Consider the following 54,585-nt stretch of genomic DNA (forward strand, 5'->3'; position numbering starts at 1 on the left):
CTGGCGGTCTACGTGATGAAGGAACAACTCAAGGCACTCTGGTCGGCACCCACCGCCTGGGCCTGGAGGCGCGCCTGGACGCAATGGCTGCGCCACGCCCGGGAAAGCGGCATCCCGGCATTGATGCACTTCGCCAAATGCCTGCGCCCCTACTGGCGCGGCATCCTCAGCCGAGTCCGCTGGCCGATGCACACCGGCCTCGTCGAAGGCATCAACAACCGCATCAAGGTCATCAAGCGCATCGCTTACGGCTACCGCGATGACGACTACTTCTTCCTCAAGATCCGGGCCGCCTTCCCCGGAGTTGGGAGATGAACCAAAAAAAGGGCGGCCGAAGCCGCCCGGGGATTGCCGGTGGAAGCCAGGATTACTGCGGCATCAGCACGCTGTCGATCACGTGCACGACGCCGTTGCGCTGGTGCAGGTCGGCTGCGACCACGCGCGCGCTGCTGCCCTTGGCGTCGGTCAGCACGATGCCGCCCTTGCCGTCGGCGCGCGCGGTTAGGGTGCCGCCCTGCAGGGTTGCGAGGGTGGCGCTGCCGCCGTTGGCCTGGATCTGTTTCGCCAGTGCGGCGGCATCCACGCTGCCGGCCACCACGTGGTAGGTCAGCACGCCGGCCAGCGCGGACTTGGCCTCCGGCTGCAGCAGGCCTTCCACCGCGCCGGCGGGCAGCTTGTCGAAGGCGTCGTTGGTGGGCGCGAACACGGTGAACGGACCGGCGCCCTGCAACGTACCGACCAGGTCGGCGGCCTTCACCGCGGCCACCAGGGTGCTCAGGCTGGGGGTGGCAACGGCGGCGGCCACGATATCCGTGCTGGCCTTCGCATCATCGCTGGCGACGACGGGCGAGACGGCACGGCCGGGGGCGCTGCAGAGGGCCAGCGCCAGCGCGCCGGCAACGGCAAAAGGCAGGGTCGACTTCATCGGGGTTCTCCAGGGAGTGGGGGATGCAGGCCGCAGGCCGCAGGCGCGGATGCGTTGCAGGGCCTGATACGCGCAGTGCCCACGGATGGATGCAGCAGGCGGTGCAACGGCCGCAAACCGGTGTGATGGCGCGCTTAGCGCGCTTTCGGCCGGTTTGGGTTAAGCCGCTGTCGACGTTCATCTTGCATCGCCGGAGGGATTCAGCGTGCCTGTGTAGGGTTGGCATGTCCGTCGCGCCAGGCGCTTCGGCATTGATCCGTTTTGATCCCCCGCAAAACAAGAGGACTGCATCATGACCAAGCACAACAAGACCAATCTGCTGTTCCCGCTCGCCGCCGCGTTCGCGCTGGCCTCGCCCGCCGTGTTCGCCCAGAGCCACGGCGCCGGTGCGCACGTCAACGCCAACGCGTCGGCACGCGTGCCCACGCAGATGCCGGCGCAGGCTTCGGCCGGCATGGAGATGCGCGCCGAGCCGCAGCAGAAGGCGACGCCGGCGGTGCCGGCCACGCCTGCCACCCCGGCGGTGCCGGCGTCGAAATCCGATGACGGCAAGGCCACGCCTGCCGAGCCGGCAACCCCGGCCACCCCCGCCGAGCCTGCGGCCAATACCGACGGCAAGCAGACCAAGAAGGATTGGAGCGCGCTGGACACCGACGGCAACGGCAGCCTCAGCGTCGCCGAAGCCGCGTCGCTGGAGAGCCTGGCCAAGGTCTTCGCGCAGGCCGACACCGACGCCAACGGCGAGCTGACCGGTGAGGAATACAAGGTTTGGTGGTCGGCCAACGGCGGCGGCAAGGCCGACAAGCACTGAGTCGGGCGGCGGCTGTCTGGTGTTGCATGGCGCAGGGAAGCGCCGGATGGCTGCCGGTAAAGCAGCGGAGTGGATCGGGATGGCCCGGTCCGCTCCGTTTTTTTTGTTCCGTGTGGACGTTCCGAGTGGGCTATCGCCCGCCGCATAACAGACGCCCCGGCCAGCACGTGACCGGGGCGCCCGCCCCCGTTCCACGCCGGGTTGTTCAGTCCTCGCGCGGCAGCACGGTGAGCACGCGCTGCACGAAGACCGCGTATTCCTGCATGTACTTGCGCAGGAAGTCGGCGGTGCCCTGGTTGCTGACGTTGCCGTCGTCGTCGATCAGGTCGGGGGTGAACTGGATGTAGGCTTCCATGGTGTTCATCAGCGGCGAGTTGCAGAAGCACAGCACGCCACGCAGGTGCTGCTGCGCCACCGCGGTGCCGATCGAGCCGGGCGAGGTGCCCACTACGCCGGAGGGCTTGCGGCTGAAGGAATTCTGGCCCCACGGGCGGCTGGCCCAGTCGATGGCGTTCTTCAGCGCGCCGGGGATCGAACGGTTGTATTCCGGAGTCACGAACAACACCGCGTCCACCTCGGCAATCGCCTGCTTGAAGCGGCGCGCCACCTCGGGGTAATCGGCGTCGTAGTCGTAGCTGTACAACGGCAGCTCGCCGATGGCGATCTCCTGCAGCGCCAGTTCCGGCGGCGCCAGCTTGACCAGCGCCTTCGACAGCTTGCGGTTGATCGAGCCCTTGGCCAGGCTGCCTACCATGTAACCGACCTTGTACGTTTTCATCGCACGACTCCAACGGGACGGAATGCCCACGTTGGCATGCGATTGGTTACGTTCCGGTCAGGAACCGGCGTGATGCGGCGCTGCCCCGATCGCGCTCAGTGCGCGCCGAAGAACCCCGCGAACGCCGCCACGGTGCGGTCGATGTCGTCGTCGTCCACGTCCAGGTGGGTGACCAGCCGCAGGGTCGGCAGGTAGCCGATACTGATGCGGATGCCGGCCTCGCGCAGGTGGGCGTCGAGCGCGCGCAGGCGTTCGGCCGGCACGTCGATGAAGACCATGTTGGTGTGCTGGCCGAGCAGGCGGATGCCGTCGATGGCGCGCAGCGCTGCGGCCAGCCGCGCCGCGCGGGCGTGGTCGTCGGCAAGCCGCGCGATGTTGTGGTCCAGCGCGTGCAGGCAGGCTGCGGCCAGCATGCCGGCCTGGCGCCAGCCGCCGCCGCAGACCTTGCGCCAGCGCCGCGCCTTGTCGATCAGCGCCTGCGAGCCGACCAGCACCGAGCCGACCGGCGCGCCCAGCCCTTTCGACAGGCACACCGACACGCTGTCGAAATGCCGCGCGATCTCCCGCGCCGGTACATCGCAGGCGACCGCGGCATTGAACAGGCGCGCGCCGTCGAGGTGATAACCCAGGCCATTCGCGCGCGCCAGCTCGCCGGCTTCGCGCAGGTAGTCCAGCGGCAGGGTGCGGCCGTGCCAGGTGTTTTCCAGCGCCAGCAGGCGGGTGCGGGCGAAGTGCGGATCCACCGGCTTGATCACCGCCGCCACCTGCGCCAGCGGCAGGCTGCCGTCCTCGTCCTGCACGATGGGCTGCGGCTGGATCGAACCCAGCACCGCCGCGCCGCCGCCTTCGAACTTGTAGGTGTGCGCGTCCATGCCGACGATGTATTCGTCGCCGCGCTCGCAATGCGCCAGCAGCGCCAGCAGGTTCGACTGGGTGCCGCTGGGCACGAACAGCCCGGCCTCGAACCCCAGCTCGTCGGCCAGCCGCCGCTGCAGGGTGTTGACCGTCGGATCTTCGCCGTACACGTCGTCGCCCACCGGCGCCGCGTACATCGCATCGCGCATCGCTTCGCCGGGTTGGGTCACCGTGTCGCTGCGCAGATCGATCACCTTCATTTCCATTCCTTCAGCACTTGGTTGGCAGGGGGTACAGGCGCGCGATCGCCGCCGGCACCCGTGCATCGTAGAAGCAAAAACCCGCGGGCGTCGCCGCTCGCTAGACCGGTTCTCCGGCGGCGTGGTTAAGCCCGCGTCGAGATTCAGGTTTCGCCGCGGCAGGTGTTCAGACCGCGTCGGTAAGGTGGGCCTGCGGCTGCGGACACGAGGGTTCGCACAGGCGATACGGAAACAAGAAACCGCACGCAAGGACGCGTCGACAGGACGTGGTTGTGGCACGAAGGGCGGCGCAAGCCGCCCTTCGTTTTGTTGCGCTGGTGATTTGCAGCGATCGCGATGCGCGACACCCGATGGGCGTTTTTCGAAGGCCAGCCAAGCAGCGGCGACCTCGCAAGTCGCTCCCCGATACTCGCTTTGTTGCGAGGCCGCCGCTGCCCGGCTGGCCGCGTGTTGGTTTCGCTTCGGTGGGCACAAGATTCGCGGCTTGATTGCAAGCGTGATGCATCAGACATCACCGGCGCGCGGAACCATTCGCATCCGCTCGATGCGGCCTGCGCGCGGCGTAAAATCACGCGCTCTGTCCGCTATCGAACGACGCCCCATGACCACGCTGCCGCCCTGCCCGAAGTGCAACTCCGAATACAGCTACCAGGACGGTGCGCAGCTGGTGTGCCCGGAATGCGGGCATGAGTGGGTGCCGGGCGAGGCCGATGCCGGCGACGAGGCCAAGGTGATCAAGGATGCGGTGGGCAATGTGCTGGCCGATGGCGATACCGTCACCGTCATCAAGGACCTGAAGGTGAAGGGTTCGTCGTTGGTGGTGAAGGTGGGTACCAAGGTGCGCAACATCCGTCTGGTCGATGGCGACCACGACATCGACTGCAAGATCGACGGCATCGGCCAGATGGGCCTGAAGTCGGAGTTCGTGAAGAAGGCCTGAGCCGGCGCCGCCGGTTTGATCTGGGTCAGCCGCGGCGGGATTCGCCGTCCGCGTGGGTTCACCGCGCCGGATAATCGGTACCGGAAAGGTACTGATTAAGCCCGAGGCGAATCCAGATGGACATCCAGCGCTACTACCACGACCACGCGCAGATCTTCCGCCAGATCGACACCCTGCGTGAACTCTCGCGCGCCGGCGTGCGCGAGAACGCGGTGCGGATCAGCGAGATCATCACCGGCACCGCCAGCCACATCAAATTCCACCTGGCAGCGGAGGACCGCGTGCTGTATCCCGCGCTGTCGCGTTCCGGTGATGCGCAGGTGGCGGCGATGAGTGCGCGCTACCGCGGCGAGATGCAGGGCATCGCCAGCGTGTTCGCCGCGTTCGTGACGCAGTGGCGGGTGCCGTCGCGGCTGGTGGCGGACCCGGACGGCTTCCGCCGCGATGCCAACACCGTGCTGCGCGCGCTGTTCGACCGCCTGCAGCGCGAAAGCGTCGAGCTGTATCCGGCCGCCGAAGCGGTCTGAGTGCGGGCTTCAGCGCGCGGCGACGCGGTTGCGTCCGGCGTGCTTGGCCGCGTACAGGGCGAGATCGGCCCGCTGCAGCAGGCTGGCCTTGTCGTCGCCTGGCTGGCGCTGGGCCACGCCGATGCTGATGGCGGCGCGCAGGCTGTCCGCCACCCGCACCAATACCTCGTCGCCAACGCCGCGGCCGTGGCTGTCGTTGTTCGACTTGAAGTGATCGATATCCGCCAATGCCACGCCCGACGGCGCGTCGCATCGCATCGCATCGCGATGCCGGACGATCGGGCTGCGCCAGCCTCGCCAGCGCCACCACTGCGGTCAAGCCGCGCTCCTTACACCACCAGCGCGGCCTGCAGCGGCGCACCGCCCCAGCGTGCGCGTCCGCCCAGTGCGGCGATCTCCATCATCACGCTGGCGCCGACGATCTCGGCCTGCAGCAGCAATGCCAGTTCGCGCGCCGCCAGCAGCGTGCCGCCGGTGGCCAGCACGTCGTCGACCAGCAGCACGCGCGCGCCCGGCGCCACCGCGCCGGCCTGCACCTGCAGCGTGTCCTGCCCGTATTCCAGCGCATAGCTGGCCTCCAGCACCGGGCCGGGCAATTTGCCCGGCTTGCGCAGCGGCACCAGCCCGGTGCCAAGGGCGCGCGCGAGCGGCGCGCCGAACAGGAAGCCGCGTGACTCGATCGCCATCACCGCGTCGATGGGCACGTCGCGCCACGGTGCGGCCAGCGCGTCGATGACCGCGGCGAAGGCATCGGCATCGGCCAGCATCGGCATGATGTCCTTGAACAGCACGCCGGGGCGGGGGAAGTCGCGGATGTCGCGGATCAGGCGGGGCCAGTCGGTCATGGCGTGGTTGCGGAAACGGGAGGTTCGTCATTCTGCATGCCGGGGCGGGCCCGTAGAATGCGGCGATGGAAAATGCATCCCGCGGCGGCATCGCCCTGGTCGGTTTCGATGCCGATGACACCCTCTGGCGCAGCCAGGATTATTTCGACGAAGCGCAGGTGCGGTTCGAGCGGATCATCTCCCGCCACGTCGACCTGGCCGACCTCGGCCGGCGCTTGTACGAATACGAGGCGCGCAACATCGCCTTCTTCGGCTATGGCGTGAAGGGCATGGCGCTGTCGATGGTGGAGGCCGCGGTGGACATCACCGGCGGGTGCATCCCGGGCGCCGACATCAAGCGCATCGTGCTGTTGGCCAAGGAGCTGCTGCGGCATCCGGTGGAGTTGCTGGACGGCGTGCGCGAGGCGGTGGAAGCGGTGGCGGCGCGGCATCCGGTGGTACTGATCACCAAGGGCGATCTGTTCCACCAGGAAGCCAAGGTCCGGCAGTCGGGCCTGGCCGACCTGTTCCGGCGCATCGAGATCGTCAGCGAGAAGGATCCGGCCACCTATGCGCGGCTGCTGGAGGAATTCGAGGTGCCTGCGCGCCGCTTCCTGATGGTGGGCAACTCGCTGCGTTCGGACATTGCGCCGGTACTGGAGCTGGGCGGATGGGGCGTGCACGTGCCCTATCATCTGACCTGGATGCACGAAGCCGGTGCGCAGCCCCAGCAGGGGCGCGTGCGCATGCGTGAGGTCGCAGCCATCGACCAGCTGCTGCCGGCGGTGGAAGAGCTGCACGCGCTGGCCTCGGCGTGAACGGAACCAACGGAGTGGATGCATGATCGATTTGAACGGCCGCACCGCCATCGTGACCGGGGCGGGGGGCGGCCTGGGCCGCGCGCACGCGCTGTTGCTGGCGCAGCGCGGGGCGAAGGTGGTGGTGAATGATCTTGGCGATGCTGCCGACGCGGTGGTGGAAGAAATCCGCGCCGCCGGCGGGCAGGCGCGCGCGGCCAAGTGTTCGGTGGTCGATGCCGAGGCTGTGCAGGCGATGGCCGATGCGGTGCTGGCCGACTGGGGCAGCATCGACATCCTGGTCAACAACGCCGGCATCCTGCGCGACAAGAGCTTCGCCAAGATGGAGTTGGCCGATTTCCGGCTGGTGCTGGAAGTGCACCTGATGGGCGCGGCCAATTGCACCAAGGCGGTGTGGAACGCGATGCGTGAACGCAACTACGGCCGCATCGTGATGACCACTTCGTGCAGCGGGTTGTACGGCAATTTCGGCCAGGCCAACTACGCCGCGGCCAAGATGGGGCTGGTGGGGATGATGCAGACGCTCGGCATCGAGGGCGCCAAGCACGACATCCGGGTCAACTGCCTGGCGCCCACCGGCGCCACCCGGATGATGGAAGGCATCCTGCCGCCGGACCAGCTGGCCCAGTTCAAGCCGGAGCTGGTCAGTCCCGCGGTGCTGGCGCTGGTTGCGGAAAACGCGCCCAACCGCGCCATCCTCAGCGCCGGTGCCGGCGGTTTCGAGTTGGCCTACGTGGCCCTGACCCAAGGCATCCATCTGGGCGAAGCGGCCAGCGCGGAGGCGATCCTGGAGCACTGGGTGGAGCTGAGCAGCCGCGATGACGATTTCGTGCCGGCGCAGGGCTTCGACCAGGCCAGGCATGAACTGCACAAGGCCGGGTTCGGCAGCGATTCCTGAACGGCGCCAGCCTGCACAGGCGCGTTTTCATAACGCGTTCACCGCCACGGTAGACACTGGAACCACGCCGGCACGACCGGCATCGCAAAGGAGCTTCCCATGCGCCGCATCCGCCTGATGTCCTCGCTCACCCTGGCCGCCGCGCTTGCAGCAGGTGCGGGCAGCGTGAGCGCACAGACCCTCAGCCTGAACTGGAATCCGCGCAGCGGCGATGTCTGGGTGGATACCCAACTGGCGGACATCAACCGCTACGGTTACAGCTATCGCGATCCCTTCATCGACGAGATGGTGCGCTACCACGGCGCGCCGCGTGATCTCGTGACCGATCTGCTGGTCAACCGCCGCTGGGCGCCGGGCGATGTCTACTACGCCTGCACCATCGCCCAGATCATCAACCGGCCGTGCCGCTACGTCGCCGACGAGTGGCAGGCCAATCGCGGCCAGGGCTGGGGCGTGGTGGCCAAGCGGTTGGGCATCAAACCGGGTTCGGCGGAATTCCACCGGCTGAAGCGCGGCTTCGTGCCGACCTATGACCGCTGGTCGCGCCCGATCTCCCTGGACGACGACCTGCGCCGCGCCTATCCGAACCGTGGCAAGGGTCATGGCAACAAGCCGGGCAAGATGCACAACGGCGCGAGCAACCATGACCGCGGCAATGGTCACGGAAATGGCAAGGGTAATAACGGCAAGGGCAACGGCAAGGGCCGCGACCACCACTAAAGCCCCCCGGCGAGCGCCGTTGCGTTGAGTCGCGTGCGCCGGCTGGTTGCCCCCGCAGCGAATGTCCCCCGGCAGCGGACTGACGTCCGCTGCCTCCTCCTTGATTTCGCTGCAGGGGCAACCGGCCGGCGCTCCGTGATGGTGTGGCGCGTCGGTCAGGCCTGCGGCACCCGCACCCAGCCTTCCATCAGCACCCGCGCGCTGCGGCTCATCACGGCGCGTGTCACCGTCCACTGGCCATCGATCTGCGCGACGGATGCGCCGACCGCCAACGTGCCCGAGGGATGGCCGAAGTTCACGGCATGGCGGGTGCCACCGCCTGCGGCGATGTTCACCAGCGTGCCCGGCACCGCCGCCGCGGTGGCGATGGCGACCGAGGCGGTGCCCATCATCGCGTGGTGCAGCTTGCCCATCGACATCGCACGCACGTTGAGGTCGATGCTGGCGGCGGCGATGTGCTTGCCGCTGGATGAGGTGTAGTCCTGCGCCGGCGCGACAAACGCCACCTTCGGCGTGTGCTGGCGCGTGGCCGCTTCTTCCGCCGTCCGAATCAACCCCATGCGCAGCGCGCCGGCCACGCGGATCGCTTCCAGCTTCGCCAGCGCGGCCTTGTCTTCGTTGATTGCCGGCTGCAGCTCGGTGCCGGCAAAACCGATATCGGCGGCGTTGACGAATACGGTGGAAATCCCGGCGGTGATCATGGTTGCCTTGAGCGTGCCGACGCCCGGTACGTCGAGGTCATCGATCAGGCTGCCAGTGGGAAACATCGAACCGCCATCGCCGTCGTCGTCGGACGGGTCGATGAACTCCAGCACGATCTCGGCGGCGGGGAAGGTCACGCCGTCCAGTTCGAAATCGCCGGTTTCCTGCACCTGCCCGCCGCGCACCGGCACGTGCACCAGGATGGTCTTGCCGATGTTGGCCTGCCACACCCGCACGGTGACGGTGCCGTCCTGCGGGATCCGTTCGGCAGGGATGAAGCCGTTGGCGATCGCGAACGGGCCGACCGCGGTGGTGAGGTTGCCGCAGTTGCCCGACCAGTCCACGAAGGCGGTGTCGATGCTGACCTGGCCGTACAGATAGTCGACGTCGTGATCGGGCACGCTGGCGGCGGCGATGATCACCGTCTTGGACGTGGACGAGGTCGCCCCGCCCATGCCGTCGGTGTGCTTGCCGTAGGGATCGGGCGAACCGATCACCCGCAGCAGCAGCGCATCGCGCGCCGCCCCCGCCACCCGCGCCGCTTCCGGCAGGTCGTCGCGCCTGAAGAACACGCCCTTGGAGGTGCCGCCGCGCATGTAGGTGGCGGGGATGCGCAGTTGCGGAAGCGATGACATGGCGGAGCCTGCAGTGGGTGCGGGTGTCCATTTTCGCGCCTTGCCGGCGCCGGTGCGAGTTCAGGCCGCCAGCAGGTCCATGAACTCGCGCACTGGCATGGCTTCCAGCCGCGCCTGGTCCAGCGCCACGTCGAGGATGCGCTGCTGGCGCGCAGCATCGAAGCGCCGCGCCAGGTTGCGGCGGAATTTTTCCTCCAGCAGCGGCAGGCCTTCATCGCGGCGGCGCGGATGGCCGATGGGGTATTCCACCAGCACCTCGTCCAGCGCGCTGCCGTCCCTGAAATGCACGGTCAGGCCGTTGGCAATGCTGCGCTTGTCCGGATCGTGGTAGTCGGCGGTGAACTGTGGTTCCTCCACGCAGCGGATGCGCGCGCGCAGCGCGTCGATGCGCGGATCGGCAGCCACGTCGTCCTCGTAGTCGGCCGCGGTCAGCCGGCCCAGCAGCAGCGGCACCGCCACCATGTACTGGATGCAGTGGTCGCGGTCGGCGGGGTTATCCAGCGGGCCGTCCTTGTCGATGATGCGCATGCACGCGGCCTGGGTGCGGATGACGATTTTCTCGATGTCGTCGATGCTGCGGCCGAGTTCGCGCAGCCGCTGATGCAGCGTCATCGCCGCCTCCACCGCGCTCTGTGCATGGAACTCGGCCGGGTAGCTGATCTTGAACAGCACGTTCTCGATCACGTGGTTGCCGTACTCGTGCTCGAAGCGGAACCCCCGGCCTTGGAAGCTCACGTCGTAGAAGCCCCACGCCGGTGCGGTCAGCGCGGCGGGATAGCCCATCTCGCCGGTCTGCGCGATCAGCGCCAGCCGCACCGCGCGCGAACAGGCGTCGCCGGCGGCCCAGCTCTTGCGCGAGCCGGTGTTGGGCGCGTGCCGGTAAGTGCGCAGGCTCTGGCCGTCCACGAACACCTGCGACAGCGCCGCCAGCGCCTGTTCGCGGCTGAGCCCGAGCAGCGACGACGCCACCGCGGTGGAGGCCAGCTTCACCAGCGCGACGTGGTCCAGCCCGACCTGGTTGAACGAATTCTTCAGCGCCATCACGCCCTGAATCTCGTGCGCCTTGATCGCGCAGGCCAGCACCTCGCGCATGCTCAGCGCCGCGCCGGCGCGGCTGCGCCAGTCGGCCACCGCGAGGATGGCACCGAGGTTGTCGGACGGGTGGCCCCATTCGGCGGCCAGCCAGGTGTCGTTGAAGTCCAGCCAGCGGATCGTCGCGCCGATGTCGAACGCGGCCTTGACGGGGTCCAGTTGCAAGCCGGTGCCGGGCACGCGCGCGCCGTTTTCCAGCGTGGCGCCGGGCACCACGGGTCCGAGCAACTTGGTGCAGGCGGAGTGCTCCAGCGCTTCCAGCGCGCAGCCCAGCGAATCGATCAGCACCAGCCGCGCACTCCGCCACGCCAGCGCGGAGGTGGGTTGGAAATCGCGGACGTAGTCGACGATGTCGACCAGCACGTCGTCCCAATCGGCCCTGGCAGACAGCACAGGCGAAGACATGGATGCACTCCCGTATCAATCAGTACCGTAATGGTACTCTTTCACGGGCAGTCGCGGCGACACATGCCCATTGCAAGGGCATGTGGCTTGGTCAGGCGCGCGCGGCCGGGGGTTCAGCCCGCGCTGTTGGCGGCGATGAAATCCTGCGCGAATCGCTGCAGCACGCCGCCGGCGGCGTAGATGTGCACGTCCTCGTCGGAATCCAGCCGGCAGGTGACCGGCACTTCGACGGTTTTGCCATCGCGGCGATGGATGCGCAGCGTCAGGAGGGTGCCGGGCGCGGGCGTGCCGAAAACGTCGAAGGTCTCGCTGCCGTCGATGGCCAGCGTCAGGCGGGTGGTGCCGGGCTGGAACTGCAGCGGCAGCACGCCCATGCCGACCAGGTTGGTGCGATGGATACGCTCGAAGCCCTCGGCCACGATCGCCTCCACGCCGGCCAGGCGCACGCCCTTGGCTGCCCAGTCGCGCGAGCTGCCCTGGCCGTAGTCGGCGCCGGCGATGATGATCAGCGGCTGGCGGCGCTGCATGTAGGTTTCGATCGCCTCCCACATCCGCACCACCTTGCCGTCCGGCTCGATCCGCGCCAGCGAACCCTGGCGCACGCTGCCGTCCTGGTTGCGCACCATCTCGTTGAGCAGCTTGGGATTGGCGAAGGTCGCGCGCTGCGCGGTCAGGTGGTCGCCGCGATGGGTGGCGTAGGAATTGAAGTCCTCTTCCGGCAGGCCCATCTTCGCCAGGTATTCGCCGGCGGCGCTGGAGCCCAGGATCGCGTTGGACGGCGACAGGTGGTCGGTGGTGATGTTGTCGCCCAGCACCGCCAGCGCGCGCATGCCGTGCATGGTGCGTTCGCCCGCCAGCGCGCCTTCCCAATACGGAGGGCAGCGGATGTAGGTGCTCTGCGGGCGCCAGTCGTACAGCGGCTTGGCCTGCTGGCCGCGCGCGCGCGGCGCGAACATCGGCTCGTACACCCTGCGGAACTGCTCCGGCTTGACGCTGGCTTTCACCACCGCGTCGATCTCGGCGTCGGACGGCCAGATGTCCTTGAGCCGCACTTCATTGCCGTCGCGATCGATCCCCAGCACGTCCTTCTCGATGTCGAAGCGCACCGTGCCGGCAATCGCGTAGGCGATCACCAGCGGCGGCGAGGCGAGGAACGCCTGCTTCGCATACGGATGGATGCGGCCGTCGAAATTGCGGTTGCCGGACAGCACCGCGGTCACGTACAGGTCGCGCTCGATCACTTCCTTCTGGATGGCCGGGTCCAGCGCGCCGCTCATTCCGTTGCAGGTAGTGCAGGCGAAGCCGACGATGCCGAAGCCCAGCTGTTCCAGCTCCGGCAGCAGCTTGGCGTCTTCCAGATACAGCTGTACCGCCTTCGAGCCGGGCGCCAGCGAGCTCTTCACCCACGGCTTGCGGGCCAGCCCGCGCGCGTTGGCGTTGCGCGCCAGCAGCGCGGCGGCGATCACGTTGCGCGGGTTGGAGGTGTTGGTGCAGCTGGTGATGGCGGCGATGATCACCGCGCCGTCGGGAATCAGGCCTTGCGCCTCCTCGTCGCGCGCGGCGTCGAGCTTGGTTTCATCGGCGATGCCGCGCTCTGCCAGCGCCGTCACCGGAAGCCGGCGGTGGGGGTTGCTCGGCCCCGCCAGCGTGCGGGTCACGCTGGACAGGTCGAAATGCAGGGTGCGCTCGTAGCGCGCGTGCAGCAGGTCGTCGGCCCAGAAGCCGGCGGTCTTGGCATAGGTTTCCACCAGCGCCACCTGCGCATCGTCGCGACCGGTCAGGCGCAGGTAGTCCAGGGTGTTGTCGTCGATGAAGAACATCGCCGCGGTGGCGCCATACTCCGGCGCCATGTTGGAAATCGTGGCGCGGTCACCGATGGTCAGCGCGGATGCGCCTTCGCCGCGGAACTCCAGATACGCACCCACCACCTTCTGCTGGCGCAGGAATTCGGTCAGCGCCAGCACCACGTCGGTGGCGGTGATGCCGGGGCCGGGACGGCCGCTGAGCTCCACCGCCACGATGTCGGGCAGGCGCATCATCGAGGCGCGGCCCAGCATCACGCTTTCCGCTTCCAGCCCGCCGACGCCGACGGCAATCACGCCCAGCGCGTCCACGTGCGGGGTGTGGGAATCGGTGCCGACGCAGGTATCGGGGAAGGCCACGCCATCGCGGGTGTAGATCACCGGCGACATCTTCTCCAGATTGATCTGGTGCATGATCCCGTTGCCCGCCGGGATCACGTCGACGTTGTCGAAGGCCAACCGGCACCACTCGATGAAGTCGAAACGGTCGGCGTTGCGGCGGTCCTCGATGGCGCGGTTCTTGGCGAACGCCTGCGGATCGAAACCCGGCGCTTCCACCGCCAGCGAGTGGTCGACGATCAGCTGCACCGGCACCACCGGGTTGACCTGCGCCGGATCGCCGCCGGCAGCGGCGATGGCTTCGCGCAGGCCGGCCAGGTCCACCAGCGCGGTCTGGCCAAGGATGTCGTGGCAGACCACGCGGGCCGGGAACCACGGGAAGTCGAGGTCGCGGCGGCGCTCGACCAGCTGCAGCAGGTAGTCGTTGATGCGGGTCGGCTCGGCCTTGCGCACGATGTTCTCGGCGTGCACCCGCGCGGTGTACGGCAGCTCCGCCCAGGCGCCCGGTTTCAGCGCTTCCACCGCCTCCCGCGCATCGAAATAGTCCAGCGCGGTGCCGGGCAGGTATTTGCGGTAGCTGGTGTTCATCATGGTGGGCAGGCAGTGCTCGAACGGACCGCCTATTCTCGCGCATCGCGGCGGGGCTTGCCCCGGCCTCCGTACAATGCGCCGCGTGAACGCCTCTCCCGCCATTCCCGCCGACCAGCTGCGCCTGTCCGTCGCCCCGATGATGGATTGGACGGATTCGCACTGCCGCGTGTTCCACCGGCTGCTGGCGCCAAGCGCACGGCTGTATTCGGAAATGGTGCATGCCAACGCGGTGGTGCTGGGCGACCGCGCGCGGCTGCTGGCGATGGACCCGTGCGAACACCCGGTGGCGCTGCAGCTGGGCGGCAGCGAGCCGGCGCTGCTGGCGCAGGCGGCGCGGATCGGCGCCGACTGGGGCTATGACGAGATCAACCTCAACTGCGGCTGCCCGTCCGACCGCGTGCAGGCCGGGCGGTTTGGTGCGTGCCTGATGCGCGAGCCGGCGCTGGTGGCGGACAGCGTGGCGGCGATGATCGCCGCGGTGCCGGACGTGCCGGTGACGGTGAAGTGCCGGCTGGGCGTGGACGACGACCACGAGTGGGAGCGTTTCATCGACTTCATCGACACCATCGCCGAAGCTGGCTGCCGGATGTTCGTGGTGCATGCGCGCAATGCCTGGCTGAAGGGGCTTTCGCCGAAGGAAAACCGCGAGGTGCCGCCGCTGCGCTATGACTGGGCTTACCGGCTCAAGCGCGAACGCCCGCAGCTGCAGGTGGTGGTCAACGGCGGCATCGCCGATGCCGACGAGGCCACCGCGCATCTGCAGCATCTCGATGGCGCGATGCTCGGGCGCGCCGCCTACCACACGCCCTACCTGCTGCATCAGCTCGACGCGCGCTGGTTTGGCGGTGCGCTGCGCACGCGCGGCGAACTGCTGCGCGCGTACCGCCCCTACGTCGAGGCGCAGCTGGCGCGCGGCGTGTTCCTCAAGCACATCACCCGTCACCTGCTGGGCCTGTTCGCCGGCGAGCCCGGCGGGCGCGCGTTCCGGCAGGTATTGAGCGAGGGTGCGCACCGGCCAGGCGCCGACTGGGCGCTGATCGAGCAGGCCTTGTCCCTGACCCAACGCGAGACCCGCCCCACATGATCACCCGCGATCCCGATGCCTTCCTGACGCTGGCCCGTTCCCTGCCGACCGACTTCGGCCCGGCCACCGCGCGCGCCGCCTTCCTGGTCGCGCCCGACGGCTTCCGCCTCGCCGAACAATCGGCGCGCGACAACGCCTACATGGCCGACGCCGCGGCGTTCGACGCCGCCCGTGCCTCGGCCCAGCATCGCGTCCTGCAGTGCGCGGTGTCGGCGGTGCTGCCGACAGTCTGCTTCGCCGGCAGCCCCGACACCCCCGACGCGCTGTTCCCCAACAACGTGTTCGGCGCCGCCGCCGGCCGCAGCATCATCGGCCGCATGCGCCACGAGGTGCGCCAGCGCGAAGCCGCACGCAGCGACATCCGCGCGTTCTTTCGCGATGTGCTGGGCCGGCAGGAGATCGATCTCTCCACCCAGCCGCATGCATGCGAGCTGACCGGCGCGCTGGTGATCGACCGCGCCCGCGGGCTGGGCTTCTGCGGCCTGTCCGAGCGCTGCGACGAAGCCGGAGCAAATCTGATGCACGAGGCTTTCGGCCTGCGCGCCACCCTGCTGTTCGATCTCGCCGCCGGCGAATACCACACCAACGTTGTGCTGGCGGTGCTGGCCGGGCGCGCCGCGGTGGTCTGCCCGGCCGGCTTCGCCGAACCGTCGGTGGCCGCTGCGATTGCCGATCTGTACGCCCCGCACGCGGTGGTCTGCGATGCCGCCGAACACGCCGCGTTCGTCGCCAACTGCATCGCGCTGTCGGCGGACACGGCATGGATGAGCGCGGCGGCGGGCAGGGCGCTGTCGCCGGCGCACCGCGCAACGTTGGCCGAGGCCGGATTCCGGGTCGAAGCGGTGGAACTGGACGCCATCGAGGCGGCCGGCGGATCGTTGCGCTGCTGCATCGGCGAGCTGTTCTGAGCCGGGGCAGGCAAGAGGCTGAACGGCGCGCTATCCTGTTCAGGAAACTTCAGGGCCGATTCACCCCCTGCTTCCAAGAATGGCCCCGTACCTGACATCCAAAGCCAGTCACGCCATGCCCCGCATTCCGACCTTACTGCCCAACCTGTTCGCCGCCGTCCTGCTGACGGCGTCGTCGCTGGCGATGGCCCAGCAGGCGCAGCAGCCGCCACGTGATCGGGAACCGGACCGCGAGCCGCAGCCGCAGTCGCAGCCTCGCGTCAGTCTGTCCGATGCGGTGCGCCGGGTCGAGCGCAACACCCGCGGCGAAGTGCTGTCGGCCGAGCGCGTCCAGTTCGATGGCCGCGACATGCACCGGGTCAAGGTGGTGGACGATCAGGGCCGGGTGCGGGTGTTCATGCAGGATCCTGCCCGTCGCGACCGCCCGTCGCCACGGCCGCCGCGCGACGACGAATAAACGGCCCTTCCGACCCATTCCCAAGGAGTGACCATGCGTATCCTGCTCGTCGAAGACGAAGCCCCGCTCCGTGAAACCCTGGCCGCGCGCCTGAAGCGCGAAGGTTATGCCGTCGATGCCGCGCAGGATGGCGAGGAAGGCCTGTACATGGGCCGCGAGGTGCCGTTCGACGTCGGCATCATCGACCTCGGCCTGCCCAAGATGAGTGGCATGGAGTTGATCCGCGCGCTGCGCGACGAAGGCAAGAAGTTCCCGATGCTGATCCTGACCGCGCGTTCCAGCTGGCAGGACAAGGTCGATGGGCTCAAGCAGGGCGCCGACGACTATCTGGTCAAGCCGTTCCACGTCGAGGAACTGCTGGCGCGGGTCAACGCGCTGGTGCGCCGCGCCGCCGGCTGGAGCAAGCCCACGCTGGAGTGCGGGCCGGTGGTGCTGGATCTGGCCGCGCAGACGGTCAGCGTCAATGGCAGCAACGTCGATCTGACCAGCTACGAATACAAGGTGCTGGAATACCTGATGATGCACGCCGGCGAGCTGGTGTCGAAGGCCGACCTCACCGAGCACATCTACCAGCAGGATTTCGACCGCGATTCGAACGTGCTGGAAGTCTTCATCGGCCGCCTGCGCAAGAAGCTGGATCCGGACGGCGAACTGAAGCCGATCGAGACCGTGCGCGGCCGCGGCTACCGCTTCGCCATCGCGCGCAGCGGCGAGTGACCGCGGCCCCGCGCGCAGGCGGATGACCCCCGCACCCGTCGAGCCCGGCCCGGCCGCGCCGTCGCGCGTGCGGCGCCTGCGCATCGCCCAGCCGCGCTCGCTGCAGTCGCGGCAGCTGTGGGCGGCCAGCCTCGGCGTGATCGCCTTCCTTGCGCTGGCCGGCTACGCGCTCGACCGCGCTTTCCAGAGCACCGCCCAGAGCGGCATGCGCGAGCGCCTGCACAGCTATGCGCTGGCCTATGCCGGCAGCGACTTCGCCCGCGACGGCAGCGTGATTCCGCCGTGGGACCCGCCCGATTCGCGCTTCAAGCGCCCGGGCAGCGGACTGTACGCACAGATCGTGTTGGCCGGCGGGCAGTGGGAGTCGGATTCCGCGCAGGGCCCGCGCCTGCCCGACGGTGCGCTGCTGGATCCGGGCCGACAGGTGTTCGAAGGGCCGCTGCCTTTCACCCGCATCAGCGGCGCGCCGGGCGAGGTCTATCGCTACGGCTACGGGCTTGCCTTCAGCGACGAGGCCGGCGAGCGCGAAATCCCCTACACCGTCTACATCCTCGAAGACACCACCGCGCTGGGGCGGCAGGTATCGGCGTTCCGCGCGGCGCTGTGGTGGTATCTGGGCGGCGCCGGCGCGGTCCTGCTGCTGCTGCAGATGCTGGTGCTGCGCTGGAGCCTGCGCCCGCTGCGCGACGTGATCGACGAACTCAAGCGGGTGCAGGCGGGCGCTGCCGCCGGCATGAGCGAGGCGCATCCGCGCGAATTGGAACCGCTGACCGACAGCATCAACGCCTTCATCCAGAGCGAGCGCGAGAATCTGGAGCGCCAGCGCAATACGCTGGCCGATCTGGCGCACAGCCTGAAGACGCCGCTGGCGGTGCTGCGCTCGCGGCTGGACGCCGACACCGGCGAAGCCGAGCTGCGCAGCGAGGTGGACGCGCAGCTGCGCCGCATGAGCGATCTGGTGGGCTACCAGCTGGCGCGCGCGGCGCGTTCCGGCCACCAGCTGTTCGCGGCGCCGATCGAGGTCGAGCCGCAGGCCGAGCAGATCGTGGTCGGGCTGGAAAAGGTCTACGCCAGCAAGGGCGTGCTGTGCGAATTCGAGATCGCGCCTGAGGCGCGCTTCCACGGCGAAACCGGCGACCTGCAGGAGCTGTTGGGCAACCTGCTGGAGAACGCCTTCAAATGGGCGAAATCGCGCGTGCTGCTGACCGTGGCGGAAGGCCCGCAGGTCGCCGGCCGTCGCGCGGGCCTGCTGATCTCGGTGGAGGACGATGGCCCCGGCATCGCCGAGGACCGCATCGCCTACGTCCTGCAGCGTGGCGTGCGCGGCGACGAGCGCGTGCAGGGCCACGGCATCGGCCTGTCGATCGTGCAGGACATCCTCAGGAGCTATCGCGGCCAGCTGCGCGTGGGGCGCTCACTGGAACTGGGCGGCGCGCGCTTCGAAGCCGAGCTGCCCGGCGGGTTGTAGCCGCCGGACGTCGCCGGATCAGTCGATGCTGATGCCGGCCAGCTTCTGCAGTGCTTCTGCGTACTTTGCGCGGGTTCTGTCGATGACCTCGGCGGGCAGCTTCGGCCCGGGCGCGGTCTTGTTCCAATCCAGCGTCTCCAGATAGTCGCGCACGAACTGCTTGTCGTAGCTGGGCGGGCTGGTGCCCATGGCATAGCCGTCGGCCGGCCAGTAGCGGCTGGAATCGGGGGTCAGCATTTCGTCCATCACGTACAGCTTGCCGTCCTCGTCGGTGCCGAACTCGAACTTGGTGTCGGCCAGGATGATCCCGCGCTGCGCGGCGTAGTCGCGCGCGAACGCATAGATCGCGAGGGTGGCGTCGCGCACCGCCTCGGCCTGTTCGCGGCCGACCAGATTGACCGCGGCGGCGAAATCGATGTTCTCGTCGTGGTCGCCCACCGCTGCCTTGGTGGACGGGGTGAAGATCGGCTCGGCCAGCTGCTGCGCCTGCTGCAGCCCCGCGGGCAGGGCGATGCCGCTGATGGCGCCATGGAGCTGGTAGTCCTTCCAGCCGCTGCCGATGATGTAGCCGCGGGCGATGCATTCCACCGGCACCGGCTTGAGCTTTTTCGTCACCACCGCGCGCTTGGCGTACAGCGCCGCGTCCACGCCCGCTGGCAGCACCGAGGCGACGTCGATCCCGGTCAGGTGGTTGGCGATGATGTGCCGGGTCTTGTCGAACCAGAAATTGCTGATCTGGCAGAGCATCTCGCCCTTGCCGGGGATCGGGTCGGGCAGCACCACGTCGAACGCGCTCAGGCGGTCGCTGGCGACCATCAGCAGATGGCCGTCGCCGAGGTCGAACACGTCGCGGACCTTGCCGCGGTGGACCAGGTTCAGGCCGGGCAGGTCGGACTGGAGCAGGGTGGTGGCCATGGGGATGTGGGCTGCGGTGGGGCGTCTAGTTTAAGGCCGGCGCCGCCCCGCGGCCCTGTAAACTGCGCGGATGCGACGCTGGTACGGACAATTCCTGGGCTTCATCGCCGGCTGGCTGCTGCTGCGCCACCCGGTGGGCGGCCTGCTGGGTTTGCTGGTGGGTTACGCCTTCGACCATGACTGGTTCACGCCGCCGCGGCGCGCGGAAAAGCGCCGGCCGCGCCAGGAGCAGCCGGCCGACAGCACTGGCAACGCCGATGTGGACTGGGCCTACCGGGTGTTCGAGCTGCCGGCTACCGCCAGCGACGCCGAGCTCGACCGCGCCTACCGCCGGCTGATGAGCCAATACCACCCGGACCGCGTGGCCGGTGCCGCCCTCGACCTGCAGAAGCTCGCCGAGACCAAGTCGCGCGAGATCAACGCCGCCTACGACCGCATCCAGAAGCTGAGAAAGAAATGAGCACGCAATCCACTGTCATCGCCCCGTCGATCCTGTCCGCCAATTTCGCCAGGCTGGGCGAGGAAGTGGACAACGTGCTCGCGGCCGGTGCCGACTGGGTGCACTTCGACGTGATGGACAACCATTACGTGCCCAACCTGACCATCGGCCCGCTGGTCTGCGAGGCGCTGCGCAAGCACGGCGTGACCGCGCCGATCGACGTGCACCTGATGGTGGAGCCGGTGGACGGCCTGATCCCGATGTTCGCCGACGCCGGCGCCTCGCATATCAGCTTCCACCCCGAGGCCAGCAAGCACGTCCACCGCAGCGTGCAGCTGATCAAGTCGAAGGGCTGCCAGGCCGGCCTGGTGTTCAACCCGGCCAGCCCGCTGGACGTGCTGGACACCATGCTGGACGAGATCGACTACGTGCTGCTGATGTCGGTCAATCCGGGCTTCGGCGGGCAGTCGTTCATCCCCTCCGCGCTCAAGCAGCTGCGCAGGGTGCGCGCGATGATCGACGCCAGCGGCCGGCCGATCCGGCTGGAGATCGATGGCGGGGTGAAGCCGGACAACATCGGCGAGATCGCGCAGGCAGGCGCCGATACCTTCGTCGCCGGCAGCGCGATCTTCGGCAAGCCGGACTATGCGGCGACGATCGCGGCGATGAAGCAGGCGGTGGTTGCCGCGCGTTGAGCCCGGCGCGGCACGGGCGAAGCCTGGTGTTTTGTCGCCGCCTTGAAACCGGGTGGAACGGCCGCTGTCGCGTCTGCGGCAGCGGCGGAATGATTGGGCGTCCTGCCCTTCCGTCATCCCTGCGATGGCCTCCAATGCTGCCCCTTCGCGGTGACAGGGGCATGACAGAACGTCGTTTGCATGGCGCGCCGGGTTGCGGCTAAAGTTGCCCGATGAACCGGGCGAACCCGTCTTTCGAGCACAGCTGGCGATGGTGGCGTGGCAATGCCGCCCCGTTCGCCTGCACGCATTTTTCGAAGGACGTCCTCCGTGACCACGCACGCCCAGTTCAGCCAGTACGCATCTGACGGCTACACCCTTGTCCCGGTGGTGCGCGAGGTACTGTCCGACCTCGACACCCCGCTGTCCGTCTACCTGAAGCTGGCCGACGGTCCGTATACCTACCTGTTCGAATCGGTGGAAGGCGGCGAACGTTTCGGCCGCTATTCGATCATCGGCCTGCCGGCGCGCCGGGTCTACGAGTTCCGCGGCCACCAGTTGGCGGTTCGCGAACATGGCGAAGTGGTCGAAACCCGCACCGTTGCCGACCCGCTGGCGGAAGTCGAACGTTTGCGCGCCATGCACAAGGTGCCGGAGATCGCCGGCCTGCCCGGCTTCACCGGCGGGCTGGTGGGCTGGTTCGGCTTCGAATGCATCGAGTACATCGAGCCGCGGCTGGCCGCCAATCCGAAACCGGACGAGCTGGGCACGCCGGACATCCTGCTGATGCTCAGCGACGAGCTGGCGGTGTTCGACAACCTCAAGGGGCGGCTGTACCTGATCGTGCACGCCGACCCGCGCCAACCGCAGGCGTGGGCGCGCGCCAACCGCAGGTTGGACGCGCTGGCGCACCGGCTGCGCCACGGCGGCGCGCCGTACCCGGAAACCCTGCAGCCGGCCGCGCTGGACGAGGCCGACTTCGTCAGCGGCTTCACCCGCGAGGGCTTCATCGCTGCAGTGGAACAGGTCCAGGACTACATCCGCGCCGGCGACGCCTTCCAGGTGGTGTTGAGCCAGCGCATGAGCGTGCCGTTCCACGCCCGTCCGGTGGATGTCTACCGCGCGCTGCGCGCGTTGAATCCTTCGCCGTACATGTATTTCCTTGATGTCGGCGGCACCCAGGTGGTGGGCTCGTCGCCGGAAATTTTGGTGCGCCAGCAGCAGGGCAAGGTGACGGTGCGCCCGATTGCCGGCACCCGCCCGCGTGGCGCCACCCCGGAGCAGGACCAGGCGCTGGAAGCCGAACTGCTGGCTGACCCGAAGGAGCGCGCCGAACACCTGATGCTGATCGACCTCGGCCGCAACGACGTCGGCCACGTCGCGCAGGCCGGCAGCGTGGAGGTCGGCGAGCGTTTCGTGATCGAGCGCTACAGCCACGTCATGCACATCGTCAGCGAAGTGACCGGCCGCCTGCAGGAGGGGCTGAGTTACGCCGACGTGCTGCGCGCCACCTTCCCCGCCGGCACCGTGTCCGGCGCGCCCAAGATCCGCGCGCTGGAAATCATCCGCGAACTGGAGCCGGTCAAGCGCAACGTCTATGCCGGCGCGATCGGCTACATCGGCTGGCACGGCGATGCCGACACCGCCATCGCCATCCGCACCGCGGTGATCCAGGACGGCCGCCTGCACGTGCAGGCCGGCGCCGGCATCGTGTTCGATTCCGACCCGCAGAAGGAATGGGACGAAACCATGAACAAGGGCCGCGCGCTGTTCCGCGCGGTGGCGCAGGCGGCGAAGGGGCTTTGACATGCTGCTGATGATCGACAACTACGACAGTTTCACCTTCAACCTCGTGCAGTACCTGCAGGAGCTGGGCGCGGAGGTGCGGGTGGAGCGCAACGACGCGCTCAGCGTGGCGCAGATCGAGGCGCTTGCGCCCGAGCGGATCGTGATTTCGCCGGGGCCGTGCACGCCGAACGAGGCCGGTGTTTCGCTGGAGGTGCTGCGCGAACTGGGCCCGCGCATCCCGGTGTTCGGCGTGTGCCTGGGCTACCAGGCGCTGGGGCAGGTGTACGGCGGCAAGGTGGTGCGCGCGGGGCGGATCATGCACGGCAAGACCTCGCCCATCCACCATCAAGGAAAAGGCGTGTTCACGGGCCTGCCGACGCCGTTCGAGGCCACCCGCTACCACTCGCTGGTGGTGGAAAAAAACAGCGTGCCGGATTGCCTGGAAGTGACTGCCTGGACCGAGAATGACGACGGCAGCGTGGAAGAGCTGATGGGCCTGCGCCACCGCGAACATCCGGTGGAAGGCGTGCAGTTCCATCCCGAATCCATCCTCACCCAGCACGGCCACGCGTTGCTGAAGAATTTCCTGGAGCGTTGACCATGCCCATTACCGCGCAGGAAGCCCTGCAGCGCACCATCGAGCACCGCGAGATCTTCTTCGACGAAATGGTCGACCTGATGCGCCAGATCATGCGCGGCGAAGTCTCGCCGGCGCTGACCTCGGCCATCCTCACCGGCCTGCGCGTCAAGAAGGAAACGGTCGGCGAGATCGCCGGCGCCGCCACCGTGATGCGCGAGTTCGCGCGGCCGGTGGAGGTGGCCGACAAGACCCATCTGGTCGACATCGTCGGCACCGGTGGCGATGGTTCGCACACCTTCAACATCTCCACCTGCGCGATGTTCGTGGTCGCCGCGGCCGGCGCGCGCGTGGCCAAGCACGGCAACCGCAGCGTGTCGTCGAAGTCCGGCAGCGCCGATGCGCTGGAGGCGCTGGGCGCGGTCATCGAGCTGCAGCCGGCGCAGGTGGCGCGCGCGATCGAGGAGGTCGGCATCGGCTTCATGTTCGCGCCGATCCACCACCCGGCGATGAAGGTGGTGGCGCCGGTGCGCCGCGAGATGGGCGTGCGCACGATCTTCAACATCCTCGGCCCGCTGACCAACCCGGTGGGCGCCACCCGCATCCTGATGGGCGTGTTCCATCCCGACCTGGTCGGCATCCAGGCGCGCGTGCTGCACGAGCTGGGTGCCGAGCGCGCGCTGGTGGTGTGGGGCCGCGACAACATGGACGAGATCTCGCTGGGCGCCGGCACGCTGGTAGGCGAACTGCGCGACGGCAAGGTGCGCGAGTACGAGATCCACCCGGAAGACTTCGGCATCGCCATGTCCGCCAGCCGCAACCTGAAGGTGGCCGACCCGGCCGAATCCATCGCCATGCTGCGCGCGGTGCTGGACAATCAGCCCGGCCCGGCCAACGACATCGTTGCGCTCAACGCCGGCGCGGCGTTGTACGTGGCCGGCGTGGCCGACAGCATCGCCGATGGCCTGGCCCGCGCCCGCGCGGCCATCGCCGACGGCAGCGCGCGCGCGCGCATGCAGCAATACGTCGCCACCAGCCGCGCGCTGGCCGCGACGAATTGACGCCACGCACCCCTCCATCCGGAAGCCCGTCCTTGAGCACCATCCTCGACACCATCCTGCGCCGCAAGCATGAAGAAGTGGCCGCCCGCCGCGAACAGGTCTCGCTGTTCGAGCTGAAGACCCGCGCCGCCAGCGCGCCTACGCTGCGCGGCTTTGCCGATGCCGTCGCCGCGAAGATCGCGGCCGGGCAGGCGGCGGTGATCGCCGAGGTGAAGAAGGCCAGCCCGTCGAAGGGCGTGATCCGCGCCGACTTCGATCCGGCCGCGATCGCCCGCAGCTACGAGGCTGGCGGCGCGGCCTGCCTGTCGGTGCTGACCGACGTCGACTTCTTCCAGGGCAGCGACGCCTACCTGCAGCAGGCGCGCGCCGCCTGCGCGCTGCCGGTGCTGCGCAAGGACTTCATCGTCGATGCGTGGCAGCTGTACGAGGCGCGCGTGCTGGGCGCCGACTGCGTGCTGCTGATCGCCGCCGCGCTGGACGATGCGCAGCTGACGGAGTTTGCTTTCATTGCCGCCGAGCTGGGCATGGACGTGCTGCTGGAAGTGCACGACCTGGACGAGCTGGAGCGCGCGTTGCCGGTGCCGGCGCGGCTGCTGGGCATCAACAACCGCAACCTCAAGACCTTCGAGGTGTCGCTGCAGACCACGCTGGATCTCAAGGCGATGGTGCCGTCCGACCGCGTGCTGGTCACCGAGAGCGGCATCCTCGCGCCCGCCGACGTGGCGCTGATGCGCGACGCCGGGGTGCACGCCTTCCTGGTCGGCGAGGCGTTCATGCGCCAGCCCGATCCGGGCGTGGCGCTGCGCGGGCTGTTCGATGGCGGGGCGAGCGCATGAGCCAACGCTATCCGCTGCCGCAGGACGATGCGCCGCTGGTGGTGTTCGACTTCGACCACACCCTCTACGACGGCGACTCCGGCAGCCACCTGTTCAAGTGGCTGATCGAGCGCGACTGGTGGCGGGTGCTGCTGGCGCTGCTGGTCGCGCCGGTCGCCGGGCCGATGGTGGCGTGGATGCCGACGCGCCGCGCCGGCATCTCGGTGTTCGTGTGGGTCGGCAGCCTGGGCGTGCGCGACCGCGCCGCGCTGGATGCGCTGATCGACCGTTACGTCGTCACCCACGCCGAGGAGATCAAGGCGCGGCTGCTGCCGCTGGCGCTGGACGTGTTCCACCAGCACCGCGAGCGCGGCGACAACGTGCTGGTCGCCACCGGCGCGCCGCCGGAGTTGGCGCGGGCGATCCTGGCCTTCGTCGCGCACGAGGACGTGCCGGTGATCGGCACCCTGCTGGGGCCGAAGCTGGGCGGCATGGGCGCGCTGCGGCACTGCCACTTCGCGATGAAGATGACCATGATCCGCGCCGCCGGCTACACCCGGCCGGTGGCCCGCGCCTATTCCGACAGCAGCGCCGACCTGCCGCTGCTGCAGGCGGCGGCGAAGCCGGTGGTGGTGAATCCGAAGGCGCGGCGGGTGGCGATGTTCCGGCGCGTGCTGCCGCCCGGAACGCCGATCCTCAACTGGGGTTGCCCCGGCCGCGCCGGTGATGCTACCGCGTGACCGCGGCGGATGGGTTCAGGCCGAACCCAATGCCTTGACGAAGCGCACCGAGCTGCCGCTGTAGCCGCAGGCCTGGTAGAACGCGTGCGCCTCGGTGCGCTGCGCGCCCGAGGTCAGCTCGATGCGCGCGGCGCCGCCGGCGCGAGCGCGGCGCTCGGCCTCCTTCAGCAGGTGCCGGCCGATGCCCATGCCCTGCGCGCTGGTGGTCACCACCAGCGCGGTGACGCGACAGGTGGTGGTGCCCAGCGGCAGGTAGTACATGAAATCCAGTGCCATCAGCCCGCACACCGCACCGTTGCGGCGCGCCAGCACCAGCGCCTGGCGATCGTTCGCAAGGATCGCGCTGACCCGCTCGGAAGCGTCGGCCAGGTCGCAGGGATAGCCCAGCTCGGCCAGCAGATGGGCGACGTCGTCGGCGTCGGCCGGCACCGCGTTGCGCAGATCCACGTCCAGGGCCTGGTGGCCGGGGGAGAATGCGTGGCTCATGCGCGGACTGCTCCTTGGTTCTAGCGGGGTGCTAGCGGGTGCCGTAGACCACCACGGTCTTGCCGCGGGCGTGCAGCTTGCCGTCGGCCTGCAGTTTCTTCAGCACGCGCCCGGCCATCTCGCGCGAGCAGCCCACCAACCGCGCCAACTCCTGCCGCGACACCCGCAGCTGGGTGCCCAGCGGATGGGTCATCGCCTCCGGTTCCCGCGACAGGTCGAACAGGGTGCGGTAGATGCGGTCGGTCACGTCCAGGAAGGCCAGCCGGCCAGCCTTGCGGCTGGTGTCCCGCAGGCGCTGGCTGATCTGCGCGCCGATCGAGTACAGCAGGCGGGTGGCATCGTTGGCCTGCACCACCAGCAGCGATTGCAGGCGCTCGTAGCTGATTTCCGCCAACTCGCAGGGCGTGCGCGTGCGCAGCGCGACCGCGCGATGTTCGGTTTCCACGAACAGGCCCATCTCGCCCACGAATTCGCCGGCGCCGACATAGCCCAGCACCAGCTCGCGGTCGTCGTCCTCGCGGGTGGTGATGCTGACCGAGCCTGAAATGATGTAGTAGAGCGTGCTCGCCGGATCGCCCGGATGGAACACCTCGCTGCGCGCCGGATACTTGCGGCGGTGGCAGCTGGCGATGAAGCGCTCGATCGTCTCGGCGTCGGCACCCAGCGAGTTGAATGCGCGGGGCGTGGCGATTTTGGGGGCTTTGCTGCTCATTCAGTTGCACATTCTGGAATGCCCCAGCTTAGGCCGAACCGTGACGGCGGGCAAACTATCGGCCTGCGGGCGGCCGCTGCCCGGCCCGGCCCGGCCCGAGCGGGCAGCCGGGCCGGGGGGGCTTGCACGCGCGGTTGCGCGCTTTGCCGCATAATCGCCGGCCTGTCCCGTTTCCGTTGGATGCCAACCGCCGTGGTCAAACCGCTGCCGCGCCTGAAGCTGCAAGGCTTCAACAACCTCACCAAGTCGCTTAGCTTCAACATCTACGACGTGTGCTACGCGGCGTCGGAAGACGAGCGCAGGCGCTACATCGAGTACATCGACGAGGAATACAACGCCGACCGCCTGACCCAGATTCTCACCGACGTGGCGGAGATCATCGGCGCGAACATCCTCAACATCGCGCGCCAGGACTACGACCCGCAGGGCGCGTCGGTCACGATCCTGATTTCCGAACAGCCGGTGATCGACAAGGCCGATGCCAAGGGCGTGATCTCCGATGCGGTGGTCGCCCACCTCGACAAGTCGCACATCACCGTGCACACCTATCCGGAGACCCACCCGGACAACGGCATCGCCACGTTCCGCGCCGACATCGACGTGTCGACCTGCGGCGTGATCTCGCCGCTGAAGGCGCTGAACTACCTGATCGAGAGCTTCGAATCGGACATCGTGTCGATGGACTACCGGGTGCGCGGCTTCACCCGCGACATCAAGGGCCGCAAGCACTACATCGACCACAAGATCAATTCGATCCAAGACTACCTGGCCAAGAACGTCATCGGGCGCTACGAGATGCTCGACGTCAACGTCTACCAGGAGAACATCTTCCACACCAAGATGCACCTGAAGGAGTTCGACCTCGACCAGTACCTGTTCGAGGAGAAGGCGCGCAACCTGTCGTTCAAGGAGCGCATGAAGATCGAGGCCCGGCTCAAGCGCGAGATCGAAGAGCTCTACCACGGGCGCAATTTGGTCGATTGACCCGCCGTACCGCATCGTGGAACGGAAGAAGCCGGCGCAAGCCGGCTTCTTCGTGGCCGGGCTCAGCCGAAGCCGGGCCTGGCCGACATGCCGAGGGCGCCGGCGACCAGCTGCATCGCCTCCTCGTCGCGCTCGTGGGTGATCCAGCCGGCGAGGGTGGCTTCGCCGGTTTCCACCGTCCACAGGCTGTAGTGGCGTTCGCGCAGCTGGGTGAAGGCGGCCTGCAGCAACACGCTGGTGTCCGGTAGTTCGGTGGCGTCGTCGTCCACGTCCCAGTCGATCCGCAGCCGCCAGCGCGCGACCAGTTCGTCCAGTGCCTCCATCAGCCCCTGCGCATCGTGTTCCTGCACATGGAAGCCGGCCTGCCAGTCGATCACGTCGCGCAGCAGCGCGCCCGGGTCGGCGCCGTCGCCCGCATCGTCCAGCGCCAGCCTGAAGGCCGCGAACTGCTGCAGGGCCGCGCCCTCGTCGTCCGGATTGACCAGCAGCAGGAATTGCCAGGCCACCGTTTCCAGCGCGTCATCCTCATCCACGTCGGCCTGGGCGTGGAAGGCATGGCCGAAGTTGTCGTCGGGATCGTATTCGTGGCTGACCATCGCGCCTTCCTGTGTGCGTCCGGTGCGCAGCATACGTCGCGCCGGCAGGCCCGCGGCGGGGTGCCCGTAGAATGGGGCCCTTCCACACCGGCCGAGTGGCCCGAGGACGTGCCATGGCCGCCAACGCCATCATCTACAAGGCCGAGTTGCAGGTCACCGACCTTGACCGCCATTACTACGCCAGCCACGCGCTGACGCTGGCCCAGCACCCGTCGGAAACCGAGGCGCGCCTGCTGGTGCGGCTGCTGGCGTTCGCGCTGCATGCCGACGAGCGCCTGGAGTTCGGCCGCGGGCTCAGTGACGAGGACGAGCCCGCACTGTGGCGGCGCGACTACACCGGCGACATCCTGCAGTGGATCGAGCTGGGCCAGCCGGACGAGAGCCGCCTGCGCAAGGCCAGCGGTCGCGCGGCGCAGGTGGTGGTGGTCGGTTATGGCGGGCAGGCGGCCGAGGCCTGGTGGAAGCGCAATGCGCCGGTGCTGGCCCGGCTGCGCAACCTCACCGTGATGGAGTTGGATGACGAGGCGGTGGCGGCGGCGACCACGTTCCTCGAGCGCGGAATGCGGGTCACCGCGATGATCCAGGACGGCGAGCTGCAGTTGATGGATGCCGCCCGCAGCATTTCGATGCGTCCCCGCACGCGCATGCTGGACGGGGTTGTGCAGCCGGACTGAGGCGCGCCAGCGGCTTGTCTGCGAGATGGCGGCTCAGAGCCGGTAGGCCACCGTCTTCATCACCGACGACATCGTCGCCATCAGGGTCGGAATCGGCGCCGGCAGGATGCGCGCGCCGGCCGCCAGCGCGTGGTCGGCATGGCGCGCCTCGTCGTCCTTCATCACCGCCAGGATCGCGCGGCTTCGCGCATCGGTGGCCGGCAGGGTGTGCAGGTGTTCCGCCAGGTGCGCCTCCACCTGGCGCTCGGTTTCGACCACGAAGCCCAGGTTCCAGCCATCGCCGCGCAGCCCCGCCGCTGCGCCGATCGCCCAGCTGCCCGCATACCACAGCGGGTTGATCAGGCTGGGCCGGCTGTGCAGCTCGCGCAGGCGCTCGGCGCACCAGGCCAGGTGGTCGGTTTCCTCCTGCGCCGCCTCCAGCAGGTGGGCGCGGGTGGCGGGATCGCGTGCGACCGCCGCCTGCCCGATGTACAGCGCCTGCGCGCAGACCTCGCCGGTATGGTTGATCCGCATCAGGCCGGCGGCATGGCGGCGCTCGTCGGCGTCCAGTGCGGCTTCGGGCGCATCGGCGCCCGGGTTGCCGCGCTGCGCGCGCGGCGTGCCCAGCAGGGTGGCAAGGGCGTTCTGGGTGGAATCAAGCAGCCGGTCCAGCCGGCCCAGGTTGCGTAGCGTTTCCATCCGCGCATTCTAGGCCCCGTCCCGGCCGTGCTGGCGGCAGCTTGCCTGCAGGCGGGGCGGCGTGTATGATTCCGCTTCTTTCGCGCCCGGGCATGCCCCGCCGGTACGGAATACAACGCGAGGTGAAGTTCCGCGAACCGGAACCAGCCCGACCAGGTACCCCTGAAAAAGAGTTCCCAATGAAGACTTTCATCGCCAAGAACGAGACCGTCCAGCGCGACTGGTACGTCGTCGACGCCGAGGGCAAGACCCTGGGCCGTCTGGCCGCAGCACTGGCCTATCGCCTGCGCGGCAAGCACAAGCCCGTTTTCACCCCGCACGTCGACACCGGCGACTATCTGGTCGTGATCAACGCCGACAAGATCGTGGTGACCGGCAACAAGCTGCGCGACAAGATGTACCACCGGTTCACCGGTTACATCGGCAACCTGAAGACGGAGTCGCTGGGCCAGGCGCTGGAGCGCCACCCGGAGCGCGTCATCGAAACCGCGGTCAAGGGCATGCTGCCGAAGGGCCCGCTGGGCCGCGCCATGTACCGCAAGCTCAAGGTCTACGCCGGCGCCGAGCATCCGCACGCCGCCCAGCAGCCGCAGCCGCTCGAACTCTAAGGCACGATCATCATGGCTATCACCCAGAATTACGGCACCGGCCGCCGCAAGTCCTCCACCGCCCGCGTGTTCCTGCGCAAGGGCAGCGGCAACATCACCGTCAACGACCGTCCGCTGGACGAGTTCTTCGGCCGCGAGACCGCGCGCATGATCGTGCGCCAGCCGCTCGAGCTGACCAAGAACACCGAAAGCTTCGACATCCTGGTCACCACCACTGGTGGCGGCACCACCGGCCAGGCCGGTGCGATCCGCCTGGGCATCGCCCGTGCGCTGGTGGAGTACGACGAAACCCTGAAGACCGAGCTGCGCAAGGCCGGCTTCATGACCCGTGACGCCCGCGAAGTCGAGCGCAAGAAGGTCGGCCTGCACAAGGCCCGTCGCGCCACCCAGTTCTCCAAGCGCTGATCCTGGCGTGCGTGGCGCCGGTTCGCCGGCGCCGCGGCGTGTTCCACTTCACGCCGAACGCGGTACAATTTGCTCCATAGCCCCGTCGCCAAGCGGTAAGGCACCTGACTCTGACTCAGGCATTCGGTGGTTCGAATCCATCCGGGGCTGCCACATTCGAAGTCGCGATACCGACAGAACCCGCCGCAAGGCGGGTTCTGTTTTTGCGTGCGGGCCACGGTGAGACAATCGCATTTTCCGCCCGGAACCTCGTCATGCCGCAAGTCGCCCATTTCGCCCCGCCAGCGGTGCCGCCGTCGTCGCTGGACGGGGCGCTGCGCCAGCGCGGCTACGTGGTGCTGGACGCGTCCGGTGTGGCGGCGCTCGCCGGTGTGGAACCGGCGGCATTGCAGGCGCTGGCGCTCAGCTGGAACGACCTGCGCCGCGACGAGTACCTGAAGGACGGTGGACGCTATCGCCAGCGCCGCCATGCCTGCTTCGTCGCGGAAGGCGACGCGCTGCGGCAGGTACCGCACCGCATGCACTGGCAGCCGGTGGAATACAACGCGCTGCACGGTGGCATGGAGCGCTGGTTCGAGCCGGTGGCGCCGGCGACGGTGGCACAGCCGGCCTGGCCGGCGCTGATCCTCGCGCTGGCCCGCGCCTGTTCGCGCCAGCGGCCAGAGGTCGCGCGTTGGCACGTGGAAGCGCACCAGTTCCGCATCGACACCAGCGATGGCCTCGGTCGGCCCACGCCGGAGGGCGCACATCGTGATGGGGTCGATTTCGTGGCAGTGCTGCTGGTGGCACGAGAGGCGATCAAGGGTGGTGAAACCCGCGTGTTCTCCGCGAACGGCCCGGATGGACAGCGTTTCACCCTCGATGAACCATGGTCGCTGCTGCTGATGGACGATGCCCGCGTCATCCACGAATCCACCCCGATCCAGCCCGTGGATGGCGGCGATGGGCATCGCGACACCCTCGTGCTGACCTATCGCGCGGCGGGATTCCAGGGCGACGATTGACGCTGATCCCGAGAGGATCAAGCGGCGCCGTTCGTGCTGGGTGTGTCTGGCGGCAATGGCGTGACGGGCCCCGGTGTGGACGCCAGCGGGGCAGCCGCGCAGCATGCGAGGGACGGGTGGCGTGCGCCGCCGCGTACACCGCGCCGCGTATCGTTACAATTGCAACAATCACGAAATCGCAGATACCGAGGTCGCAATGAAACTAGGCTCTCTCAAGGAAGGCGGGCGCGATGGCACCCTGATCGTGGTGTCGCGTGACCTGGCCCGCGCGGTGCGCGCCACCGGCATCGCGCCGACCCTGCAGCTGGCGCTGGAAGACTGGCAGAACGCCGCGCCGCGCCTGAACGCGCTGTCCGACGACCTCAACGCGGGCAGCGCCGAAGGCGCGTTCGACCTTGACGTGCACGCGCTGGCCGCGCCCTTGCCGCGCGCCTACGAATTCGTCGATGGCAGCGCCTACCTGCCGCATGTGGAGCGCGTGCGCCGCGCCCGCGGGGCGGAGGTGCCCGAGAGCTTCTACGTCGATCCGCTGATGTACCAGGGCGTCAGCGCCGGCTTCCTGGGCCCGCGTGACCCGGTCAAGGTGGTCAGCGAGGACTACGGCATCGACCTCGAGGCCGAGGTGGTGGTCATCACCGACGATGTGCCGATGGCGGTCACGCCGGAGCAGGCCCTTGGCCACATCCAGCTGGTCGGCATCATCAACGACGTCTCGCTGCGCAACCTGATCCCGGCGGAACTGGCCAAGGGTTTCGGCTTCCTGCAGTCCAAACCTCGCAGCGCGCTGGGGCCGGTGTTCGTGACTCCGGACGAACTCGGCGAGGCCTGGCAGGGCAGCAAGCTGCACCTGCCGATGCTCACCCATGTCAACGGCGAGTGGTTCGGCGCGCCTGAAGCCGGCGTCGACATGCAGTTCGATTTCGCCCAGCTGGTGGCGCACGCGGCCAAGACCCGCCCGCTGTCGGCCGGCACCATCGTCGGTTCGGGCACGGTGGCCAACGAGGACACCGCGCTGGGCGCGTCCTGTTTCGCCGAGCGGCGCACCGTGGAAACCCTGCGCGACGGCAAGCCCAGCACCCCGTTCATGTCGTTCGGCGACAGCGTCCGCATCGAGGTGCTGGATCGCGAGGGCGGCAGCATCTTCGGTGCCATCGAGCAGCGCATCGAACGCCAGCCGTTGCCCTGAGCCGCGCGGGCGGACGGCCGAATTGGCGGCACCAGCGGTCTTGCACCGGGACGCCGCCGCGCTAAGGTGGCGGGCATGAGCGAACCGCTGCAGCTGTATTCCTACTGGCGTTCCAGCGCCGCGTACCGCGTGCGCATCGGCCTGAACTTGAAGGGCCTGCCCTACGAGATCGTGCCGGTGCATCTGGTGCAGGACGGCGGCCAGCAGCATTCCGAGGCTTACCGGGCGATCAACCCGCAGGAACTTGTGCCCACCCTCGGCCACGGCCAGCGCCGGCTGGGGCAGTCGTTGGCGATCCTGGAATACCTCGATGAAGTCTGGCCGGACCGGCCGCTGCTGCCGGCCACCGCACGGGCGCGCCAGCGCGTGCGTGCGCTGGCGCTGCTGGTGGCCTGCGACGTGCACCCGCTCAACAACCTGCGCGTGCTGCAGTATTTCGAGCGCGAATGGAACGTGCCGCAGCCCGAGCGTGATGCCTGGGTGAAGCACTGGATCACCGACGGATTCGCCGCCGCCGAGGCGCTGCTGGCGGAACATCCGTCAACCGGCGATTTCTGTGAGGGCGAAACGGCGACGCTGGCGGACTGCTGCCTGATCCCGCAGATCTACAACGCGCGCCGTTTCGGCGTGGACATGGCGGCCTATCCCACGCTCGCCCGGATCGAGGCTTCCTGCCTGGCGCTGCCGGCGTTCGACGCGGCGCGGCCGGAGAACCAGCCGGACGCACCCGCCGCAAGATAGCGGCGGGGCGGGCGGCGCGCCGCCCGGCTCAGTGCGCCGCGAACACGTCCGCGTAAGGGTCGTGCTCGCCGCTGGCGCCTTCCGACAGGCGGAACTTGAGGGCCAGGCCGTCGCGGGAATCGGCCGCCTTCAGCGCCTCCTCCAGTTCGATCCGGCCTTCCTTGTGCAGGCGGAACAGGCACTGGTCGAAGCTTTGCATGCCGTCCTGCAACGACTCCTCCATCGCGGTCTTGATCTCGTGGACCTGGCCGCGGCGCAGCAGGTCGCGGATCATCGGGGTGTTGATCAGCACCTCGGTGGCCGGCATGCGGCGACCGTCGGTGCCCAGCACCAGGCGCTGGCTGATCACCGCCTTGAGGTTCAGCGCCAGGTTCATCAGCACGTTCTTGTGCGCACCCTCGGGGAAGAAGTTGAGGATGCGCTCGATGGTCTGGTCGGCGTTGTTGGAGTGCAGCGTGGCCAGGCAGATGTGGCCGGTTTCGGCGAAGGCGATCGCCGCCTCCATCGTCTGCGCGTCGCGGATTTCGCCGATCAGGATCACGTCCGGCGCCTCGCGCATCGCGTTCTTCAGCGCGGCCTGGAAGCTGTGCGTGTCGAGCCCGACCTCGCGCTGGTTGACCACCGAGAGCTTGTGCCGGTGCAGGTACTCGATCGGGTCCTCGATGGTGAGGATGTGGCCGGTGCTGGTGCTGTTGCGATGGTCGATCATCGACGCCAGCGTGGTGGACTTGCCGGACCCGGTGGAACCGACGATCAGCACCAGCCCGCGCGGGGCCATGATGATGTCCTTCAGCACGGTCGGCAGCTGCAGCTCTTCGATGCTGGGGATGATGCTGCGGATGGTGCGGATCACCATGCCCACTTCGCCGCGCTGCTGGAATACGTTGACGCGGAAGCGGCCGCTGCCGGGCACCGAGATCGCCATGTTGAGCTCTTTTTCGCGCTCGAACTCGACGATCTGGGTAGCGTCCATCAGCCCGTAGGCGATGTCGCGGCATTCGCCGGCGGTGAGCGGCGTATCGCTCATCGGCTGGACCATGCCTTCGATCTTGATGTTCACCGGCGCGCCGGTGGACAGGAACATGTCCGAGGCGCCCTTCTCCGCCATCAGTTTGAAATAATGGCTGATATCCATGAGGCTCCCTTGCTGCGCGCCCGCCGGGTTTGCATCGCCGGCGATGGCTTCCCACAATGGTCGCGACGTAACGACGAGCCGCGACCTCCCATGCGCCAAAGCTTCGCACACTTCCGCATCGCGCTGTATGCCCCGATCCTCGCCGGCGCCCTGTTGGTCAGCGGCTGCGCCAGCCTGCCGCCGCCGACGGCCGAACTGGACGCCGCGCGGCAGGCGCTGCTGCGCGCCGAGGCGGCCGATGCCGACCAGTACGCCGCCGATATGCTGGCGGCCGCCCGTGCCAGCCTGCAGCAAGCCCAAGGGGCGATGGCGCGCGGACGCGATGACGAAGCGCGCGCGGCGGCGCTGTCGGCTGCGGCCGAAGCCGACCAGGCGCGGGTACGCAGCAACGCCGCCCGCACCCGCGCCGAGCTGCTGCAGAAGCGGGCGGAGATCGCCGAGCTGCGCACGCGCCTGCAAATCGACGAGGGGCCGCTGGTCGACGACCCGCTGGACCTGCCGGTGCCGGCGGGCAGTGCCGAGCAGCGCGCGCAGGCGCTGGATGCCGACCCGCGGCTGGCGCCGTTCGCCCAATACGAACGGCTGCAGGCGCGGCAGGCGCTGGCAGCGCTGGCCACGGCAGCGCGGCGCGACCTGCCGGCCGCGCTGGCGCAGGCGGAGCGGCGCGTGGCCATCGCCGAACAGGCGGCGCGCATCGAAGCCGCGCGGCGCGAAATCGAGCGGCTGGAACGTGAGCGCAGCGACCTGCTGATCGAAGCCAGCCGCCGCGATGCGGAAACCGCCCGCGCCGAGGCCGAACGCATGCGCCTGCAAGCCCAGCTGCAGGCGGAGGATGCGGCGCGCCTGCGCGCCCAGGCCGAACAGGTCGAGGCGGTGTTGGACGGCGCCCAGGCGGCGCAGCAGGACAAGCTGGACGCCGCCCGCGAGAAGGAAGCGGCGCTGGCGCGCAAGGAAGCCGAACTGGTCGCTGGCGCCAAGCTCCCGCCGCTGCGTCGCGACGCGCGCGGCGAAGTGTTCACCCTGGCCGGCGACGCCTTCGCCTCCGGGCAGGCCAAGCTCACCAAATCCGCGGCCGCCAGCGTCAAGGCCCTCGGGATCTATCTGGCGGCGCTGCCGGGCGGCGCGGTGCAGGTGATCGGGCATACCGACAGCCAGGGCGACGCCGCCGCCAACCGAGCGCTGTCCGAGCAGCGCGCGCAGCAGGTGCGCGCCAGCCTGGTGGCGGCCGGACTGGCGCGTGATCGGGTCAGCTCGCAGGGCCGCGGCGCCGCCGAACCGGTGGCCGATAACGGCAGCGCAGCGGGACGGGCGAAGAATCGCCGCGTGGATATCTTCGTTGCCATAAAACCCTTATAAATCATGGGCTTGTGGGGTTGTCCATCGCCGGATCAGCCGCCCTCGGCGGCACTTGCCAAGCCCCTGCGGCAGGCGTAGGGTCGGATACCCGGGCGGCTTGAAATTCATCAAAGCCGTCTGGCCGGAGACCGGCCTATGCCCCACCCGATCGACAACCCGGAGATCGCCGCCGCAAGCCAGGATCGCGGCGGAGGCGGGTGGATGGTGGAAGCCCGCCCCGTTCCGGCCAGTCCCGCAATACCGCAACGCCCCGTGCCTGCCGGCCGGGGCGTTTCCGTTTCCAGCACCTTCATTTCCGTCGGCATGGCGCAGGCCATGCCCGCCCGTTCCGCGACCGGCCACGCGCCGGCTGCGTCCAACCCGGTGGCGCAAGCCGCCGTTCCCCCAGCGCCGCTTGGCCATTGTGCCGGGCGGCGCATTGCCGATCAGGAGGCTTTCATGTTCGAAGCGCAACCGCAGGCTGAGATCGAAGCGATGATGAAGGCGAACAGCGAGTTCAGGCAGCTGTATTTCCGCCACCGGGAACTCGACAAACAGGTGCTCGATGCCGAGTTGGGCGTGTTGCCGATCGACGACACCACGCTGGGCCAGATGAAGCGCGAGAAGCTGGCCGCCAAGCAGCGCCTGCTGCAGATGTACGAGCGCGCAAACTGAGGGCACGCGAACGACCCAACAGCGGGCGTTCGTGACGCGGGATGGCGGCGGTCGTGATCCGCTGCCGCCGTCCCGCCGCAGGCCACCGCAATGGCCGACGCGCCAATGGCCGCAGCCCGCTCGCGGCGCGGCGTGCCGGGCTCAACCCGTCGCCCCGGATGCTACCCTTTGCGCGTAGCTTTCCGGGCGCAGCAATGAACGAAGCAGATTCCCACTGGACCGCGCAGCGCAAGACCGCGCTGGTGCTGGACCTCCTGCAGGGCGAGACCACCATGGCGATGGCCGCGGCGCAGTTCCAGCTGACGCCGGAACGCATCCAGGGCTGGCTCGATGCCGGCAGGCAAGGCATCACCCAGGCGATGCAGGCCGAAACGGAGCCCGCCGGCCCTGCGCGCGGCGACCTGCGCGACCTGATCCCACGCCCGTTCGCCGACCATGGCACCGTCACCGTTACCCCGGAGGAACTGCTGAACACCGCCTGGCAGCGGATGCGCGCGCACGACGTCAGCCAGCTGCCGGTGATGGAGGGCGAACGAATCGTCGGCATGCTGGATGAATCCGACGTGCTGCTGCACGTCTACGGCGACGAAGCCCGCTTCACCGAGCCGGTGTCGGCGGCCATGGTCAGCCGGCTCGACAAGGTCGACGTGCATGCACCGTTGGAAGCGCTGCTGCCGGTGTTCGACCGCGGCCACGTCGCCATCGTGATGGACGCCGGCAACTTCCTCGGCCTGATCACCCGTATCGACCTGCTGAACCACTTGCGGCGGCGGGTGGGGTGAAGCGATCTGCCGTCACGGATTCCCCGTTGGATACCCAGGCTCCTCCGATGCAGACCATCACCCAGGCCCCGCCCGATTCCCGGCCAATGCCCAGCGCTCGCCTTCTGGGGGAGCTGCTGGTTGAAGCCGGCGTGGTTTCGGCAGCGGACGTACAGAAGGCGCTGGCCTTCCAGGAGCAGTTCGGCGGTCGCATCGGCAGCATTCTGGTGAGGCTCGGTGCGCTGTCGGAGGAATCGCTGTTGCCAGTACTCGCCGGACAGCTGGCGATGCCCGTTCTGGGCGCCGACGAATGGCCGGAACAGCCGGCCGTGATCCGGGACCTGCTGGCAGGCAGCGGGTTCAGCCTGGATTGGTGGACCGACAACGGCGTGGCAGCCTGGCGCGCCGGATCAGGCGTGGTGCTGGCCGTTGCGAGGGATCCACTGGACCCCCTAGCCAACGAGGCGCTGGGCAAGAGCCTTGGGGGGGAGGATTGGCAGTGGCGGCTGGTTCGCAGCCAGGACCTGGATCGCCTGCTGGACATGGCGGGGCGCAGCCGGGCGGCGGGCGACGGCGATCTGGATGACGATGTCAGTCACCTGCGGGAACTAGCCGAAGAGGCGCCGGTCATTGAACTGGTCAACAACATCCTCGCGCAGGCCATGGATCAGCGCGCGTCCGACATCCACATCGAGCCGGAAGAGCAGGTGTTCCACGTGCGCATGCGGACCGACGGCATTCTGCACACCCGGATGACCTTGCCAGCAAGCCGCTATCCGGCAGTAGCCTCGCGGGTGAAGCTGATATCCGGCATGGACATCGCAGAACGCCGTCTGCCGCAGGACGGTCGTCTCAGTGCGAGGGTCAGCGGACAGGAAATCGACGTGCGCGCCTCGGCCGTGCCTGCGGTCCACGGCGAATCCATCGTGCTGCGCCTGCTACCCAAGGAGCGCCAGGATCTGAGCCTGGCGCGCCTGGGTTTTTCCGGGCGCGACCTGCAGATGTTCCGCGCCTGGGCGCGTGAGCCGCATGGCATCGTGCTGGTGACGGGGCCTACCGGTTCCGGCAAGTCGACCACCCTGTACGCGACGCTGGAAGAGATGAACCAGCGCGACCGCAAGATGATCACGGTGGAGGATCCGGTCGAATACGAGGTCGATGGCGTCACCCAGATCCAGGCCAATGCGGAGATCGGATATACCTTCGCACGGGCACTGCGTGCAATCCTCCGGCAGGATCCGGACGTCATCATGATCGGTGAGATCCGCGACCTGGAGACTGCGGAGATCGCGGTGCAATCGGCGCTGACCGGACATCTGGTGCTGTCGACGCTGCATACCAACGATGCGGTCAGCGCATTCACCCGTCTCATCGACATGGGCGTGGAGCCGTTCCTGGTGGCGACCAGCGTGCGCGCAGTGCAGGCCCAGCGACTGGTGCGCCGGTTGTGCCCGCAATGCAGCCGCCCGAATGCGGATGTCCTGCCTGCGATCCGGCGGCTGGTGGAGCCGCTGGCGGAAGCCGGCGTCGCGCCGGACTGGCGATCGGCCGCGGGCTGCCCGCACTGCCAGGGCACCGGCTATCGGGGGCGCTTGGGTATCTACGAGCTGGTGGACGTCACGCCGGAAATGCAGGAGCTCATCATCGCATCGGCCACCGCGGAGAAGATGCGGGCGCTCGCCACCCAGCAGGGCGGCAGGACGCTGCGCGAGGATGGTCTGCTCAAGGCAATGGCGGGGCTCACTACCGTCGAAGAGGTGGTGCGGGTGAGCGGCGGGGCCGGTGTCGATGGTTGAGCGCACGCTGTTCAGTTACGAGGCAGTGGACCGCTCGGGCGCTAAGACCACGGGATCGTTGGAGGCCGCGTCCGAAGGTGAGGCTGCGCGCCAGCTCGCCCAGCAGGGTTTGACGCCCTATGCCCTCAAGCGTGTCGGGCAAGGGTGGCGCGCACCGCGGCGCCGGCGCGCATCGGCGCGCGAACTGCAGCTGGTGCTGCAGGAGTTCACGACGCTGCTGGAATCCGGCGTGGGATTGGTGACCGCGTTGTCCTCGCTGGCCAAGTCCAGCCATCACCCCAGCCTGACCGGGGCGTTCGCGGAGATGGAGCGCTCGGTGAGGCGGGGCGAGAGCTTCAGCGCTGCGTTGCGGGAATCGAAACTGCCGGTCCCGGAGTACGTGCACCAGCTGGCGCATGCGGGCGAAGCGACGGGGCGTCTTGCCGAGTCGATCCGCGGAGGCGTGGACCAGTACGAATACGACCAGCGCGTCCGCCAGGAAATGACCGGCGCGATGATCTACCCGATAGTGCTCGTCTCCTCGGGCATCGCCGCGGTCGGCATCATCTTCCTTTGGGTGGTTCCGCGCTTCGGCGGGTTGCTGACGCAGCACAAGGACACCATGCCGGCGATTTCCCGCTGGACCATCGCAAGCGGCGTCTGGCTCAGCAATCACGTGTGGCTGGTGTTGCTCGCGTTGGCGGCGGCAGCGGTGGGCCTGCGCGCGCTGTGGAAGGCGCCGGGGGTCGTTGATGCCCTGGTCGAACGCGCGGCGCGGCTGCCGGTGGTGGGGGATTGGCTGGTGGAGGCCGAAGTGGGGCGTTGGGCCAGCACGCTGTCGGCGCTGCTGACCGGTCGCGTCGAACTGATCCGGGCACTGAACCTGTCGGCGACGTCGGTGCGCATGAAGTTCCTGCGTGCCCGCCTGCTGGCGGTGGCGAAGTCGGTCAAGACCGGCTCCACGCTGTCGGCGGCACTGCGTGAACACCGCTCGCTCAATCCCACCGGTTACGATCTGGTGGCGGTAGGCGAGGCCAGCGGAGAGCTGCCCAAGCTGCTTGACGCGCTGGCGCGCCTGTACGAGACCACCGGGCGGGACCGCATGAAGCGGGCGTTACAATTGATCGAGCCGTTGGCCATCATCATCATCGGCGTGGTGGTCGGCACCATCATGACCGCCATCATCCTGGCCATTACCAGCGTCAACGATGTTCCCCTTTGAGTCCCCGAAACACGGAGTCCCCATGCGAGTGCCTCGCTTCGCCGCCGGCTTCACCCTGCTGGAAATGCTGGTGGTCCTGGTGATCATCGGCCTGATCGCAAGCCTGGTCGGCCCGCGCCTGTTCAGTCGCGTGGATAGCTCCAAAGTGCAGGTCGCGGACACCCAGACGCGCTTGCTGCGTGGGGCCGTGGAAACGTTCCGGCTCGAGGTCGGCCGCATCCCCACCGCGGATGAGGGCTTGGGCGTGTTGAACACGGCGCCCGCCGATGAGCGGGCCAAGGCGCGCTGGCGCGGTCCCTATCTGGATGAACCGGTGCCCGAGGATCCGTGGGGTCGACCGTACAAGTATTCCATCCCCGGCCGCGATGGACTGCCGTTCGCGATCTACTCCCTCGGCGCGGATGGCCAGCCGGGAGGCGAGGGCAATGACGCCGACGTCGGCTTCCTGCCACCCAAGGGGTGAGCCCCGGGCGGCGGTCGGCTTCTCCCTGTTGGAGATGCTGGTCGTGCTGGCGTTGATTTCGGTGATGACCGCGTTGGCGGCGCCACGCCTGGCCAGCACGGTCAGGGCGATCGGGACCAGTGGTGATCGTGCCGAGGTCCAGCGCCAGATCGAGGATCTCCCGCTGCGCGCCCGCCTGCAGTCGGGAGAGATCCGCTTGGGCGCCGAGGCCGCGCTGTCCCCGCTGCTGGAACTGCCACAGGGCTGGGCTGTCTCCACCCTGACGCCGTTGCTGGTCCGCGACAACGGCGTATGTGATGCAGCGCGCCTGCGCGTGCGCAGCCCCGATGCTGAAGAGGAATGGGTCGTGGCAATGCCCGATTGCCAGGTGCGCAATGCGCAGTAGCCGCGCTTCGGGGTTTTCGCTGCTGGAAGCCATCGTCGCGCTGGCGATCCTTGCGGCGGCGGGGATGGCGCTGTTCGCAGCCATGAGCCAGTCGGTGCGGATGGTGGAACGCGCCGAGGCGGCGCGCGAGCGCGAATCCGCACAGCGCAACGCACTGGCGTGGCTGCAGACCATCAATCCCGCGCAGGAACCCGACGGCCAGGTGCAGTTGGGCGACGTGCTGCTGCGCTGGCACGCGGAGCCGTTGGAAGCGCCGCGTGATGCAATGACCGGATACCTGCAGGCCGGCCTGTTCCAGGTCGGCCTGTATCGCGTGCGCCTGGCGCTGGAGCGCGATCAGCGCCCCCTGGCCGAACTGGAAGTCAGGCGGGTCGGCTACAAGCAGGTCAGAAAGCCGGAGGTGTTGTGAGCCTGCGGAACGCCAGGGTGCAGGGGGGGTTCACCCTGCTGGAGGCGATCGTGACGCTGGTCATCGTGTCCATGCTGGTCACGGTGCTGATGAGCGCATTGTCGCAATCCCTTTCGTTGCGGACCCGGATGCTGCGAATGCAGGGCGAGTCCCGCCAGATGCTGCTGCAGGAGGCCTGGTTCCGCGACAGCCTTGCCGGTGCGCAGCCCCCGACGCAACGCCTGGAGGCGGACGCGTTCTCCGGGGGCATCGAGGAGGTGTCGTTCGTCAGCGCTGCGCCGCTGATGGCTAGCGGCAGCGCGCGGATAGCCTGGCGCCTGGTCCGTGATGCCGACGGCGATGCCGCACTGCATTACCTGGACCCGGTCGCCGGTGATCTCGTCGTGGTTCCCGGGCCCCTGCGTGAGGCCGGCTTCGCCTACATGGCCGAAGGCGACGGCGCGCAATGGGAGACCGCATGGCAGAGCACCGCCCCGGAAAACGCGAGCCGCCTGGCCGAGAAGGGCCGCGGAGTACTGCCGCGGCTGGTGAAGTTCCAGGCGACCACGGAGGCCGGGCGGCACCTGCAATGGCTGGTCTACCTGCCGGCGAACCTGCGTGCCTCCGACCGCATCAACATCGAGGAGGGTGGCGATGCGGGGATCTGAACGGTCTCAGCGGGGCTTCGTCCTGGCGGTGACGCTGTGGCTCCTGGCGGGCATAGGCGTCGCGGTGGGACTGATGATGCTGTGGGCGCGCTCCCAGGTCGAGCACGCACGCCTCGACAGCGAGCGGCTGCAGGATGATGTGGCCGCGTTGGAGACGCGTGACACCCTCCTGTACATCGCCGCCACCCGCGAATTCACGCTCGCCGGGCTGCCGGTGGAGCCGCTTTCGGCAGATACGGTGGCCATGCGCAAGCTCGATGAGTTTGGCGGTGTGATGCGCGATCCCGTCGGCGGCGAGCTGCGACTCGATGGCACCCGCTACCGCGGTCGCGGCGCATCCTTTTTTGCGATCCAGGACGAGGCGGGGCTGTTTTCACTGCGGCGCCCCACGGCGGGGGGGCTGGACCGCTTCCTGCAGGTGGAGGGGGTGGAGAAGGGCAGGATCCCGCGCCTGCGGGACACGTTGCTGGACTACATCGATGGCGACGACCTCAATCATCTGCAGGGCGCCGAGCGCACCGACTACGAACGTGAGCGCCGGCCACCGCCGCCCAACCGTGGTCTCCTGCTGTCTTCCGAGCTTGCACGCGTCATGGATTGGGATGGACTTCCGCCGGCGCAGCTGGGCCGCATCATCGAACATGCCTCCGCGTTCTATGTCGGCGCGATCAACCTCAACACCACCCCCGCCGAACTGCTGCCGCTGTGGATCCCCAACTGTCCGGAAGCCTGCGAGCTGCTGCTCAAGCGGCGACAGGAACGTCCCTTGCGCAACGGCTACGAAGCGGAAGCGCTGACGCTCGGGAAACTGCCCGGCGACAGTGCCATCGACTACCGCAGCGTGGCCGAGGGCATCCTGCGGATCGACATCTGGGGGCGTACAGGAAGGGGCCAGCGTTATCATGTTAGATTGACTCCATTAGCCGACCAACGCGGGCCTTGGACCATTTTGGCCGCCTATCCCGTCCAACGCCCCGCCGATGACCGCGATGCAGAAACGACCCAGAGCCCTCTTCTCGCCGGGCCGTAGCCTGCCGGGCGAAACACCGGGCCTGCGTCAGGCCAAGGGCCTGTTTGGCGCGCAGGAGTGGGTGATTCCGAGGCGCGACTGCCAGTACCGCAAGCAGGATTTCCGCGCCCTGCCGCCGCGCAAGCGGGCCATGGCCGCGCGTTTGGCGGCGGCCCGCTTCCTGCCTTCTGCCGATGCGCGCATCCATCTGGCCTGGCAGGAGGGCATTGCCCACTACTGGATCTGGACGCCGCCCCAGGACAATCCGTCGGCGTACCGCCGTTGGCTGCCGGAATCGTTGCTGTATCCGCCGCCTGTCCAGGATGGTGTACGGCTCCTGTCCCTGTGCGAGGGTGTGGAAGGGCAGTACTGGAGCAATGGCGTGCTGGTAGCCAGCCAATGGTGGGCGCGCCGGCCGTCGGAGGCCGAGTGGCTGACATTCCTCAGGGCGGCGGGCGCCACCACGGGTTCCGGCGACGTACCGGAGCCCGTCACGCTGGCGTGGCTGGATCGCCCTTGGGCGCACGCTGGTCGTGGCTTGTCCATGGACGCGGATACTGCCGAACGGGTTGCGTGGATTGCCTCGGCCGGTCTCCTGCTGGCGGTGGCTGGGTGGCAGTTGGCCAGCCTGATGCGCTGGGATGCCGAAGCCGCGAAAGAAGCCGTCAGGCTTGAGGCGGCGCGCTCCCGGGCGGCGCCGTTGCAGGCGGCACGCGAGCGTGCCGAGGCGGCGGCGGCGCAGATCGCGGAGTTGCGCGAGCTGGAGCCGGACCACACCGATTTCGACTGGATGGCGCGCATCGGCGCGAAGTTGCCGAATGGCGCGTTGTTGGCGGGATGGTCGCGCGAACCCGGGAAGCTGCGCGTACTGGTTCGTGGCGGTGATGCCGATCCGCGCCGCTACATCGAGGCCTTCTTGCAGACCCCCCCGTTCGATGACCTGACCGCGACCTCTTCCGGCAACGGGGACATCCTGCTGGAGTTCACCCTGCCGCAGCCTCGTGTCACCGAGGGCGGCGAAGAATGAGCGCGCCCATGCTGGAAAACGCAGCCATGCAATGGCGCGAAAATCGGCGGCTGCGCATGGCCGTGCTGGTCGCGATGGTGGCCTTGGCCCTGCACTTGCTGGACGGGCTGGATCGCCACCGCGAATCTGCGATGCGGCAGCATGCCGCCGACATCGGCCTGCGACAACGCCTGGAGCGCGTGGCAGGGCAGCCGGAATGGGTTGAGCGCGCCAAGCAGGCCGAGGCCGAGCTGGACGGCATGCGGCGTGAGATGCGGGTTACCGCCAATGCCGGCCAGGCGCAGGCTGAAATCGAGGCCTGGCTTACCGAGTTCGCGGCCGCGCAGAAACTTTCCGGGCCCGCGGTCAAGGTGCAGGACGTGCTGGAGGTGCCTGGTCATCCGGAACTGGTGCAGGTCCTGGCCAAGCTGGATGGCACGCTGCCGGCCTTTGCCCAGCATTCGTTGGTGCAGGCGTTGGAGCGCGGCCTGCCCTGGATGCAGGTCGAGCGCCTGGATATAGGCGAGCAGAGCGAACCCAAGATAAGTCTGGTGATGCGCGCCTACTACCGGCGTGCTGGACAGGGCGTGGTCGCCGGGACGGTGGTTTCGGAGGCCGCATCATGAGCGCTCTGTCGATGTGGCGCCTGCTGTTGGGCGCACTGCTGGCGCTGGCTCTTGGTGCAATGGCGAACTTCGCCTTCGTCGACGTGCCGGGTCAGCCGGTGGCCCCGCGGGCGACTGCAGAGGACTGGACGTTGCCGCAATCGCCGCGTCCGGCGCCTGCGGCGATCGAAGCCGCTTGGGAGAAGAATCCGCCTTGGCCGCAGCCGCCGCCCCCGCAGGAAGTTGCAGCCAGCGCGGCTGCGGCATCGGAGGTTCCGGCCCCCGTCCCGGTGGGTGTGGCCCGCAGTCGAAACGGCGCCCGCGCGGTCTTCAGCGTGGCTGGGGCGGGCACGGTGCTGCTGCGTGCGGGCGATCCGCTGCCGGGTGGCGGGCGTGTGTTGCGGGTGTCAGGGCTGAGCGTCGAGTGGCGCGACGCCAAGGGTGAGCGCCAGCAGCGCGAAATGTTCAACAGCTACCAGATTCAGGAAGAGGCGGCGCCCGCGCCTGCGCCCGCGTCGAAGCCGCCCACCAGGAAGGGGCGGCGCTGATGCGTTGTCAGCAAGCTGCCCCCGCCCGAGCAACCGGAACACGCATGATGGATCGGACACACCTTCAACCTTTGGCGCGTCGATGGCTGAGCCGCGTGCGCGTCATTGCGCTCGCGGCAGTGGTCGGCGTGCTGGCCGCCTGTGCCGCGCGCCCGCCCGAGTTGCCGCGCCCGCTGCGCGCGCCGAAGGCGGACGCACCGACGGGGGAAGTCCTGGGTGATGCCGCTTCCGGGCGCACCCATCCGCAGATCGAACGTGGCCCCGAGCCGGTGCGGCGCGAACAGGCTGCGCAGCAGCCGGAGCGCGCGCAGAGCCGCATCCCGCCGATGCAGCGCAGCGAGCCGGTGGCGATCGCCCTGGACGGCGTGCCGCTCGAGACCTTCATCAACATCGTGTACGGGATGGAACTGGGTCTGCCGGTGCAGATCGACCAGTCGCTGCGCGGCCGTCCGGAGTTGCTCAGCCTGAGCCTGGCCAAGCCGATGCCGCCGGAGCAGGCGTTCCGGGTGGCCGAGGAAGTCCTGCGCAGCTACAACGTGCGGATCGACGAGCTGGGCGGCGTGTTGCGCTTCATGCCCGTGGATCAGCGCACCAGCGAGGTCAGCCCGCTGCTGCAGACGCGTTCGCTGCCGGATGTTCCTGCTGGCCAGCGCACCGTGTTCGTGTCCATGCCGCTGCAGTACCGGCGGCCGGGTGCAGTCATTCCGCAGGCCAAAGAATTGTTCAACGGCAAATCAGTCACCTTCAATCCGTTGATCGAAGCCAATGCGGTGCTGATCAGTGGACCTGGTACCGATGTCCGCGCTGCCATGCAGGCCTTGGATGCGCTGGACCAGGCAGTGCTGCGCGACAAATATTCGCTGCGCATCAACCCGCTCTACCTGCCGGCTGACCTGCTGGCGAAAGAGCTGCGCGAGGTATTGGCGGGGCAGGGCATTGCAGTCTATAGCGGCGGAGGGGAGCCCGGAGCGCTGACCTTCGTGCCGGTCAATTCCGCCAACGCCCTGATCGTGTTCGCCAACAGCCAGCAGGCGTTGGACACGGTGGCCGAATGGGTGGCGCGCCTGGACCAGCCCAGCGATGCGGCCGGCAGCGGCGGCATGTACGTGTATGCCGCGCGCCACACCACGGTGGATACAATGCTGCCGGTGTTGCAGGCGCTGGCAGGCGGTGCAGGCGCTAGTGCGGGGAATGCGGGGGCATCTGGGGTCGCTGGCACGGGGAGCTCAACTGGCGAAACCGCGCGCGGAGCGCGGCAAGGCAATGCGGTGACCGCAGTTTCCGGCTTCGGCGGGCAGCTGGCCGCCGATACGGTGCGCAACATGATCGTGTTCCAGGGCGACGCCCAGAGTTGGCGCGCGTTGCAGGGCGTGCTGGCGCGGCTGGACCAGCCGGCCCGGCAGGTGCTGATCGAGGTCACCGTTGCCGAAGTGACCCTCACCGACGAGTTGACCCACGGGGTGGAATGGGCGTTGCGCAACATCAGCGTCGAAGGCATGTCGGGGCCGCTGACGGCACTGGCGGACAATGCCACCGCCGGTGGCCTGCGCTGGGCGGCGCTGTCCTCGTCCGGCCAGGTGCGCGCCACGCTCAACCTGTTCGCCAAGGACAGCCGCGTCACCATCCTGTCCACGCCGCGCATCCTGGTGAAGAGTGGCGAGGCGGCGAGCATCGACGTCGGCACCGAGGTGCCCATCATCACCAGCCAGGCCACGGCGCCGGACCTGCCCAATAACGGCAACCAGAGCTCGATCCTGCAGTCCGTGCAGTACCGCAAGACCGGCACCCTGCTGGATATCGAGGCGGTGGTGCATTCCGGCCAGCGGGTGGACCTGAAGATCTCGCAGGAAGTCAGCGAGGCGGTCCAGACCGACACCAGCGAGATCTCCTCGCCCAGCATCCTCAGCCGCAGCCTGCGCACCGTGTTGAGCCTGGCCGATGGCCAGAGCACCCTGCTGGGGGGGCTGATCTCCAGCAGCCGCGCCGACGGCAAGTCTAAGGTCCCGCTGTTGGGAGACATCCCCCTGCTCGGGCGCGCCTTCCAGAACCGGACCAAGTCCAGCGTGCGGACCGAGTTGCTGCTGCTGATCACGCCGTACGTGCTGGAGGATTCGACCCAGGTCGAAGAAGTTACCCGAGCTGTGCGCGAGCGGTTTGGCCGCGTTGAGCGCAGTTGGCCGGGCCGCCCAGATGGCGCTCCGGCGCCGCTGCAACCGCGCGAGCCGCTTCCCGTGCCGCCTGCCAAGCCGAGCCCCGATCCGCAGCCATCCACGGAAGCGCCCATCAATCCGCCTGTCGAGGCGCAGTCGCCTGCAGCGGAAAGCCAGCAGCCGGGCGCGACCAGGCCGGCCTGAGCGCCTGCCCTTGGGCGATCGTATGGGGGGCCTGCAGCCTGTCGCCGGGCGGCCGCTTCCTGTGGCAGCGGGCTCATGCCTCATGGGGCCGGCGACAATCCGGCAAGCGCCCGGTTTCATTGTGTATGGGCGGCAAGTGATGTGTGAAAAAAGGCGCGGTCGATGAGCCAGGGGGAACGTTCGTGGATGGATTCGCAAACCCGTTGGCACAAGGGCATTCCAGCGGTTGACACTTTCTTAATCCCGCCTATATGCTGCCGGCACATCTGGGATGCTGCGCTGGCTTTGGTACTTGTATGCGCAGATGAATCGGACTCAGGGGGAATGGGGTTGCGGGGTTCGGGCCTTTGTTCTTCTCCGGTTCTGTATCGGCGCCGATACGCGCATGCGGGCGGCGAGTGGTGCCCATGGTGTGACCAAGATTTACAAACCTAAGCTTAGGAGCCAACAAGAATGAAGTTCTTCAACAAGCAGACCCTGGCGCTCGCCATCGTCGGCGCACTCGCCTCCAGCAACGCGCTGTCGGCCAATCTGATCCAGACCGCCAACACCGTTTACGCGAAAGAAATCAAGATGCCGGTCACCGGCCTTTCGCTGAACGTTGCGTGGAAGGTTGGCTACAACTTCAACACCAACGAAACCCGCTACGCCTGCGTGCGCCTCGAAGGTGCCCAGCCCGCCGCGATCGTGCCGACCGTCACTCAGGCCGATGGTATTACCTCGGCTAGCCCGACGCTGACCGCCGGCACGGTCAATGCCAACGGCAACGTGGCCTTCTTCACCCTGTCTTCGAACCCCACCGGTGCGATTCCGTCCACCGCGGCTTACCAGGTGCAGCTGAACAACCTGCTGATCGATGTCGCGAGCCGCGACACCACCGTCACCGCCACGGTGGGTCTGTACGACAACCCGGCTGCTGCCGGCCAGTGCCTTGCTGAAGGCCCGGCTAACCCGCAGCTGATCGCCGGCACCGGCGACACCAAGAAGCTCCTCACGTTCGAACCCAGCTATGCGTTCCTGACCGATCCGAACAAGGCCATTGCTTCGGTTGATAACCTGAACACCCCGTACGCCGGGTTCAAGAACCCGGTTCCCGCGGGTGGCCTGGTGTCTCCCAATGCCAACAACGCCTATCTGGCCAAGGCCCAGGTCAACCTGCTGACCTATGGCACCCCGGCAACGGCTCCGCGCGGCATTAATGGCGTTCCCGTCACCTTGGCCACGCTGTTCGACACCGCGGCAACGAACGTTCTGACCATCGATGGCGACTTCGACGCTTGGGCAACGGCCAAGACCTTTGCCACCGTCGCTCCGACCACGTCCACGGCGACTTCGGCCAGCTGGAATGTCAACCCGACTGCCCTGAACGGCAATTTCGCGGTGGTGGTCAACAGCAGTTCGGCTAATGAAATTCCGGCCGGCGGCTACATCGCCAGCCTGAAGGCCAAGGCGAACACCGGCTACACCCTGAACTACAACGACGCGAATGCCGGGCAGATGGTGACGCTGTCGCCGAAGCTGGATGAGTCCATCGAAGCTGGCGCTGACAACCAGATCGAAGACATCGCCTACGCTGAAGCTTCCGCTGGCCAGATCGTCCAGGACGGCGTGCGTCTGCAGGCTCCGCTGGTGCAGGTCCCGACCGGCTGGCTGAGCCGTCTGGTCATCACCAACACCGGCAACAAGGACCGCACCTTCTTCCTGACCGTCCAGGGTGAAGATGGCACCGCCATCACCACCGGCAACCTGACCGGCTACGTCGTGAAGGCCAAGAAGACCTACGTCATCGAAGACATGAACTCGGTGCTGCAGGGCTTCAACGCCGGCGCGAAGACCCGTGCAACGGTCGTCGCCACCGTGGCTGGCCCGGAGAAGGAAATCAAGGGTCTGTACCAGATCGTCAACACCACCAACATGTCGCTCAGCAACTACGTGATGGTGAACCAGGATTCCGGCGGCCACTAATCGGCTCCCGCTCCTGTGCAATACCGGAAAGGCCCGCTTCGGCGGGCCTTTCCTTTTTTGTGGCCGGGCTTCCGCGATGGTGGTCCGCGGTCAGGCGCCGGACGAATCGCCGTGGGTCCGTTGAACGGCGTCGTGGCGCGTGCCGGGACGGTCTCCAGCGGATATCCTTCGTGCTGGCATGGGTTGCGGTGGGGCACAACGGGGGAAGGATGCTGAAGCTGTTCCTTGGTCGGCCGCGCACCCGAGACGAGCATGTGCAGGCCCTGGACGGGTTGCGTGGTCTGGCCGTGTTGATCGTGATCGCCTCGCACCTGTCCAATGCGGGCTGGCTGCCGCAACCCGGAATGTCGGGCACGGGCAAGAGCGGGGTCTACCTGTTCTTCGTGCTCAGCGCCTACCTGCTAGCCCATGCCATGCTGGCGCGTCCGCTGGCAAGACTGGCTGACCCGGCTTACTGGATCGACTACGCGTTGCGCCGGGTGCTGCGCATCTGGCCGCTTTATCTGGTGGTTCTGCTGCTGAGCTGGGGGCTGACGAGCCTTGGCGTTGTTCACTGGCATTACCAGCTGGATGCAGCCGGGTTCTGGCGGCACCTGACGCTGCGCGAAGGCCAGAGCGTGCTTTGGTCGATACCGGTCGAGTTCACCTTCTATCTGTGGCTGCCGATCGTCTGCCTGGCGCTGTTGGCCTTGCGCAGGATGCCTGGCGGGCGGTGGTGGGGCGTGACGCTGCTGGCAGCCCTGCTGGTACTCGCGCGACGGCAGTGGCCTGCCGCGCAAGCACCCGTCAACGGCGTACAGCTGGGGTTCTACCTGCCGGTATTCCTGGCGGGCGTGGCCGCGGCGTGGGTCTCGCAGGAATGGCCGTCATTGTGGCGCCTGGCGCGCGCCTGGCGCGCCGCGGGCTGGCTGCTGCTGGCGGCACTGGCGCTGGTGACGCCGGCGCTGTGGGCTGCCATCTCGGGGGAGGGCTACAACCCGGAACTCGGCCATCGATGGTTCACTGCGTTCGGATTCGGCTGGGCGCTGCTGCTGTTGTCGGTGCTGTGGGGGGCTGGAGTACTGTCCCGTCTGTTCGCTAGTGCACCGATGCGGTTGGTGGGCGTGGTCAGTTTCAGCGCCTATCTCTGGCACATGCCGGTACTGCAGGCCGCAGACGCGCTGGGACTGCGCAGCCACGGGCTGCCCGCCCTGCTGGTGGTGCTGGCGGCGATGCTGGCGGTGGCCATGGGTTCATTCCTGCTGTTCGAGCGACCCTGGCGCGATGTGCGCTTCAGGCGGCGCTGACGCCAGCGCCCGCGGGGGGCGTTCCGGTATCATGGCGGGCCTGCTGCCGGACCCACGGATGCAGCCCAACGTGGGGGGCGCCGCGGCGCCTCTCCGGATGAAGGACGGATGCGCGCACCGAAATTTCGCCTCAAGCCCCTCGCGCCGTTCAAGCTCCTCATCACCCAGCGCGCGCTGGTCGGCGAACTGACGCGCAGGGAGGTGGATGGCCGTTATCGCGGCGCCAGCCTGGGGATCCTGTGGTCGCTGGTCAGCCCGTTCCTGCTGTTGTGCATCTACGCGATCGCCTTCGGCACGGTGATGGGAGGGCGCTGGCCTGAGGCACGCGCGACCGATACGCCGTTCTCCATCGTGTTGTTCGCAGGGATGATCCCTTACTTCGTCCTGTCGGAATGTCTCGTCCGGTCGCCGGACTTGGTGGTGGCCAACCCGTCCTATGTCAAGCGGGTGGTGTTCCCACTGGAAATCCTGCCTTGGCCAATGCTGTTCTCGGCGCTGTTCCATTGCCTGATGAACGTGCTGGTGTTCGTGGCAATGCGCCTGGTGATGGAAGGTGATTTCGAGTGGACCATCGTCTATCTGCCACTGGTGATCCTGCCGATCGCAGTGCTCGGACTGGGGGTGGCATGGTTCCTGGCGTCCATCTCGGTCTATTTCCGTGATGTCAGGCAGGTGGTCGGCCTGGCCAGCATGGCGATTCTTTTCCTGTCGTCGGTGATGATCCCGGTGGCCGCGGTACCGGACGAGTACCGTGCGATCTTCATGCTCAACCCGGTGTCCTTCATCGCCGACCAAGCCCGTTCCGTGCTGATCTGGGGCGTGGCGCCGGACTGGACGGGGCTGGCCGCCTACCTGCTTGGGGCGCTGGCCTTCATGTATGCAGGCCATGCGTGGTTCGTGTCCACCAAGCGCGGGTTTGCAGATGTCCTCTGACCTTGCCATCCGGGTGCACGGCGTCGGCAAGGTGTATCCCGTCTATGCGAGGCCGCACCATCGGCTGCTGGAGATGTTCGCGCGTGGCGAGGGGCGCTACCGGAGCGATTTCCACGCGCTGAAGAACATCAACCTGGAGATCCGCAAGGGTCACACGGTCGGCATCGTTGGCCGCAATGGCTCCGGGAAGTCGACCCTGCTGCAGATCATCTGCGGGACGCTTGCGCCAAGCAGCGGCAGCGTGGAGGTCGCGGGCCGGCTGGCCGCGCTGCTGGAACTCGGGGCCGGGTTCAACCCGGAATTTACCGGGCTGGAAAACGTCTACCTGAACGCCACCATCCTGGGTCTTGCGCGGCGCGAGATCGACGAGCGCCTGGACGACATCCTTTCCTTCGCGGACATCGGCGACTTCGTCCACCAGCCGGTCAAGAACTATTCCAGCGGCATGTACGTCCGGCTGGCGTTCGCGGTGGCGATCAACGTCACGCCCGAGATCCTAGTGGTCGACGAGGCGCTTTCCGTGGGCGACGAGGCATTCCAGCGCAAGTGCTTCGCGCGCATCGAGAAGATCCGGGAGGCCGGCGCAACCGTCCTGTTCGTGTCCCATTCCGCGGGCACGGTGGTGGATCTGTGCGACCAGGCGGTGTTGCTGGATGGCGGTGAGCTGCTCGCGCATGGCACCCCCAAGCGGGTGGTGTCGCTCTACCAGAAGCTGATCTACGCGCCGGCCGAGCAGCAGCCGGCGATCCGTCAGGCCATCCGCGACGACCAGCTGCCGTCGCATGGCCCGGCTGGCAACGGCAGCCCGGGCGACGCCGGCGATGCGATGGCGGGGGTGCGTACGGACCGGATCGAAGCGTGGCATGACCCCCACCTCGTACCGGCATCGACGATCGCCTACGAGGATCGCGGGGCAACCATCGTCGACCCGCACCTGCGGACGCTGGATGGCCGTCGCGTGAACACGCTGGTGCACGGGGAGGAATACGTTTACGCCTACCGGGTGGAAACGCGCAGGACACTCTCGCGCGTGCGCTGCGGCATGATGGTCAGGACCACGACCGGCATCGAGGTCGCCGGCGCCGCTACCGATCCGTCACTGCCCCGCATGCAGTTGGTGCCCGCCGGGGCGACCGTCGAAGTCGGCTTCCGTTTCCGTTGCCGGTTCAATCCCGGCACTTATTTCCTCAACGCGGGTTGCCTTGCGGACACCGGGACGATGGAGGAATACATCGACCGCAGGGTGGACGTGGCGATGTTCCGGGTCATGCCCGACGAGCGGATCCGGGCCACCGCGCTGGTGAACCTGATCGAAGCCGACGACATAGGATGGCGCCAGTGAACAACCCCTCCCGGATATGCCTGCTGATCGTCGGCATGCACCGCAGCGGTACCTCGGCGGTGGCCGGCAGCCTGGCGCGCCTTGGCCTGCCCATGGGCGAGCACCTGCTTGCAGCCGGCGAGGACAATCCGAAGGGTTACTTCGAACACGAAGAGGCGGTGCGCATCGACGATGCGCTGTTGGATGCCCTTGGCCGCCGCTGGGACGACCCGCGCGAGTTGCCGGAAGGATGGTTGCGGACGCCGGCGGCGGATGATGCGCGTGTTGCAATCGCCGGCCTGCTCGAGCGCGAGTTTTCCGCCGCGGGCCTGTTCGCACTGAAGGACCCGCGCCTGTGCCGGTTGCTGCCGCTGTGGCTCGAGACCCTGCGCGCCACGGGGATAGAACCGCGCGTTCTGCTGGTGGTGCGCCACCCGGCCGAGGTCGCGGCGTCGCTGGCGAAGCGCAACGGGTTTTCACCCGCGTTGTCGCAGTTACTCTGGCTGGAGCACATGTTGGCCGCAGAGCGCGACTCACGCGACTGCGCGCGCGCGGTGGTTACCTACGATGACCTCATCGCGGCACCCGAGGCCACGCTTGGCCAGGCTGTGACCGCGCTGAATCTCGGCCACCTCGTCGCCATGCCGGATGGAGCGAAATTGTCGGGATTCGTGTCTGCCGGCGACCGGCATTTTTCCGGCGGACCCGCGTTGGCTGCCGCTGCAGGGGCCCATGATGACCTCGGCGCCGATGCGATGTCGCTGTTGACGCGCCTGCCGGTTGACGCGACTCGATTCGATGGCTTGCGACAGCGCCTGCGCGAAAGCCTGTCGCCGTTTCTTGCGCTGCTGGAGAGCCTGGCTTCGCAGTCGCTGGAGGCAAGGCGGCGATCCGTGGCGGCGGTAGTCGACGTGGCACGGGTGCAATCCGAATTGAATGCGCAGATCGAATGGTCGCGCACGGCGGTGGCGGAGCGGGAAGCGCTACAGGCTGCGCTTGCGGAAGCGCGCTCCGCGCTCGCGGCGCAGGTCGAATGGTCCCAAACCGCCGTGGCGGAGCGCGAAGCGCTTCAGGCCGCGCTTGCGGAAGCGCGCTCCGCGCTCGCGGCACAG

59 protein-coding genes and 1 tRNA gene (1 of these 60 only partly in view) are annotated in these 54,585 nt (G+C 68.1%); 46 read left to right on the plus strand and 14 right to left on the minus strand.

Annotation, left to right across the window (positions count from 1 at the left end; translation table 11 throughout):
• Window positions 1–315 (plus strand): transposase (locus tag G582_RS15705; RefSeq protein WP_028840055.1); only part of this gene is annotated, 315 nt, incomplete at its 5' end.
• A gap of 52 nt (window positions 316–367) precedes the next feature.
• On the opposite strand, the gene G582_RS0106105 is transcribed toward G582_RS15705, so the two are convergent.
• On the minus strand, window positions 368–925 hold the full coding sequence (locus G582_RS0106105; protein WP_028839079.1) for a fasciclin domain-containing protein: 558 nt from the start codon (window positions 923–925) through the stop codon (window positions 368–370).
• Window positions 926–1,217: 292 nt separating this feature from the next.
• Here G582_RS0106105 and G582_RS18305 point away from each other — a divergent pair, with 292 nt between their 5' ends.
• On the plus strand, window positions 1,218–1,736 hold the full coding sequence (locus tag G582_RS18305; RefSeq protein WP_051246832.1) for a hypothetical protein: 519 nt from the start codon (window positions 1,218–1,220) through the stop codon (window positions 1,734–1,736).
• A 205-nt stretch (window positions 1,737–1,941) separates the two neighbouring features.
• On the opposite strand, the gene G582_RS0106115 is transcribed toward G582_RS18305, so the two are convergent.
• Together G582_RS0106115 and ltaE are read right to left on the minus strand one after the other, a co-directional pair.
• Window positions 1,942–2,514, minus strand: coding sequence for an NADPH-dependent FMN reductase (locus G582_RS0106115; protein ID WP_028839080.1), 573 nt, complete (start codon window positions 2,512–2,514; stop codon window positions 1,942–1,944).
• Between the two features lie 95 nt (window positions 2,515–2,609).
• A complete protein-coding gene (ltaE, locus tag G582_RS0106120; RefSeq protein ID WP_051246892.1) occupies window positions 2,610–3,629 on the minus strand; it encodes a low-specificity L-threonine aldolase in 1,020 nt (339 codons plus the stop codon).
• A gap of 601 nt (window positions 3,630–4,230) precedes the next feature.
• Between ltaE and G582_RS0106125 the strand changes: the two genes are divergently transcribed.
• Window positions 4,231–4,569, plus strand: coding sequence for a zinc ribbon domain-containing protein YjdM (locus G582_RS0106125; protein ID WP_028839082.1), 339 nt, complete (start codon window positions 4,231–4,233; stop codon window positions 4,567–4,569).
• 116 nt (window positions 4,570–4,685) lie between these two features.
• Window positions 4,686–5,096 carry a hemerythrin domain-containing protein gene (locus tag G582_RS0106130; protein WP_028839083.1) on the plus strand — a complete coding sequence of 137 codons (411 nt, stop codon included), beginning with the start codon at window positions 4,686–4,688 and terminating at the stop codon, window positions 5,094–5,096.
• A gap of 9 nt (window positions 5,097–5,105) precedes the next feature.
• On the opposite strand, the gene G582_RS0106135 is transcribed toward G582_RS0106130, so the two are convergent.
• Entirely contained in the window at window positions 5,106–5,354 is a 249-nt protein-coding gene (locus G582_RS0106135; RefSeq protein WP_028839084.1) for a diguanylate cyclase domain-containing protein, read from the minus strand.
• A 71-nt stretch (window positions 5,355–5,425) separates the two neighbouring features.
• Complete coding sequence (locus tag G582_RS0106140) at window positions 5,426–5,941, minus strand: adenine phosphoribosyltransferase (RefSeq protein ID WP_028839085.1); 516 nt, start codon at window positions 5,939–5,941, stop codon at window positions 5,426–5,428.
• Window positions 5,942–6,006: 65 nt separating this feature from the next.
• On the opposite strand from G582_RS0106140, the gene G582_RS0106145 reads away from it, so the two are divergent.
• From G582_RS0106145 to G582_RS15715, 3 genes are all read left to right on the plus strand, one after another.
• A complete protein-coding gene (locus G582_RS0106145) occupies window positions 6,007–6,738 on the plus strand; it encodes an HAD family hydrolase (protein ID WP_028839086.1) in 732 nt (243 codons plus the stop codon).
• A gap of 22 nt (window positions 6,739–6,760) precedes the next feature.
• On the plus strand, window positions 6,761–7,636 hold the full coding sequence (locus G582_RS0106150; RefSeq protein WP_028839087.1) for an SDR family NAD(P)-dependent oxidoreductase: 876 nt from the start codon (window positions 6,761–6,763) through the stop codon (window positions 7,634–7,636).
• A gap of 99 nt (window positions 7,637–7,735) precedes the next feature.
• A complete protein-coding gene (locus tag G582_RS15715; protein WP_051246835.1) occupies window positions 7,736–8,356 on the plus strand; it encodes a hypothetical protein in 621 nt (206 codons plus the stop codon).
• Between the two features lie 155 nt (window positions 8,357–8,511).
• Here the strand turns inward: G582_RS15715 and prpF are convergent, their stop codons facing one another.
• From prpF to acnD, 3 genes are all read right to left on the minus strand, one after another.
• Window positions 8,512–9,693: a 2-methylaconitate cis-trans isomerase PrpF gene (gene prpF, locus G582_RS0106160; RefSeq protein WP_028839088.1), complete on the minus strand. Its 1,182-nt coding sequence runs from the start codon at window positions 9,691–9,693 to the stop codon at window positions 8,512–8,514.
• A 60-nt stretch (window positions 9,694–9,753) separates the two neighbouring features.
• A complete protein-coding gene (locus G582_RS0106165) occupies window positions 9,754–11,190 on the minus strand; it encodes a bifunctional 2-methylcitrate dehydratase/aconitate hydratase (protein WP_028839089.1) in 1,437 nt (478 codons plus the stop codon).
• A 113-nt stretch (window positions 11,191–11,303) separates the two neighbouring features.
• Window positions 11,304–13,919 carry a Fe/S-dependent 2-methylisocitrate dehydratase AcnD gene (gene acnD, locus G582_RS0106170; protein WP_028839090.1) on the minus strand — a complete coding sequence of 872 codons (2,616 nt, stop codon included), beginning with the start codon at window positions 13,917–13,919 and terminating at the stop codon, window positions 11,304–11,306.
• 85 nt (window positions 13,920–14,004) lie between these two features.
• Here acnD and dusA point away from each other — a divergent pair, with 85 nt between their 5' ends.
• The 5 genes from dusA (at window position 14,005) to G582_RS0106195 (ending at window position 18,556) form a co-directional block, all read left to right on the plus strand.
• Window positions 14,005–15,006, plus strand: a complete 1,002-nt coding sequence (gene dusA / locus G582_RS0106175) for a tRNA dihydrouridine(20/20a) synthase DusA (RefSeq protein ID WP_028839091.1) — start codon at window positions 14,005–14,007, stop codon at window positions 15,004–15,006.
• The gene (locus G582_RS0106180) at window positions 15,003–15,914 is read left to right on the plus strand and encodes an arginine deiminase-related protein (protein WP_028839092.1); all 912 of its coding nucleotides are present in this window, start codon (window positions 15,003–15,005) and stop codon (window positions 15,912–15,914) included. The genes dusA and G582_RS0106180 overlap by 4 nt, the downstream gene beginning before the upstream one ends.
• A 115-nt stretch (window positions 15,915–16,029) precedes the next feature.
• A complete protein-coding gene (locus G582_RS0106185; RefSeq protein ID WP_051246841.1) occupies window positions 16,030–16,371 on the plus strand; it encodes a PepSY domain-containing protein in 342 nt (113 codons plus the stop codon).
• A 33-nt stretch (window positions 16,372–16,404) separates the two neighbouring features.
• Window positions 16,405–17,088, plus strand: coding sequence for a response regulator transcription factor (locus G582_RS0106190; RefSeq protein ID WP_028839094.1), 684 nt, complete (start codon window positions 16,405–16,407; stop codon window positions 17,086–17,088).
• Window positions 17,089–17,110: 22 nt separating this feature from the next.
• Window positions 17,111–18,556, plus strand: coding sequence for an ATP-binding protein (locus G582_RS0106195; RefSeq protein ID WP_083961023.1), 1,446 nt, complete (start codon window positions 17,111–17,113; stop codon window positions 18,554–18,556).
• Between the two features lie 18 nt (window positions 18,557–18,574).
• Here the strand turns inward: G582_RS0106195 and G582_RS0106200 are convergent, their stop codons facing one another.
• The gene (locus tag G582_RS0106200) at window positions 18,575–19,471 is read right to left on the minus strand and encodes a phosphoribosylaminoimidazolesuccinocarboxamide synthase (protein ID WP_028839096.1); all 897 of its coding nucleotides are present in this window, start codon (window positions 19,469–19,471) and stop codon (window positions 18,575–18,577) included.
• A gap of 70 nt (window positions 19,472–19,541) precedes the next feature.
• Here G582_RS0106200 and G582_RS0106205 point away from each other — a divergent pair, with 70 nt between their 5' ends.
• From G582_RS0106205 to G582_RS0106235, 7 genes are all read left to right on the plus strand, one after another.
• Window positions 19,542–19,931, plus strand: coding sequence for a J domain-containing protein (locus tag G582_RS0106205; protein WP_028839097.1), 390 nt, complete (start codon window positions 19,542–19,544; stop codon window positions 19,929–19,931).
• Window positions 19,928–20,605, plus strand: coding sequence for a ribulose-phosphate 3-epimerase (gene rpe / locus G582_RS0106210; RefSeq protein WP_028839098.1), 678 nt, complete (start codon window positions 19,928–19,930; stop codon window positions 20,603–20,605). Before G582_RS0106205 ends, rpe begins: the two co-directional genes overlap by 4 nt.
• A 309-nt stretch (window positions 20,606–20,914) precedes the next feature.
• On the plus strand, window positions 20,915–22,390 hold the full coding sequence (trpE, locus tag G582_RS0106215) for an anthranilate synthase component I (protein ID WP_028839099.1): 1,476 nt from the start codon (window positions 20,915–20,917) through the stop codon (window positions 22,388–22,390).
• A gap of 1 nt (window position 22,391) precedes the next feature.
• Window positions 22,392–22,970: an anthranilate synthase component II gene (locus G582_RS0106220; protein ID WP_028839100.1), complete on the plus strand. Its 579-nt coding sequence runs from the start codon at window positions 22,392–22,394 to the stop codon at window positions 22,968–22,970.
• 2 nt (window positions 22,971–22,972) lie between these two features.
• Window positions 22,973–24,010, plus strand: a complete 1,038-nt coding sequence (gene trpD / locus G582_RS0106225) for an anthranilate phosphoribosyltransferase (RefSeq protein ID WP_028839101.1) — start codon at window positions 22,973–22,975, stop codon at window positions 24,008–24,010.
• Window positions 24,011–24,042: 32 nt separating this feature from the next.
• Window positions 24,043–24,846 carry an indole-3-glycerol phosphate synthase TrpC gene (gene trpC, locus G582_RS0106230; RefSeq protein WP_028839102.1) on the plus strand — a complete coding sequence of 268 codons (804 nt, stop codon included), beginning with the start codon at window positions 24,043–24,045 and terminating at the stop codon, window positions 24,844–24,846.
• A complete protein-coding gene (locus G582_RS0106235) occupies window positions 24,843–25,565 on the plus strand; it encodes a haloacid dehalogenase-like hydrolase (protein WP_028839103.1) in 723 nt (240 codons plus the stop codon). The genes trpC and G582_RS0106235 overlap by 4 nt, the downstream gene beginning before the upstream one ends.
• A 15-nt stretch (window positions 25,566–25,580) precedes the next feature.
• Here G582_RS0106235 and G582_RS0106240 read toward each other — a convergent pair whose 3' ends face one another.
• Window positions 25,581–26,051: a GNAT family N-acetyltransferase gene (locus G582_RS0106240; protein WP_051246845.1), complete on the minus strand. Its 471-nt coding sequence runs from the start codon at window positions 26,049–26,051 to the stop codon at window positions 25,581–25,583.
• Window positions 26,052–26,082: 31 nt separating this feature from the next.
• Entirely contained in the window at window positions 26,083–26,763 is a 681-nt protein-coding gene (gene crp, locus G582_RS0106245) for a cAMP-activated global transcriptional regulator CRP (RefSeq protein WP_051246849.1), read from the minus strand.
• Window positions 26,764–26,955: 192 nt separating this feature from the next.
• On the opposite strand from crp, the gene speD reads away from it, so the two are divergent.
• Window positions 26,956–27,747 carry an adenosylmethionine decarboxylase gene (gene speD / locus G582_RS0106250; protein WP_028839106.1) on the plus strand — a complete coding sequence of 264 codons (792 nt, stop codon included), beginning with the start codon at window positions 26,956–26,958 and terminating at the stop codon, window positions 27,745–27,747.
• A gap of 62 nt (window positions 27,748–27,809) precedes the next feature.
• Here the strand turns inward: speD and G582_RS0106255 are convergent, their stop codons facing one another.
• Window positions 27,810–28,376 carry a DUF6630 family protein gene (locus tag G582_RS0106255; RefSeq protein ID WP_248642702.1) on the minus strand — a complete coding sequence of 189 codons (567 nt, stop codon included), beginning with the start codon at window positions 28,374–28,376 and terminating at the stop codon, window positions 27,810–27,812.
• A gap of 80 nt (window positions 28,377–28,456) precedes the next feature.
• Between G582_RS0106255 and G582_RS0106260 the strand changes: the two genes are divergently transcribed.
• Window positions 28,457–29,017 carry a YaeQ family protein gene (locus G582_RS0106260; protein ID WP_028839108.1) on the plus strand — a complete coding sequence of 187 codons (561 nt, stop codon included), beginning with the start codon at window positions 28,457–28,459 and terminating at the stop codon, window positions 29,015–29,017.
• 33 nt (window positions 29,018–29,050) lie between these two features.
• On the opposite strand, the gene coq7 is transcribed toward G582_RS0106260, so the two are convergent.
• A complete protein-coding gene (gene coq7 / locus G582_RS0106265; protein ID WP_028839109.1) occupies window positions 29,051–29,695 on the minus strand; it encodes a 2-polyprenyl-3-methyl-6-methoxy-1,4-benzoquinone monooxygenase in 645 nt (214 codons plus the stop codon).
• A gap of 179 nt (window positions 29,696–29,874) precedes the next feature.
• On the opposite strand from coq7, the gene rplM reads away from it, so the two are divergent.
• The 6 genes from rplM to maiA all read left to right on the plus strand — a co-directional run bounded on the left by rplM (window position 29,875) and on the right by maiA (window position 33,639).
• Window positions 29,875–30,303 carry a 50S ribosomal protein L13 gene (gene rplM, locus G582_RS0106270; protein WP_028839110.1) on the plus strand — a complete coding sequence of 143 codons (429 nt, stop codon included), beginning with the start codon at window positions 29,875–29,877 and terminating at the stop codon, window positions 30,301–30,303.
• Between the two features lie 12 nt (window positions 30,304–30,315).
• Entirely contained in the window at window positions 30,316–30,708 is a 393-nt protein-coding gene (rpsI, locus tag G582_RS0106275; RefSeq protein ID WP_028839111.1) for a 30S ribosomal protein S9, read from the plus strand.
• Window positions 30,709–30,786: 78 nt separating this feature from the next.
• Window positions 30,787–30,861, plus strand: a tRNA-Gln gene (locus G582_RS0106280).
• A 101-nt stretch (window positions 30,862–30,962) separates the two neighbouring features.
• The gene (locus tag G582_RS0106285; RefSeq protein WP_038053154.1) at window positions 30,963–31,712 is read left to right on the plus strand and encodes a 2OG-Fe dioxygenase family protein; all 750 of its coding nucleotides are present in this window, start codon (window positions 30,963–30,965) and stop codon (window positions 31,710–31,712) included.
• A 196-nt stretch (window positions 31,713–31,908) separates the two neighbouring features.
• Complete coding sequence (locus G582_RS0106290) at window positions 31,909–32,898, plus strand: fumarylacetoacetate hydrolase family protein (protein ID WP_028839113.1); 990 nt, start codon at window positions 31,909–31,911, stop codon at window positions 32,896–32,898.
• 75 nt (window positions 32,899–32,973) lie between these two features.
• The gene (maiA, locus tag G582_RS0106295; RefSeq protein WP_028839114.1) at window positions 32,974–33,639 is read left to right on the plus strand and encodes a maleylacetoacetate isomerase; all 666 of its coding nucleotides are present in this window, start codon (window positions 32,974–32,976) and stop codon (window positions 33,637–33,639) included.
• Between the two features lie 28 nt (window positions 33,640–33,667).
• Here maiA and G582_RS0106300 read toward each other — a convergent pair whose 3' ends face one another.
• Window positions 33,668–34,774, minus strand: a complete 1,107-nt coding sequence (locus G582_RS0106300; RefSeq protein WP_028839115.1) for a PilT/PilU family type 4a pilus ATPase — start codon at window positions 34,772–34,774, stop codon at window positions 33,668–33,670.
• A gap of 90 nt (window positions 34,775–34,864) precedes the next feature.
• On the opposite strand from G582_RS0106300, the gene G582_RS17190 reads away from it, so the two are divergent.
• The 19 genes from G582_RS17190 to G582_RS0106395 all read left to right on the plus strand — a co-directional run.
• Window positions 34,865–36,130, plus strand: coding sequence for an OmpA family protein (locus G582_RS17190; RefSeq protein ID WP_051246852.1), 1,266 nt, complete (start codon window positions 34,865–34,867; stop codon window positions 36,128–36,130).
• Window positions 36,131–36,568: 438 nt separating this feature from the next.
• Entirely contained in the window at window positions 36,569–36,784 is a 216-nt protein-coding gene (locus tag G582_RS0106310) for an HP1242/YdcH family protein (protein WP_028839116.1), read from the plus strand.
• Window positions 36,785–36,978: 194 nt separating this feature from the next.
• Complete coding sequence (locus tag G582_RS15725) at window positions 36,979–37,566, plus strand: CBS domain-containing protein (RefSeq protein WP_051246855.1); 588 nt, start codon at window positions 36,979–36,981, stop codon at window positions 37,564–37,566.
• A gap of 47 nt (window positions 37,567–37,613) precedes the next feature.
• Window positions 37,614–39,341 (plus strand): GspE/PulE family protein, encoded by a 1,728-nt coding sequence (locus G582_RS0106320; RefSeq protein WP_211219307.1) that lies wholly within the window; start codon window positions 37,614–37,616, stop codon window positions 39,339–39,341.
• Entirely contained in the window at window positions 39,334–40,542 is a 1,209-nt protein-coding gene (locus G582_RS0106325) for a type II secretion system F family protein (RefSeq protein WP_038053158.1), read from the plus strand. The genes G582_RS0106320 and G582_RS0106325 overlap by 8 nt, the downstream gene beginning before the upstream one ends.
• 28 nt (window positions 40,543–40,570) lie before the next feature.
• Entirely contained in the window at window positions 40,571–41,005 is a 435-nt protein-coding gene (gspG, locus tag G582_RS0106330) for a type II secretion system major pseudopilin GspG (protein ID WP_028839119.1), read from the plus strand.
• Window positions 40,968–41,390, plus strand: a complete 423-nt coding sequence (locus tag G582_RS17480; RefSeq protein WP_281278260.1) for a type II secretion system protein — start codon at window positions 40,968–40,970, stop codon at window positions 41,388–41,390. The genes gspG and G582_RS17480 overlap by 38 nt, the downstream gene beginning before the upstream one ends.
• Window positions 41,380–41,799, plus strand: a complete 420-nt coding sequence (locus G582_RS15730) for a prepilin-type N-terminal cleavage/methylation domain-containing protein (RefSeq protein ID WP_038053162.1) — start codon at window positions 41,380–41,382, stop codon at window positions 41,797–41,799. The genes G582_RS17480 and G582_RS15730 overlap by 11 nt, the downstream gene beginning before the upstream one ends.
• Window positions 41,796–42,446 (plus strand): PulJ/GspJ family protein, encoded by a 651-nt coding sequence (locus G582_RS0106345; protein WP_028839121.1) that lies wholly within the window; start codon window positions 41,796–41,798, stop codon window positions 42,444–42,446. The genes G582_RS15730 and G582_RS0106345 overlap by 4 nt, the downstream gene beginning before the upstream one ends.
• Complete coding sequence (locus tag G582_RS0106350) at window positions 42,433–43,476, plus strand: type II secretion system protein GspK (protein WP_028839122.1); 1,044 nt, start codon at window positions 42,433–42,435, stop codon at window positions 43,474–43,476. The genes G582_RS0106345 and G582_RS0106350 overlap by 14 nt, the downstream gene beginning before the upstream one ends.
• Complete coding sequence (locus G582_RS0106355) at window positions 43,427–44,482, plus strand: hypothetical protein (protein ID WP_028839123.1); 1,056 nt, start codon at window positions 43,427–43,429, stop codon at window positions 44,480–44,482. Before G582_RS0106350 ends, G582_RS0106355 begins: the two co-directional genes overlap by 50 nt.
• Before the next feature lie 56 nt (window positions 44,483–44,538).
• On the plus strand, window positions 44,539–45,087 hold the full coding sequence (locus G582_RS17195; RefSeq protein ID WP_156880319.1) for a hypothetical protein: 549 nt from the start codon (window positions 44,539–44,541) through the stop codon (window positions 45,085–45,087).
• The gene (locus G582_RS0106365; protein WP_038053165.1) at window positions 45,084–45,614 is read left to right on the plus strand and encodes a hypothetical protein; all 531 of its coding nucleotides are present in this window, start codon (window positions 45,084–45,086) and stop codon (window positions 45,612–45,614) included. Before G582_RS17195 ends, G582_RS0106365 begins: the two co-directional genes overlap by 4 nt.
• Before the next feature lie 95 nt (window positions 45,615–45,709).
• A complete protein-coding gene (locus G582_RS0106370) occupies window positions 45,710–47,968 on the plus strand; it encodes a secretin N-terminal domain-containing protein (protein ID WP_028839126.1) in 2,259 nt (752 codons plus the stop codon).
• Window positions 47,969–48,421: 453 nt separating this feature from the next.
• On the plus strand, window positions 48,422–49,933 hold the full coding sequence (locus G582_RS0106375; protein ID WP_028839127.1) for a hypothetical protein: 1,512 nt from the start codon (window positions 48,422–48,424) through the stop codon (window positions 49,931–49,933).
• A 209-nt stretch (window positions 49,934–50,142) separates the two neighbouring features.
• Window positions 50,143–51,219 (plus strand): acyltransferase family protein, encoded by a 1,077-nt coding sequence (locus G582_RS0106380; protein ID WP_028839128.1) that lies wholly within the window; start codon window positions 50,143–50,145, stop codon window positions 51,217–51,219.
• A gap of 108 nt (window positions 51,220–51,327) precedes the next feature.
• Window positions 51,328–52,152 (plus strand): ABC transporter permease, encoded by an 825-nt coding sequence (locus G582_RS0106385; RefSeq protein ID WP_028839129.1) that lies wholly within the window; start codon window positions 51,328–51,330, stop codon window positions 52,150–52,152.
• Window positions 52,142–53,494, plus strand: coding sequence for an ABC transporter ATP-binding protein (locus G582_RS0106390; protein WP_028839130.1), 1,353 nt, complete (start codon window positions 52,142–52,144; stop codon window positions 53,492–53,494). The genes G582_RS0106385 and G582_RS0106390 overlap by 11 nt, the downstream gene beginning before the upstream one ends.
• Window positions 53,491–54,585 carry the 5' portion of a sulfotransferase family protein gene (locus G582_RS0106395; RefSeq protein ID WP_156880321.1) on the plus strand. Its footprint extends 258 nt past the window's final position, so the window shows 1,095 of its 1,353 coding nt (coding positions 1–1,095); the start codon lies at window positions 53,491–53,493; the stop codon falls past the right edge of the window. Before G582_RS0106390 ends, G582_RS0106395 begins: the two co-directional genes overlap by 4 nt.

It is taken from the genome of Thermomonas fusca DSM 15424 (genome assembly GCF_000423885.1).
Taxonomy (GTDB): domain Bacteria; phylum Pseudomonadota; class Gammaproteobacteria; order Xanthomonadales; family Xanthomonadaceae; genus Thermomonas; species Thermomonas fusca.

Bases quoted from the DNA above. Each gene is read 5' to 3' on its own strand.
- G582_RS0106105 (WP_028839079.1), bottom strand. From the start codon at position 925: ATGAAGTCGACCCTGCCTTTTGCCGTTGCCGGCGCGCTGGCGCTGGCC.
- G582_RS18305 (WP_051246832.1), top strand. From the start codon at position 1,218: ATGACCAAGCACAACAAGACCAATCTGCTGTTCCCGCTCGCCGCCGCG.
- G582_RS0106115 (WP_028839080.1), bottom strand. From the start codon at position 2,514: ATGAAAACGTACAAGGTCGGTTACATGGTAGGCAGCCTGGCCAAGGGC.
- ltaE (WP_051246892.1), bottom strand. From the start codon at position 3,629: ATGAAGGTGATCGATCTGCGCAGCGACACGGTGACCCAACCCGGCGAA.
- G582_RS0106125 (WP_028839082.1), top strand. From the start codon at position 4,231: ATGACCACGCTGCCGCCCTGCCCGAAGTGCAACTCCGAATACAGCTAC.
- G582_RS0106130 (WP_028839083.1), top strand. From the start codon at position 4,686: ATGGACATCCAGCGCTACTACCACGACCACGCGCAGATCTTCCGCCAG.
- G582_RS0106135 (WP_028839084.1), bottom strand. From the start codon at position 5,354: ATGCGATGCGACGCGCCGTCGGGCGTGGCATTGGCGGATATCGATCAC.
- G582_RS0106140 (WP_028839085.1), bottom strand. From the start codon at position 5,941: ATGACCGACTGGCCCCGCCTGATCCGCGACATCCGCGACTTCCCCCGC.
- G582_RS0106145 (WP_028839086.1), top strand. From the start codon at position 6,007: ATGGAAAATGCATCCCGCGGCGGCATCGCCCTGGTCGGTTTCGATGCC.
- G582_RS0106150 (WP_028839087.1), top strand. From the start codon at position 6,761: ATGATCGATTTGAACGGCCGCACCGCCATCGTGACCGGGGCGGGGGGC.
- G582_RS15715 (WP_051246835.1), top strand. From the start codon at position 7,736: ATGCGCCGCATCCGCCTGATGTCCTCGCTCACCCTGGCCGCCGCGCTT.
- prpF (WP_028839088.1), bottom strand. From the start codon at position 9,693: ATGTCATCGCTTCCGCAACTGCGCATCCCCGCCACCTACATGCGCGGC.
- G582_RS0106165 (WP_028839089.1), bottom strand. From the start codon at position 11,190: ATGTCTTCGCCTGTGCTGTCTGCCAGGGCCGATTGGGACGACGTGCTG.
- acnD (WP_028839090.1), bottom strand. From the start codon at position 13,919: ATGAACACCAGCTACCGCAAATACCTGCCCGGCACCGCGCTGGACTAT.
- G582_RS0106180 (WP_028839092.1), top strand. From the start codon at position 15,003: ATGATCACCCGCGATCCCGATGCCTTCCTGACGCTGGCCCGTTCCCTG.
- G582_RS0106185 (WP_051246841.1), top strand. From the start codon at position 16,030: ATGCCCCGCATTCCGACCTTACTGCCCAACCTGTTCGCCGCCGTCCTG.
- G582_RS0106190 (WP_028839094.1), top strand. From the start codon at position 16,405: ATGCGTATCCTGCTCGTCGAAGACGAAGCCCCGCTCCGTGAAACCCTG.
- G582_RS0106195 (WP_083961023.1), top strand. From the start codon at position 17,111: ATGACCCCCGCACCCGTCGAGCCCGGCCCGGCCGCGCCGTCGCGCGTG.
- G582_RS0106200 (WP_028839096.1), bottom strand. From the start codon at position 19,471: ATGGCCACCACCCTGCTCCAGTCCGACCTGCCCGGCCTGAACCTGGTC.
- G582_RS0106205 (WP_028839097.1), top strand. From the start codon at position 19,542: ATGCGACGCTGGTACGGACAATTCCTGGGCTTCATCGCCGGCTGGCTG.
- rpe (WP_028839098.1), top strand. From the start codon at position 19,928: ATGAGCACGCAATCCACTGTCATCGCCCCGTCGATCCTGTCCGCCAAT.
- G582_RS0106220 (WP_028839100.1), top strand. From the start codon at position 22,392: ATGCTGCTGATGATCGACAACTACGACAGTTTCACCTTCAACCTCGTG.
- trpD (WP_028839101.1), top strand. From the start codon at position 22,973: ATGCCCATTACCGCGCAGGAAGCCCTGCAGCGCACCATCGAGCACCGC.
- G582_RS0106235 (WP_028839103.1), top strand. From the start codon at position 24,843: ATGAGCCAACGCTATCCGCTGCCGCAGGACGATGCGCCGCTGGTGGTG.
- G582_RS0106240 (WP_051246845.1), bottom strand. From the start codon at position 26,051: ATGAGCCACGCATTCTCCCCCGGCCACCAGGCCCTGGACGTGGATCTG.
- crp (WP_051246849.1), bottom strand. From the start codon at position 26,763: ATGAGCAGCAAAGCCCCCAAAATCGCCACGCCCCGCGCATTCAACTCG.
- G582_RS0106255 (WP_248642702.1), bottom strand. From the start codon at position 28,376: ATGCTGCGCACCGGACGCACACAGGAAGGCGCGATGGTCAGCCACGAA.
- G582_RS0106260 (WP_028839108.1), top strand. From the start codon at position 28,457: ATGGCCGCCAACGCCATCATCTACAAGGCCGAGTTGCAGGTCACCGAC.
- coq7 (WP_028839109.1), bottom strand. From the start codon at position 29,695: ATGGAAACGCTACGCAACCTGGGCCGGCTGGACCGGCTGCTTGATTCC.
- rplM (WP_028839110.1), top strand. From the start codon at position 29,875: ATGAAGACTTTCATCGCCAAGAACGAGACCGTCCAGCGCGACTGGTAC.
- rpsI (WP_028839111.1), top strand. From the start codon at position 30,316: ATGGCTATCACCCAGAATTACGGCACCGGCCGCCGCAAGTCCTCCACC.
- G582_RS0106285 (WP_038053154.1), top strand. From the start codon at position 30,963: ATGCCGCAAGTCGCCCATTTCGCCCCGCCAGCGGTGCCGCCGTCGTCG.
- G582_RS0106290 (WP_028839113.1), top strand. From the start codon at position 31,909: ATGAAACTAGGCTCTCTCAAGGAAGGCGGGCGCGATGGCACCCTGATC.
- maiA (WP_028839114.1), top strand. From the start codon at position 32,974: ATGAGCGAACCGCTGCAGCTGTATTCCTACTGGCGTTCCAGCGCCGCG.
- G582_RS0106300 (WP_028839115.1), bottom strand. From the start codon at position 34,774: ATGGATATCAGCCATTATTTCAAACTGATGGCGGAGAAGGGCGCCTCG.
- G582_RS17190 (WP_051246852.1), top strand. From the start codon at position 34,865: ATGCGCCAAAGCTTCGCACACTTCCGCATCGCGCTGTATGCCCCGATC.
- G582_RS0106310 (WP_028839116.1), top strand. From the start codon at position 36,569: ATGTTCGAAGCGCAACCGCAGGCTGAGATCGAAGCGATGATGAAGGCG.
- G582_RS15725 (WP_051246855.1), top strand. From the start codon at position 36,979: ATGAACGAAGCAGATTCCCACTGGACCGCGCAGCGCAAGACCGCGCTG.
- G582_RS0106320 (WP_211219307.1), top strand. From the start codon at position 37,614: ATGCAGACCATCACCCAGGCCCCGCCCGATTCCCGGCCAATGCCCAGC.
- G582_RS0106325 (WP_038053158.1), top strand. From the start codon at position 39,334: ATGGTTGAGCGCACGCTGTTCAGTTACGAGGCAGTGGACCGCTCGGGC.
- G582_RS17480 (WP_281278260.1), top strand. From the start codon at position 40,968: ATGACGCCGACGTCGGCTTCCTGCCACCCAAGGGGTGAGCCCCGGGCG.
- G582_RS15730 (WP_038053162.1), top strand. From the start codon at position 41,380: ATGCGCAGTAGCCGCGCTTCGGGGTTTTCGCTGCTGGAAGCCATCGTC.
- G582_RS0106350 (WP_028839122.1), top strand. From the start codon at position 42,433: ATGCGGGGATCTGAACGGTCTCAGCGGGGCTTCGTCCTGGCGGTGACG.
- G582_RS0106355 (WP_028839123.1), top strand. From the start codon at position 43,427: ATGACCGCGATGCAGAAACGACCCAGAGCCCTCTTCTCGCCGGGCCGT.
- G582_RS17195 (WP_156880319.1), top strand. From the start codon at position 44,539: ATGGCCGTGCTGGTCGCGATGGTGGCCTTGGCCCTGCACTTGCTGGAC.
- G582_RS0106365 (WP_038053165.1), top strand. From the start codon at position 45,084: ATGAGCGCTCTGTCGATGTGGCGCCTGCTGTTGGGCGCACTGCTGGCG.
- G582_RS0106375 (WP_028839127.1), top strand. From the start codon at position 48,422: ATGAAGTTCTTCAACAAGCAGACCCTGGCGCTCGCCATCGTCGGCGCA.
- G582_RS0106380 (WP_028839128.1), top strand. From the start codon at position 50,143: ATGCTGAAGCTGTTCCTTGGTCGGCCGCGCACCCGAGACGAGCATGTG.
- G582_RS0106385 (WP_028839129.1), top strand. From the start codon at position 51,328: ATGCGCGCACCGAAATTTCGCCTCAAGCCCCTCGCGCCGTTCAAGCTC.
- G582_RS0106390 (WP_028839130.1), top strand. From the start codon at position 52,142: ATGTCCTCTGACCTTGCCATCCGGGTGCACGGCGTCGGCAAGGTGTAT.